Source organism: Stagnimonas sp. FW305-C-60, from assembly GCF_058782965.1.
Genome location: NZ_JBYSYF010000002.1, coordinates 452825 through 508782, shown reverse-complemented (window position 1 = coordinate 508782; position 55958 = coordinate 452825). Strand labels below are relative to the sequence as shown.

Here is a 55958-nt window from a genome sequence, read left to right as displayed (position 1 = left end):
AGCAGGGCCAGGGTCAGGGCCTGGGCGTCGTGCTCGTGGCCGTGGTGGTGGTCGTCGTGACCGTGTTCATGCCCGTGGTGGTGATGATCGTGGCCGCAGGCGCCGGCGACCAGCTCGGCGCCGGACTCGATCTTGTACAGGCCAGCCCATTCGAAGGGGTATTCGGGGGCCAGGAATTCGGGGTTGAGTTCCAGCGCGCGGGAAAGGTCAAAGCCGCCGACGTCCAGCACCGAGGCGATGGGCGCGTCGGCATTGGTGGTGCGGATCAGCTTGGCCATGGCATTGATGCCGCGCACCCGGCGCTCGACCGTATCCAGTTCGTCCTCAGTGACCAGATCGCACTTGTTGAGCAGGATCACGTCGGCGAAAGCGACCTGCTTCTGGGCCTCCTCGCTGTCGTCCAGGTGCAGCAGCAGGTGCTTGGCGTCGACCACGGTGACCAGGCCGTCGAGCGCGAACTGCGCCTTCATGTCCTCGTCCATGAAGAAGGTCTGCGCCACCGGGCCGGGGTCGGCCATGCCGGTGGTTTCCACCAATATCCGGTCGAACTTGTCACGCCGCTTGAGCAGCTGGCCGAGGATGCGGATCAGATCGCCGCGCACCGTGCAGCAGATACAGCCGTTGTTCATCTCGAAGATTTCTTCGTCGGCATTGATGACCAGGGCCTGGTCGATGCCGATTTCGCCGAATTCGTTCTCGATCACCGCGATACGCTGGCCGTGCTCCTCGCTGAGGATGCGGTTGAGCAGGGTGGTCTTGCCGGCGCCGAGAAAGCCGGTAAGGACGGTGACTGGAATCTTGGACGCCATGCGTGAATGCCTGCGGGTAGCCCGAAAAGGGTACGTAGTTTAAGGGGCACTAAGGGTTATCATCGCCGCCCTGGTTGCCAATAGACCCCGCCCGCGCCCGATGACCGCTGCCCTCGTCCTGCCTGACCTGACCGCCCTGCCCAAGACCGGCCCGCTGTTCGGCCGCGCCGCCCTGACCGCCCGCCGCAAGGGCAAGCCCAGCTCCGGCATCCCGGCCAACGCCGTCACCCTGCGCGGCCTGCGCTTCGATCCCAAGCACATCGCCGCCTACAACGCCGTCTGCGGCCTGCCGGAAGGTACGTTCGCGCTCACCTACCCGCAGGTGCTGGCCGCACCGCTGCACATGCATGTGCTGATCCAGCCCAATTACCCCTTCCCGCTGCTGGGCATGGTGCACATCGCCAATGTCATCGAGCAGAAGGCCGCCATCGACCTCGACGCCCGCTACGACCTGCGCGTGCAGGTGGGCGAGAGCCGCCGGGTGCCGCAGGGCATCGAGGTGGACCTGCGCACCGAGCTGCTGGCCGGCACCGAACCGGTGTGGAGCGCGGTGACCACGGTGCTGCACCGTCTGCCGGGCAAGCCGGGGGCGCGCAAGTCGCCGCCGCCGGCGCCGCCGGCCACTGCCGCCCAGTACCGGCCGTTCAGCGTGCCGGAGGACATCGGCCGCCGCTACGCCCCGGTAGCCAAGGACTACAACCCCATCCACCTCTACGCGCTCACCGCCAAGGCCTTCGGCTTCCCCCGCGCCATCGCCCACGGCATGTGGAGCGTCGCCCGCTGCCTGGGCGAGTTGCTGCCGCAGTTGGAACAGGCGCCGGCGCGGCTGGAGGTGCGCTTCAAGCAGCCGCTGCTGCTGCCCAGCCGGGTCACCCTCAAGTTTCAGGCTCGCGACCAGGGATTCGACTTTGATCTACTGGCCAGAGAGGGCGGAAAGCTGCATTTGAGTGGGCGCCTGGACGGCAGCCTGAAGTAAAGTACGCGCCGCGAACACTTGGGAGGCCGGCGCGGCCCGGCCACAACGAACAATATTTCTTCACGGAGTTTTTCATGCGGATTCGCAAAGCGGTTTTCCCGGTCGCCGGTCTTGGCACCCGTTTCCTTCCGGCCACCAAGGCCTCGGCCAAGGAAATGCTGCCGGTGGTCGACAAGCCGCTGATCCAGTACGCCGTGCAGGAGGCGATCTCCGCCGGTGCCGAGGAGCTGATCTTTGTCACCGGCCGCTCGAAGAATTCGATCATGGATCACTTCGACAAGGCCTATGAGCTGGAAGCCGAGCTGGCTGCCCGCAACAAGGCCAAGCTGCTGGAGACCGTGCAGGAAATCCTGCCGCCTGGCATCACCTGCATCTACATCCGTCAGGCCGAGGCCCTGGGCCTGGGCCATGCCGTGCTCTGTGCCTGGCCGGCGGTGGGTGACGAGGATTTCTCGGTGATCCTGGCCGACGACCTGATCGACGGCAAGCTGCGGCCCTGCCTGGCGCAGATGCAGCGCGTCTACCAGGAATACGGCACCAGCGTGATCGCCACCCAGCGGGTGCCGATGGACGAGATCAGCAGCTACGGCGTGGTCGAAACCCAGCCGGTGGCCCCGGGCCTGGGCGAGATTCGCCGCATCGTCGAAAAGCCGAAGCGGGAAGACGCCCCCAGCAATCTGGCGGTGGTCGGCCGTTACATCCTCACCCCCCGCATCTTCAAGCTCCTGGAGCGCACCCAGCGCGGCGCCGGCGGCGAGATCCAGCTCACCGACGCGATCAGCCAGATGATCCAGGAGCAGACGGTGCTGGCCTATGAATTCGAGGGCACCCGCTACGACTGCGGCAGCAAGCTCGGCTACCTGAAGGCGAACGTCGAGTTCGGCCTCAAGCATCCGGAACTGGCTGGCGAGTTCCGCGACTACCTCGGCGAGCTGACGGGCGACTGGAAGAAGCCCGAGAAGGCCGAAAAGGCCAAGAAGTAAGCAACCACCAACAGCGCCGCCGCCGGGCGGCGCAAATCGTTTCGAGGCCGGCTAGCAGCGGCTTGGCCCCGACCGATGGAATCCCGGCGGGAGAATGCATGAGCGGTAGCAAGTACAACACCCTGGTCGCCACCTCCTCGATTTCCGGCGGCAACGCCGTGTATGTGGAAGAGGCCTACGAACGCTTTCTCGAAGACCCGAATTCGGTCGATGAGTCCTGGCGCAACTACTTTCGCAGCCTGAACGGCGCCGGCGATGTGCCGCACGGCCCGGTGCGGGCGCGCTTCGAGGCGCTGGCGCAGCAGCCGAAGACGGTGGTGGCTCCGGCCACCTCGATGGATGCGGTGGCGGCCGAAAAGCAGGCCGGCGTGCTACGCCTGATCAACTACTACCGTGTGCGTGGTCACCAGGCGGCCAAGCTCGACCCGCTCGGCCTGGCGCCGACCCCGGCCTTGCAGGACCTCGATCCCGGCTTCCATGGCCTCGGCCCGCAGGACATGGACACGGTGTTCAACACCGGCTCCCTGGCCTACGCCGACCGCCTGCCGCTGCGTGAAATCATCAAGCTGATGAAGTCGGTGTACACCGACACCATCGGCGCCGAGTACATGTACATCACCGAGACGGCGCAGAAGCGCTGGATCCAGAAGCGCCTCGAAGCCCAGGCCTACCAGCCCAAGCTGCCGCCGGAACGCCGCAAGGAAGTGCTGCTGCAGATGACCGCCGCCGAGGGGCTGGAGCGCTACCTGCACAATAAGTACGTCGGCCAGAAGCGCTTCTCGCTGGAAGGCGGCGAGGCGATGATCCCGGCGCTCGACGAGGCCATGCGCGCCAGCGCCGAGGCCGGCGCCGAGGAGATGGTGATCGGCATGGCCCACCGTGGCCGCCTCAATGTACTGATCAACATCCTTGGCAAGTCGCCGAAGGACCTGTTCGCGGAGTTCGAGGGCAAGTACTCGGCCGAGAGCCTGACCCGCGCCGGCGACGTGAAGTACCACCAGGGCTTCTCCACCGACGTGGAGGTGGCCGGCAAGCGCCTGCACCTGGTGCTGGCCTTCAATCCCTCGCACCTGGAGATCGTCAACCCGGTGGTGGAAGGCAGCGTCAAGGCGCGCCAGACCCGCCGTCACGACGAGGTCGGCCAGAAGATCGTGCCGATCCTGATCCACGGCGACGCCGCCTTCGCCGGCCAGGGCGTGGTGATGGAAACCCTGCAGCTCAGCCACAGCAAGGGCTACTCCACCGGCGGCACCCTGCATGTGATCGTCAACAACCAGATCGGCTTCACTACCCCGAATCCGATCGAGGCCAACCCCGGTCACGAGGCGCGCACCAGCCGCTACTGCACCGATCTCGCGAAGATGCTGGAAGCGCCGGTATTCCATGTGAACGGCGACGATCCGGACGCGGTGGTGTTCGTCACCCGCCTGGCGATGGACTTCCGCAACGCCTTCCACAAGGACGTCATCGTCGACATCTGCTGCTACCGCCGCCTCGGCCACAACGAGGCCGACGAGCCGAGCGTCACCAGCCCGGTGATGTACGAGACCATCCGGAAGCTGCCGACCACCCTGACGCTCTACGGCCAGAAGCTGGTGGGCGAGAAGGTGGTGGCCTCCGACGAGCCGGAAAAACTCATCCGCGCCTACCGCGATGGCCTCGACAAGGGCGAGAACATCGCCCGCGCCACTCTGGGCTTCGTCGGCAACCAGTACACGGTCAACTGGTCGCTGTACGGCAAGGGTGAATGGAGCGACCCGGTCGATACCTCGGTGTCGCTGGACAGCATCCGCATGCTCGCCGGCAAGCTGCTGACGCTGCCGGAGGGCTTCAGCCTGCATCCGCGCGTCGCCAAGATCATGGACGACCGCGCCAAGATGGCCGCCGGCGAGCTGGCCATGGACTGGGGCTTTGGCGAGACCATGGCCTACGCCACCCTGGTCAACGAGGGCTTCGCGGTGCGCATCACCGGCCAGGACGTGCGCCGTGGCACCTTCTTCCATCGTCACGCCACCATCCACGACGCCAAGACCGGCGAGCGGATGACCCCGCTGCGCCATCTGCATAGCGACAAGAACAAATTCATCATCAACGACACCCTGCTGTCGGAAGAGGGCGTGCTCGGCTTCGAGTACGGCTACTCGACCACCGACCCGGACTCGCTGGTGATCTGGGAAGCGCAGTTCGGCGACTTTGCCAACGGCGCGCAGGTGGTGGTGGACCAGTTCATCGCCGCCGGCTACGCCAAGTGGGCGCGGCTCTGCGGTCTGGTGATGTTCCTGCCGCACGGCTACGAAGGGCAGGGCCCGGAGCACTCCTCCGGTCGCCTGGAGCGTTATCTCCAGCTCTGCGCCGGCAACAACATGCAGGTCTGCGTGCCCTCCACCCCGGCGCAGATGTTCCACATGCTGCGCCGGCAGATGAAGCGCAGCCTGCGCCTGCCGCTGATCGTGATGACGCCGAAGTCGCTGCTGCGCCATCCGCAGTCGGTGTCGACGCTGGACGATCTCACCAAGGGCCGCTTCCTGCCGATCATCCCGGAGACCGAGGCGCTCGATGCCAAGAAGGTCAAGCGCATCGTGTTCTGCTCCGGCAAGCTCTACTTCGAACTGGTCACCGCCCGCGCGAAGGAAGGCTTGAAGGACGTCGCCATCGTCCGCATCGAGCAGCTCTATCCCTTCCCGCGCGCCGAGTACGAGGCCGCTCTCGCCGCCTACCCCAAGGCCAAGCAGGTAGTCTGGGCGCAGGAAGAACCCGAGAATCAGGGCGCCTGGTACCAGATCAAGCATCGCCTGGCCGCCTATCTGGGCGAACAGCACGAACTGCTCTACGCCACTCGCGCCGGCACCTCGACCACCGCGGTCGGCTATCTGAAGGTGCACAACAAGGAACAGGCGGAAGTCATCGCCGCGGCACTGACCGGCGGCAAGACGGTCTGAGCCTCAATCGCATAACCAGCCAAACAAACACGTCGGAGAACAGCGCCACATGGCCATCGAAATCAAAGTCCCCAACCTGCCGGAGTCGGTGTCCTCGGCGACGGTTGCCACCTGGCACGTCAAGGCCGGCGACGCGGTCAAGCGCGAGCAGAATCTGGTGGATCTGGAAACCGACAAGGTGATGCTGGAAGTGCCGGCCACCGCCGACGGCGTGCTCACCGAAATCCGCATCCAGCCGGGCGCGACGGTGCAGGCCGGCGATGTGATCGGCATCCTCGTCGAAGGCGCCGCGGCCGCCGCCCAGCCCGCGGCGCCGGTGGCTCCCGCTGCCGCTGCCGCCCCGGTCAAGGCCGAGGCGGCGACCAGCGCCGCCAGCGCTGAGGACGTGCAGGGCCCGGCGGTGCGCAAGCTGCTCGCCGAGTTGGGCCTGTCGGCCGAGGGCATCCCCGCCAGCGGCCGTGGTGGCCGCCTGACCGTCGAGGACGTCAAGGCCTATGCCGCCAGCAAGCCGGCCGCCGCGCCGGCTCCGGTGGCGGCTCCCAAGGCTGCCGCGCCGGTGGTGGTGGCTCCGGCCGCCCCACGCAGCGAGGAGCGGGTGCCGATGACCCGCATTCGCGCGCGCATCGCCGAGCGCCTGAAGGAGGCGCAGAACACCGCCGCCATGCTCACCACCTTCAACGAGGTGGACCTCTCCGGCGTCGACGCCATCCGTGGCCGCTACAAGGACACGTTCGAGAAGACCCATGGCGTGAAGCTGGGCTACATGAGCTTCTTCGTGCGCGCCGCGGTCGAGGCGCTGAAGAAGTTCCCGGCGGTGAATGCCTCCATCGATGGAGGCGACATCGTCTATCACAACTACTACGACATCGGCATCGCGGTCAGCTCGCCGCGCGGTCTGGTGGTGCCCATCCTCAAGGATGCCGACCTGCTCAGCCTGGCCGGGGTCGAGAAGGCCATCGGTGCCTTTGGCGCCAAGGCCAAGGACAACAAGCTCTCGCTCGAAGACCTGACCGGCGGCACCTTCTCGATCACCAATGGCGGCGTGTTCGGCTCGCTGATCTCCACGCCCATCCTCAACCCACCGCAGAGCGCGATCCTGGGCATGCACGGCATCAACGAGCGCCTGCTCGATGTCGAGCTGAACGCCGATGGCACCGTCAAGCGGCTGAAGAAGGGCAAGATGATGTATCTCGCCCTGTCCTACGATCACCGCATCATCGACGGCCGCGAGGCGGTGCTGTTCCTGCGCACCATCAAGGAGTGCCTGGAAGACCCGGCGCGCCTGCTGCTCAATCTGTAAGCGGAGCCGCCGCGCCCGGCACAGCGCGCCCCGCGTGTTTCGCGGGGCGCGCTTTTTCGTGGCGCGCCGGTCACAATCAATAAACGTCCAAAGGAGAGGAAGAATGAGCCGTTTGCCCGCTGCTGCCGCGCTGCTCGCCGCTGTCGCCCTGCCGGTCCATGCCCTGGAAACCGAGCTGAACCTCAATACCTACCTGGCCGGCTCGCTGCGCTATCTGGAGTCCGACTTCGAGCCCGATGAAGACCAGTTCGAGGGCACCAACAACGCCTCGCGGCTGAGCCTCAAGGGCAGCGTCAAGAACGACTACGCGCGCCTGTTCGGTGTCTACGATCGCGGCCTGCGCAACGACAAGGCCGGCATCGAGCCGGAGCGGCAGATCTATTTCGGCCTGGATACCGCCTACGGCCAGCTGCTGGCCGGCAAGAAGGCCAGCGAATACCGCCTGAGCGGCGAGCGCATCGACCCTTTCTACGACACCAGCATCGCCGGCTTCAACGGCCGCGCGCTGAGCGAGGGCGCCAGCTACGGTCTGTCCAATCTGAGCAATGGCTATTCGCGCAACATGATCGCCTACAGCACGCCGAATCTGTATGACCAGATTCGGCTCAACGCGGCGGTGTTCCTGAACGACAAGGACGCGCCCAACGACGAGATGGACTACAGCGCCGGTGGCTCGCTGACCGTGCCCGGGCTCGTCGAAGGCACCCAGGCGACCGTGGGCGCGCAATACCTGAAGATCGAGAACGTCGCCGCCTTTGTCGCTGGCGACGCCGGCCGCAACGAACTGCTGGCGGTGGCCGGCTCGCCGGGGGTTTCCACCAGCTACCGCGCCTATGCGGCCTATGCGGCACCCAAGTACAGCGTCGGCTTCTCCTTCGAAAACGTCGACGTCGCCTCCGAGCCGGATGCCCGCCACTATTACTACCTGGCCGGCACCTATGCGCTGAGCGAGACCCTGCGTCTGGCCGGCAGCTTCGGCTACCTGGACTTCAAGCCGGGCAGCCCGGAGCTGTCCGGCGAGGGCTACAGCCTGGGCCTGTTCCGCAAGTTCGGCGAGAGCGTGAACGCCTATGTCGCCGCTCGCCAGGTGTCGCTGGATACCGGCGGTGACAGCAGCACCATCGCGGCCGGAGTGAGCGTGAACTTCGACTTCAAGCTCTATCCCTTCTCCTTTGGTGGCGGGGACGGCGAGGCGGCTGCGGAATAGGCAGTGGCCGCCGTTACAATGCGCGGCATCGAAGCGAGGAGTGAAACAACGTGAGCGCGACTGACAGCAGTGGTGAGTGGGATGTAGTGGTGATCGGCGGCGGCACCGGTGGCTATCCGGCCGCAATCCGTGCCGGCCAGCTGGGCATGAAGGTGGTCTGCATCAATGCCTGGCTCAACCGTGACGGCAAGCCGGCCTATGGCGGCACCTGCCTCAACGCCGGCTGCATTCCCAGCAAGGCGCTGCTGGAAAGCTCGGAGATGTTCCACAAGGCCAACCACGAGCTGGCGCTGCACGGCGTCAAGGTCTCGGGCGTGGCGATGGACATCGCCACCATGCAGTCGCGCAAGACCAAGATCTGCTCCAGCCTCACCAGCGGCATCACCGGCCTGTTCAAGGCCAATGGCGTGGTCGGCATGGAGGGCTACGCCAAGCTGCTCGGCAACGGCCAAGTGGAATACACCCCGCATGCCGGCGAAAAGCAGGTGCTCAAGGCCAAGCACATCATCGTCGCCACCGGCTCCGAGCCGGTGGAGCTGAAGATCGCGCCCTTCGACCACCAGTACATCTGCGACAGCTGGGACGCGCTCGACTTCACCGAGCCGCCGACGCGTCTGGGCATCATCGGCGCCGGCGTGATCGGCGTCGAGCTGGGCAGCGTCTGGGCGCGCCTGGGCAGCAAGGTCACCATCCTCGAAGCCCTGCCGACCTTCCTGCCGATGGTCGATGCCACCATCGCCAAGGACGCCCAGCGGCAGTTCAGCAAGCAGGGCCTGGACATCCGCCTCGGCGCCAAGGTGCAGAGCGCCAAGGTGGTTGGCAAGGAAGTGGTGGTGGAGTTCGAGTCGGAAGGCGCGATCAAGACCGAGACTTTCGACAAGCTGATCGTCGCCGTCGGCCGCCGGCCCTACACCAAGGGCCTGAACGCCGAGGGCATCGGCCTGGAGCTGGATGCGCGCGGTTTCCTCAAGGTCGACAAGCACTACAAGACCAACATCCCCGGCATCTACGGCAGCGGCGACGTCATCGGTGGCCTGATGCTGGCGCACAAGGCGATCGAGGAGGGCATCGCCCTGGTCGAGCAGCTGCATGGCGAGAAGACCGAGATCAACTACGACGCCATCCCCAGCGTGATCTACACCGCGCCGGAAGTGGCCTGGGCAGGTCTTACCGAGGAGCAGGCCAAGGCTAAAGGCCACGAGGTGAAGACCGGCACCAGCCCGTTCGCCGCCAACGGCCGCGCCAAGGCGCTGGAAGCCGCGGTGGGCACCGTCAAGGTGATCAGCGACGCCAAGACCGACCGCATCCTCGGCGTGCACATGGTCGGCCCCTATGTCTCGGAGGTTCTGCAGTCGGTGATCGTCGCGCTGGAATTCGGCGCCACCACCGCCGACCTGCAGCTGACCATGCACGGCCATCCGACCCTGGCGGAGGCCCTGCACGAGGCCTATCTGGCGGTCGATGGGCGTGCGATCCACGCGCTGAACAAGAAGAAGTAGGGCGCCGCCCATGCGCAAGCTTTGCTTTGCCCTCGGCCTCGTGGCCGCCGCCAGCGCCGCGCAGGCGGAGACGGTGGACTTCAACTTGGGGCCGGACAGCTTCCGTGGCTTTCTGTCCGGCCCCCTGTCGCGGCTGGCCGGCAATCTCTCCGGCCAGTACGACACCGGCTTCATCTACAAGGAAGGCCAGGACGGTTCCGCCGATCCCAAGGACGCCGAGCTCAAGCTGGCGCATTTCGGCGTGCTGGCGACCGGCGATGTCGGTGCCCGTGGCACCGAGGCGGCAGCCGGTCTGGGCGCGCGGCTGATCTATGCCGACCGCAAGCTGGCCGGCGACTCCGCCAGTGGTGGCGCCCTGGCCTTCGGTGGTCAATTCGATGTCCGCTGGCCCGGCTATGAGCGCGTCGGCGTCACCGGCTACGGCTGGTACGCGCCCGAACTCACCAGCTTCTCCGACCTGAAGAGCTACCACGAAGTGGCGCTGGATCTCGAATTCGAGGTGGTGCGTGCGGCGGCGGTCTACGCCGGCTATCGTCTGGTCAATCTCAAGCCCGAGGCCGGTGGTGACGGCGAGGTCGATTCCTCCGGTCACATCGGCCTTCGTCTCAACTTCTAAATCAAGCGGAACCCCTATGGGACGTGGACCCAGTATTGCCGGCCGCAAGGCCGTAGAGGACGCCAAGCGCGGCCAGGTTTTCACCAAGCTGATCCGCGAGATCGGTATGGCCGCCCGCACCGGCGGAGCCGATCCGGCCGCCAACCCGCGGTTGCGCATCGCCATCGACAAGGCGCTCGACGCCAACATGACCAAGGACACCATCGAGCGGGCGCTCAAGCGCGCCAGCGGCGAGGGTGCCGACGCCACCCAGGAGATCCGCTACGAGGGCTATGGCGTCGGCGGCGTGGCGGTGATGGTCGATACCATGACCGACAACCCCACCCGCACCATCGCCGATGTCCGTCACGCCTTCAGCAAGCACGGCGGCAATGTCGGCACCAGTGGCTCGGTGGCCTTCCAGTTCTCCGAGGTCGGCGAGCTGATCTTCGAGCTGGACGGCGCGGCCAACGAGGAGAAGATCCTCGAAATCGCCCTGGAAGCCGGCGCCGACGACGTGGTCAGCGAGGATGGCTATTGCGACGTCATCACCACACCGGCGGCTTTCGAGGGAGTAAAGAAAGCCCTTGAGGCTGCGGGCCTGAAGCCCTTGCAGGCGGAAGTGACCATGCGCCCGGCCAACCGCGTGTCGGTGGTCGGCGAGGCCGCCGAGCAGCTGCAGAAGATGCTCGACGCGCTGGAGGCCCTGGACGACGTGCAGGACGTCTATCACAACGCGGCTCTCTAGCGGGAGGCGCCCGGCAGGCAAGCAGACATGGCCCGCCGACTGAAGTCCCTCGACGAACTGCGCCGGCCGCCCGCGAAAGCGCTTGCGGAGCCCCACAAACCCGCGGCGCGCGCGCAGCCGGTTCGCATCCTCGGTATTGATCCCGGCTCGCGCTACACCGGCTGGGGCTTGCTCGAGAGCCAGGGCCAGCGCAGCCAGTTTCTGGCCGCCGGCCGCATCGTCTCCACCCAGGGCAGCATGCTGGAACGCCTGCTCACCGTATTCGATGGCCTCTGCGCGGTGATCGCCGAGCATTGCCCCGACGAGATCGCGCTGGAGGAAACCTTCGTCAACCGCAGCAATGCCCAGAGCGCGCTGGTGCTGGGCCAGGCGCGCGGCGTGGCCATGCTGGCTGCCGCCCGCACCGGTCTGCCGTTCGCGGAATACGCCGCGGCCCAGGTGAAGCTGGCGATCGCCGGTCACGGCCGCGCAGACAAACAGCAGATCGCGCAGATGGTGAAGCTGCTGCTGAAGCTGCAGGCCGCGCATTCCGAGGACGCCACCGACGCGCTGGCGGTGGCGCTCTGCCACGCCCATGTTCGTGGCACCATCACGCAAGGACATCCGGCACTCAAGGGAAGTTGGTGATGATCGGTCGAATCAGCGGCAAGCTGGTGCTGAAAGCGCCGCCGCATCTGCTGGTGGATGTCGGCGGCGTCGGCTACGAGCTGGAAGTGCCGATGTCCACCCTCTACAAGCTGCCGGCGCTGGGCGAGGCGGTGAGCCTGCACACCCATCTGACCGTGCGCGAGGACGCGCACCTGCTCTACGGCTTTGCCAGCCTGGCCGAGAAGGCCTTGTTCCGCGAGCTGATCAAGCTCTCCGGCGTCGGCCCCAAGCTGGCGCTGGCGGTGCTCTCCGGGGTCAGCGTCGAGGAGTTCTGGGCTCTGGTGCGGGCGGGCGACGCGGTGCGGCTGACCAAGCTGCCCGGCATCGGCAAGAAGACCGCCGAACGCATGGTGCTGGAGCTGCGCGAGAAGGCCAGCGCCATCGACGGCCCGGCCAGTCTCGGCGCCGGCGCCAGTGCGCAGCCGGCGACACCGCTTGCGGAGGCGCGCTCGGCGCTGGAAGCGCTGGGCTACAAGCCGGCCGAGGCCGACAAGCTGCTCAATGCCGTCAAGGCCGAAGGCATGAGCACCGATCAGCTGATCCGCGAAGCCCTGAAGCGCGCGGTGCGATGATCCACAAGCGCCGCGAGCGGATTGCGGCACTGGCGGCCTTGGGCCGCCTCGCGCTGGCGCGGTTCGCGGTGCTGCGCGAGGTGGCCAGCCTGCTGGGCGAAGTGATTCTGGCGCTTGGTCAACTGCTGCGCGGCAAGGCGCGGTTTGATCGTGCCGATGCCTGGGCGGTGGTGCAGGCCAGCGGCGCCGGCGCCCTGGGCGTGGTGAGCCTGGTGAATCTGCTGGTCGGCGCCATCCTCGCCTTTGTCGGCGCCGTGCAGCTGCTCAAATTCGGGGCCGGCATGTTTGTCGCCGATCTGGTCAGCATTGCCACCGTGCGCGAGATGGCGGCGGTGATCACCGCCGTGGTTCTGTCCGGCCGCACCGGTGCGGCCTTCGCGGCGCGCATCGCCACCATGCAGGGCAATGAGGAAATCGACGCGCTCAAGACCTTAGGCGTGTCGCCGGTGGAATTCCTGGTGCTGCCACGGGTGCTGGCATTGACCCTGATGACGCCGCTGCTCTACGCCTATGCCTGCGCGGTGGGCCTCTTGGGTGGTTGGGCGGTGGCGGCCGGCATGCTCGATCTGTCCACCCATCTCTACTGGGACCGCAGCGCCGACGCCCTGGCCGGCACGCACTTCGTGCTGGGGGCGAGCAAGAGCCTGGCGTTTGGCTTCCTGGTGGCTTTCGCCGGGTGCTTTCACGGCCTGCGCGCCGGCCGCAATGCCGCCGCAGTGGGCGAGGCCACCACCCGGGCGGTGGTCAGCGGCATCGTCGGCGTGATCGTCATCGACGCCGTGTTCGCCCTCTGTGCCTACTCGCTCGACATATGAGCACCTCCGCCGCGGCTCCCGCCATCGTCGTGCGCGGCCTGCGCATGGCCTACGGCAGCAAGCTGATCCAGGAACAGGTCAGCTTCGAGGTCGCCAAGGGCAGCGTGTTCATCATCATGGGCGGCTCCGGCTGCGGCAAAAGCACCCTGCTCAAGCACCTCATCGGATTGAATCCGCCAGCGGCGGGGCAGGTGCTGTACGGCGAGAGCGACTACTGGGCCGCCGAGGGCGTGACCCAGGATGCGATCCGCCGCCGCTTCGGAGTGCTGTTCCAGGGCTCGGCGCTGTTCTCGACCATGACCCTGGCCGAAAACGTGATGCTGCCGATGAAGCTCAACGGCGACCGCCGGCAGACCGCTGCCGAGCAGCGCGAGCGTGCCGAGGAGCTGCTGGGGCTGGTCGGTCTGGCGGCGGCGGCCGATCTCCTGCCCAACGAGATCAGCGGCGGCATGAAGAAGCGCGCCGGCCTGGCACGGGCGCTGGCGCTGGAGCCGGAATACCTGTTCCTCGACGAGCCCTCGGCCGGCCTCGACCCGATCAGCTCGCGCAAGCTCGACGAGCTGATCCTCGACCTGCGCGCGCGCACCGGCGCGGCGGTGGTGGTGGTGACCCACGAACTGCCCAGCCTGTTCGCGATCGGCGACGACGGCATCTTCCTGGATGCGGAGAGCAAGCGGCCGATCGCCCGAGGTGCCCCGAAACAACTGCTGGAATCCTGCGATCATCCCTTTGTGCACGCCTTTCTGAGGCGCGAGGTACCACCGGAGGCTCTTGGCGATGGGCGTGAGTAAAGCGAATCCGACCGCGATAGGTGCCTTCGTGCTGGGTGCCCTGGTGCTGGTGGCGGTGGCGATCATCACCTTGGGTGGCGCCGCGCTGTTTACGCCCAAGCAGCGGGCGGTGGTGTTCTTCGAGGGCAATGTCAACGGCCTGGTGGTGGGGGCGCCGGTGAACTTCCGGGGCGTGAAAGTGGGTTCGGTGGACCGCATCGCGCTGCAGTTCGATTCCGCCACCCTCAATGCCCGCATCCCGGTGTATCTCACCCTGCTGCCCAACCAGATCCAGGTGATGGGCGTCAGCCGCGAGGATCTCGACATCCCCTTCGAGGCCTTTATCGAGAAGGGCCTGCGCGCCAAGCTGAACATGGAGAGCATCGTCACCGGTCAGCTGGGGGTGGATCTCGACTTTCGCCCGAACACGCCCCTGGTGCTGGTGGGCAGCCCGAATCCCTCGATCCCCGAGATCCCGACCGTGAAGTCGGATTTCGACGTGCTGCGCGACCAGCTCAGCCAGATTCCGTTCCGGCAGATCGCCGACGACATGAAGACCCTGGTGGCCTCGATCGGCGAGCTGACGCGGCGGGCCGACGGCACCCTGGGCCTGTTCGGCGAAGAGCTGCAGCGCACGGCGGCCAGCGCCCGCAAGACTCTGGACCAAGCCAACCGCACCCTGGCGACCATGGACAGCGCCATGGCCTCGGTGCGCAGCACTGCCGACAAGGCCGGCGCCACGCTCGAGGTTGCCGGCCCGCAGCTGAGCAAGACCCTGGCCTCCGCCGAGGCCGCGCTGAGCCGGGCCGAACAGACGCTGGGGGCAGCCGAACAGACGCTGGCCAACACCGCCGAACTGACCGCCCCGGGCGCGCCGCTGCGCGCCGATCTCGAGCAGGCCTTGCGTGACTTGGCCGCCAGTGCCGAGTCCTTGCGCAGCTTCGCTGATACCGTCGAGCGCAATCCCAATGCCCTGGTGTTCGGCAACTGAGGAGCCGCCCATGCCCAGCTCAAATCCCACGCTGCTTGCCGCCCTTGCCCTGGCACTGCTGGCTAGCGCCTGCGCCGGCCCGCAGATCGCGCCGCCGCGGCGCCTGCTGCTGAGCTATGAGGGGCCGGCCCCCGCGCAGAGCGAGCTGGCGCGGCCGCGCCTGGTGGTGCGGGCGGTGACCGTGCCCGACTATCTCGACCGGCGGCAACTGGTCTATCGCGCCGAGGGGGCCGAGTTGCGCCATTACGAGCAGGTGGAATGGGCCGAGCGGCCGGCGAAGGCGGTCACCCGTTGGCTGACCCAGGCGCTGGCGGCGCGGCGCGCCGACTACGCGGTGCTGGCGCTGACCACGCCGGATGGCCGCGCGCCCGACGCCACCCTGTCGCTGAGCCTGGATGCCTTCGAGCCCGGCCGCGACGGCGTGCTGCGCCTGCGCGGCAGCTGGGCCTATGCCCGGCATGCCCAGGCGGCCAGCCGCACCGGCCGCTTCGACGCCGATGTCCCCACCGCCGCCGCCACGCCCGAGGCCAGCGTCGCCGCCATGCAGCAGGCCTTGCAGCAGGCCTTTGAGCGCCTGGTCGTGGCCCTGCCCGCCGCGGCGCAGGGCGAGGGCGCCTGATCGTCGCGACGCGGTGTGAGACACTGCGCATCCTTGAAGCCGAGCGGTCGTTCGCCACCGCTGCCGCCACCCGATGATTTGCCGCCTTTACGCATGAGCGAACGCCTGGTTTCCGCCACTGGCGCCAACGAAGAAGACCGTGTTGACCGGGCGATCCGGCCGCAGCGGCTGGCCGACTACATCGGCCAGCCGGCGGTGCGCGAACAGCTGGGCCTGGCCATCGAGGCGGCGCGGCGCCGGCAGGAAGCGCTGGACCACGTACTGATCTTCGGCCCGCCCGGCCTGGGCAAGACCACGCTGGCGCACATCCTGGCCGCCGAGATGGGCGTCAACCTGCGGGTGACTTCCGGGCCGGTGCTGGAAAAGGCCGGCGATCTGGCCGCGCTGCTGACCAATCTGGAGCCGCGCGACCTGCTGTTCGTCGACGAGATCCACCGGCTGTCGCCGGTGGTCGAGGAGGTGCTCTATCCGGCGATGGAGGACTACCAGCTCGACATCATGATCGGCGAGGGTCCGGCGGCGCGGTCGATCCGCCTCGACCTGCCGCCGTTCACCCTGGTCGGTGCCACCACCCGCGCCGGCGCCTTGACCAGCCCGCTGCGCGACCGCTTCGGCATCGTCCAGCGGCTGCTGTTCTACGGGGTCGATGACCTCACCCAGATCGTCAACCGCTCCGCCGGAATCCTCGGCGCGCCGGTGCAGGGCGAGGGCGCCCGCGAGATCGCCCGCCGCTCGCGCGGCACGCCGCGCATCGCCAACCGCCTGCTGCGGCGGGTGCGCGACTACGCCGAGGTGCGTGGCGAGGGGATCATCACCGAGGCGATGGCGGCGGCGGCGCTGCGCCTCTTGGATGTCGATGGCGAGGGCTTCGATCCGCTCGACCGGCGGTTGCTGGATGTGCTCATCAACCGCTTCGACGGCGGCCCAGCCGGCGTCGAGAGTCTGGCCGCGGCCATCGGCGAGGCGCGCGACACCATCGAGGACGTGATCGAACCCTATCTGATCCAGCAGGGGTTTCTCGAGCGCACGCCGCGCGGCCGGGTGGCTGCTGCCAAGGCCTACCGGCATCTGGGGCTGACCGCACCCAGCGCGCCGGGACTGTTCAGCGGCGGAGCCTGATTGGCGATGAGCGAGATCTTCAGCTGGCCGGTGCGGGTCTATTACGAGGACACCGATGCCAGCGGCGTCGTCTACCACGCCAACTACCTGCGCTGGTTCGAGCGCGCGCGCAGCGAATGGCTGCGCTCCCTGGGCCGCAGCCACCGGGTGCTGGCCGATCAGTACGGTGCGGCGTTCACCCTGGCGCGGGTGGAGGTGGACTACCGCCGCCCGGCGCGGCTCGACGACCTGCTGACGGTGACGGTCGTGGTGGCCGAACGCGGCCGCGCCAGCCTGATATTCGCGCAGACCCTGCACCGGGACGGCGATCCCGGCGCGGTGCTTGCTACCGCCCGGATGCGGGTGGCCTGTGTCGATGTCGGCACATTTAAGCCGCGTCCCTGGCCCACCGGCTGGCTGGATGAATGACAATAGGCGCCTGCGGCTTTTACCCCGGCTTTACCAACCTCACAAGACCACGCGTACAGACCCATGAACGGCGGACTTTCCTTTTCCCATCTGATCCTGCAGGCGAGCTTTCTGGCGCAGGTGATTCTGGCGCTGCTGCTGCTGGCCTCGATCCTGTCCTGGGCGGTGATCCTGACCAAGCGCAGCCTGCTCTCACGCGCCAAGCGCAACGCCGCCGACTTCGAGAGCCGCTTCTGGTCCGGCGGCACCCTGGGTGATCTCTACACCACCATGACCCGCAACCGCGAGCCGGAAGAGGGCGTGGCCGCCATCTTCAAGGCCGGTTACGAGGAATTCGCCCGCCAGCAGAGCCTGGGTGGCCGTACCGAGCCGGAAGATGCGCTGGCCGCCGTGCAGCGGCAGATGCGGGTCGCGCAGGTGCGCGAGGTGGAGCGCCTGGAAGGCGGCCTGTCGATGCTGGCGACGGTGGCTTCCGCCAGCCCCTATGTCGGCCTGTTCGGCACCGTCTGGGGCATCATGAGCGCCTTCATCGCCATCGGTAACGTCAAGCAGGCCAGCCTGGCGATGGTCGCGCCCGGCATCGCCGAGGCGCTGATCGCCACCGCCATGGGCTTGTTCGCCGCCATTCCGGCGATGATCGCCTTCAACTTCCTGAGCCGGGCCGTGGATCAGCTGGAAACCCGCTACCACACCTTCTCCGAAGAAATGATCGGCATCGTCGACCGCGGTCTGCGCGGCCACGGCGTCAAGGCCTAAGGCGGAGCCTGGCGATGGCAGGTTCCATCCAGACCGGCCGCGGCAGCCGGCGGCGGCTCAACGCCGAGATCAACGTCGTGCCCTATATCGACGTCATGCTGGTGCTGCTGATCATCTTCATGGTCACCGCGCCGCTGCTGGTGCAGGGCGTGGAAGTCGAGTTGCCGCAGGCCTCCAGCGAACCGGTGGTGGTCGAGGAGGAGCCGGTGACGCTCACCGTCGATGCCCGTGGCCGCTATTTCCTGGACATCGGCACCGAGACCGGCAAGCCGCTCAGCGACGAGGAAGTGGTGCAGCGGGTGGGTGTGGTGCTGCGCAACAAGCCGCAGACCAACATCCTGATCCGCGGCGACACCAAGGTCGATTACGGCCGGGTGCTGAACGGCATGGCGCTGCTGCAGAAGGGCGGGGCGACCAAGCTCGGCTTCATCACCGAGCCGCCGGACGCCGGCAAGGCCAAGCAGCGCTAGTGCATACCGGACGCTCCGACTACTAACCATGCTCTTCAAGCCCTCGCAACTGCTGGCCGCCGTGCTGATGCACGTGCTGCTGCTGGGCCTGCTGCTGGGCGGCGTGCAGTGCACGCCCAAGCCCACACCACCGGAGGTCATCGAGGCGGTGCTGCTGGAGGCTCCGCGCGAAGGTCAGCCGCCGCCGCCGGCGCCCCAGCCGGTGAAGCCGGAACCCCCGAAGCCCGAGCCGCCGAAGCCGGAGCCCCCGAAGCCCGAGCCCAAGCCGGAACCGCCGCCGCCGAAGCCGGAGCCGCCCAAGGAAGATCCGCAGAAGGTCGAGCGCCAGCGCCAACAAGCCGAAGCCGCCGCCAAGCTGGAGGCCGAGCGCCTGCTGGCCAAGCAAGCCGAGGCCGAGGCCGCGCGGGTGAAGGCTGAGGCTGAAGCCCAGGCCAAGCGCGAAGTCGAGGAGCTCAAGAAGCGCGCCGTTGAGGAAGAGCGCCAGCGCAAGCTGGCCGAGGAGGAGCGCCTGCGCAAGGAGGCCGAGGACAAGCGCCGCGCCGAGGAAAAAGCACGCCAGGAGGCGCTGCAGCGGCAGTTGCAGGCCGAGGAGAATGCCCGCATGGCCGAGGTGATCCGCGCTGCACAGATCACCTGGGCGCAGATGATCAACCGGGCGCTGGAACGCGCCTGGCTGCGTCCTCCCGGCAACACCGATCCGTTCATCTGCAAGCTGAACGTGCGCCTGTTGCCCAACGGTCAGGTGATCAGCGCCACCATCGTCAAGAGCTGCGGTTCGCCGATACTCGATGACTCGGTACTCAAAGCGGTGTACAAGGCCTCGCCCTTGCCGCTGCCGCCCGAGCCCTCGGCTTTCGTGCCGGAGTTGAACATCTCCTTCCAGCCGCGGTTCTAAGCCCCTGCCAGTTTTCCGAGCGTAAAAAAAGCGAATGCCCATGCGCCTTATCCAGAATCTGCGTCGCTCCCTGTCTCCGTCGTTGCTGCTGCCCTTGTTGGCGGGGCTCCTGGTCTGCTCCGGCCCGGCCCGTGCGGCGCTGGATATTTCGGTGGTCGGCGGCGACACCGGCGCCCAGCCGATCGCGGTGGCGCCATTCGCCACGCCGCCGGACATCAACTTCGACGTCGCCGGCATCGTCGAGGCCGATCTGGTGCGCTCCGGCCTGTTCACCGCGCTGCCGCGCGCCGACATGCTGGAAACCCCTTCGGCGGTGAGCCAGGTCGACTACCGCAACTGGCGGGCGGTGGGCATGGAGAACCTGGTCATCGGCTCCTTGTCGCGCAGCCCCAAGGGCGGGGTGGCGGTGCGCTTCTTCCTGCTCGACGTCTATCGCGGCCAGCAGGTGCTGGGCTTCGACATGCCGGCGGTGACGCCGGACCAGCTGCGGGTGGTCTCCCACCAGATCGCCGACCTGATCTACGAAAAGCTCACCGGCACCAAGGGCTATTTCAACACCCAGATCGCCTACGTCACCGCCGCCGGTTATGGCCTGGCCCGGCGCTTCGAGCTGATCGTCGCCGACGCCGACGGCTTCAACCCGCGCACCATCGCCGCCTCGCGCGAGACGTTGATGTCGCCGACCTGGTCGCCGGACGGCAAGAAGCTGGCCTATGTCGGCTACGAGAAGGGCCGCTCGGCGATCTTCATCCACACCCTGGCGACCGGCGAGCTGCGTAAGTTCGTGTCCGAAAAGGGCATCAACGGTGCCCCGGTGTGGTCGCCGGACGGCAGCAAGATGATCGTCACCCTGTCCTTCGAGACCAACCCCGACCTCTACCTGATCGACATCGCCAGCGGCCAGCGCCGGCGGCTGACCGACCATTTCGCCATCGACGTGGAGGCGAACTTCTCGCCGGACGGCAATACCGTGGCGTTTACCTCGGACCGTGGTGGCTCGGCGCAGGTCTATCTCATGCCCGTCGCCGGCGGCGAGCCGCGGCGCCTGACTTTTCAGGGCAAACAGAATCAGCGGCCGCGTTTTTCACCCGATGGCAAGAGTATTGCGGTGGTGAATAACGATGGCGGGCGGTATTCTATTGCGCTAGTCGATGTCCAGACCGGAGCGATGCGCAAGCTGAGCGAAGGCCCCCTGGATGAAAGCCCCAGTTTTGCCCCCAACGGCGCGGTGATCATCTACTCCACCATCGGCCGCGGCGGTGCCGAACTGGCGACGGTGACGGTGGATGGCAGGGTGCGTCAGCGCATGCGCCAGCCCGGCGAGGTACGCGAGCCGGCCTGGGGTCCTTACAGCCGCTAAGCCTCGTGGCTTTCACAGCGACGTCTTTTCTTCACGAGCATCATCGGGTGCTCATCACTTACAGCAGTCACTAATTTTCGCCAGGAGCTTCACATGAAAAAGAACCTCGTCCTGATCGCCGCGCTCGCCGGCCTCACTCTCGCCGGTTGCGCCAGCAAGGGCAACAAGGACGCCGGTACCAACCCGGGCGCTTCCGACAGCAGCGGCATCTCCACCTCCGGCACCGGCGCTGACGGCCTGGGCGCGGGCTCGGCCATCGGTTCCGGCACCGGTGCCGCCGGCGCCTACAGCCTCGACAACAAGACCATCTACTTCGCCTTCGACCAGACCGACATCGACAGCGCCGGCCAGACCGTGGTCGACAACTACGGCCGCTACCTGAGCTCCACCCCGGCCGCCAAGCTGCGCCTGGAAGGCCATGCCGACGAGCGCGGTTCCGCCGAATACAACATCGCCCTCGGTGAGCGTCGCGCCATCTCCGTGGCCCGCGCCCTGAAGGCCGCCGGCGCCACCGACAGCCAGCTCTCCGTGGTCAGCTACGGCGAAGAGCGTCCGGCCGCCCCCGGTCACGACGAAGCCGCCTGGGCCAAGAACCGTCGCGTCGAGATCGCCCAGTAAGCTCGGGCTAGAACGATGTCGGCGCGCTTTGCTCCGTCTGTCTTGATGCTGGCCGTCGCCCTCGCGGCGTCGGCCTGCACGCCGCTGAGCCGCACCGGCGAGGAGCCGCTGTCGCCGGAGGAGATTCGCCTGCGTGCCATCGAAGGCAAGATTGGCGATCTCTCCCGGCGCGTGAGCGGTGTCGAGAACAAGGACGAGTCCCGTACCCAGGACGAGCTGCGCACGCTGCGCGGCGAGATCGAGCGGCTGCGCTTCGACATCGATAGTCAGGAGCGTCGCGGCAAGGATCTGTATCTGGATCTGGACCGTCGCATCCAGAAGCTGGAAGCTCTGCCGACCAGTACGGTGCCACCGTACGCGCCGGCGACTCCCAGCTTCGACAACGGGGTGTCGCAGCCGCCCTTGTCGGGGGCGGCTGTTCCCAGTTCCTCGACCACGCCGGCGCTGGTGGTCAGCCCGCGACTAAGCGGTACGCCACCCAGTGGTGGTGGCGCCGAAGAAGAGACGGCGTATCTCAAGGCCTTCGATTTTCTGAAGGCCGGCAAGTACGACAGCGCCATCGTCGGCTTCAAGGCCATGCTCGACAAGTGGCCGCAGGGCAACTTCGCCGACAATGGCTGGTATTGGATGGGTGAGTCGCTGTACATCAAGCGCCAGTACAAGCCGGCGCTGGACGCGTTCAATGCCTTAATCGAGCGTTTCCCGGCCAGCCCCAAGGTGCCGGATGCGCTGTTCAAGGGTGGTCTGACCCAGCTGGAACTGAAAGACAGCGAGGCGGCCAAGGCCGCCTGGCGTCGGGTAGTCAAGGACTATCCCGGTTCCAATGCCGCCGGCCTAGCCCGGCAGCGCCTGGATCAGGCGCGGTAGACGGCAACAAGCACGTGGCGGCCGACGATATTCCGCTCGCGCCGCCCTCCGAGGCGGCGGGCCAGCTCGCGCCGCGGCTGAAAATCACCGAAGTCTTTCTTTCGCTGCAGGGCGAGTCCTCCCTGGTCGGCTGGCCGACGGTGTTCGTGCGGCTGACCGGCTGTCCCCTGCGCTGCAGCTTTTGCGACACCGCCTACGCCTTCCATGGCGGGCAATGGCGCGGCATCCCCGAACTGGTTGCCGAGGTGCGGAGCCATGGCGTGCGCCATGTCTGCGTCACCGGCGGCGAGCCTCTGGCCCAGAAGAACTGCCTGCCCTTGCTCAGCGCGATTTGTGATGCCGGCTATGTGGTGTCGCTGGAGACCAGCGGCGCGCTCGACATCGGCGGGGTGGACCCGCGGGTGGCGCGCATCGTCGATATCAAGACCCCGGGTTCTGGCGAGGTCGCCCGCAATCGCTGGGAAAACCTGCCGCTGCTGACGGCGCGGGACGAGCTGAAGTTCGTGCTCTGCTCGCGCGCCGACTATGACTGGGCCGTGGAGCAGTTGCGCCAGCACCGTCTGCACGAGCGTTGCGCGGTGCTGTTCTCGCCCAGCCACAAAGAGGTCAGCCCGCGTGAGCTGGCCGACTGGATCGTCGCGGATCGTCTGCCGGTACGCTTCCAGACCCAGCTGCACAAGCAGCTCTGGGGCGAGGAGCCGGGGCGATGAGCCTGGCGCCGAAGGCGGTGGTGCTGCTCTCCGGCGGCCTCGATTCTGCCACCGTGCTGGCGATTGCCCGCGATGCCGGTTATCAGTGCCACGCGCTGTCGGTGGCCTATGGCCAGCGCCACATCGCCGAGCTGAAGGCGGCCGAGCGGGTGGCGGCGCGTCTGGGCGCGGTGGGGCACACCCACATCGAGGTCAATCTCGACGCCATCGGTGGCTCGGCGCTCACCGACCGCCGCATTGCCGTGCCGGAGGCGCCCAGCAGCGGCATCCCGGTCACCTATGTACCGGCGCGCAACACGCTGTTTCTGTCGCTGGCCCTGGGCCAAGCCGAGGTGGTCGGAGCCCGCGATCTGTTCATCGGCGTCAATGCCGTGGACTATTCCGGCTACCCCGACTGCCGCCCGGAATTCATCGCCGCCTTCGAGACTCTGGCCAATGTCGCCACCAAGGCGGGCGTGGAGGGCGCGCAATTCCGCATCCACACGCCGCTGATCGCCTGGCACAAGGCCGAGATCATCCGCCGTGGCGCCGCGCTGGGTGTGGATTTTGCCGAGACCGTGTCCTGCTATCAGGCCGACGACCAGGGCCGTGCCTGCGGCAAGTGCGATTCCTGCCGGATACGCGCCGACGGGTTCGCGGCCGCGGGCTTGGCGGATCCGACGCGCTATCGCTAATCGTTTAGAGGAAATGGTCGGGGCGGAGGGATTCGAACCCCCGACCTCCTGTACCCAAAACAGGCGCGCTACCAAACTGCGCTACGCCCCGACTGGCGTGGATGCTCAACGATACCGAGAAAATGGTGGGTCGTGATGGATTCGAACCATCGACCAATTGGTTAAAAGCCAACTGCTCTACCGGCTGAGCTAACGACCCCCGGTTTCGCATGCTTTGAAGGGCATACCGCCGCCCATGCGAGGGCGCGAAGGATAGGGGAGAAGCCGCGCGCGCGCAATCCGGCACATGGTGTATTTCCTGGGGGCGGTGCCTGTGCGACCATGTGTGGCTATCAATCCCAAACACGGTAATGCCATGTCCGCCATTCGCTCTCCTGGTCAGGCTTTTCGCGCTGCGGTGGCTGCTGAAAAGCCGCTACAGGTTCCGGGGGCGATCAATGCGAATCATGCCCTGTTGGCGAAGCGCGCGGGCTTCAAGGCGATCTATCTCTCCGGTGGCGGCGTCGCCGCTGGCTCTCTGGGCCTGCCCGACCTCGGCATCAGCGGTCTGGAGGACGTGCTGATCGACGTCCGCCGCATCACCGATGTCTGCGATCTGCCGCTGTTGGTGGATGTCGACACCGGCTTCGGCTCCAGCGCCTTCAACGTCGCGCGCACCGTGAAGAGTCTGATCAAGGCCGGCGGCGCGGCGATGCACATCGAGGATCAGGTCGGCGCCAAGCGCTGCGGCCATCGCCCGGGCAAGGAGATCGTCAGCCAGGGCGAGATGGTGGATCGCGTCAAGGCGGCGGTCGATGCCCGTACCGACGAGCAGTTCGTGATCATGGCGCGCACCGACGCGCTGGCGGTGGAAGGCCTGGACAAGGCCATCGAGCGCGCCGTTGCCTGCGTCGAGGCCGGTGCCGACATGATCTTCCCCGAGGCGATGACCAGCCTGGAGATGTACCGCAAGTTCGCCGACGCGGTGAAAGTGCCGGTGCTCGCCAACATCACCGAGTTCGGCGCCACGCCGTTGTTCACCACCGAGGAGCTGGGCGCCGCCGGCGCTGGCCTGGTGCTGTATCCGCTGTCGGCCTTCCGGGCCATGAACAAGGCGGCCGAAAACGTCTACGGCGCGATCCGCCGCGACGGCAGCCAGAAGAACGTCGTCGACACCATGCAGACCCGCATGGAGCTCTACGAAGCCATCAACTATTTCGACTACGAAAAGAAGCTCGACGCACTGTTCGCTGCCAAGAAGGCGTAAAGCGCGCGTCACCGGATAAACCACAGGAGACCCCATGAGCGAAGCTGTCGCCCCGGCCACCGGCCCCAAGCCCAAGAAGAGCGTCGCGCTCTCCGGCGTCACCGCCGGCAACACCGCGCTGTGCACCGTCGGCCGCACCGGCAATGATCTGCATTACCGCGGCTACGACATTCTCGACGTCGCCGATGCCTGCGAGTTCGAGGAAATCGCCCATCTGCTGGTGCACGGCAAGCTGCCGACCAAGGCCGAGCTGGCCGGCTACAAGACCAAGCTCAAGTCTCTGCGTGGCCTGCCGGCGGCGGTGAAGGTGGCGCTGGAACAGCTCCCGCCTTCATCGCACCCGATGGACGTGATGCGCACCGGCGTCTCCGTGCTCGGCTGCGTCAAGCCCGAGAAGGACGACCACAACCATCCCGGCGCGCGCGACATCGCCGACAAGCTGATGGCCTCGCTGGGCTCGATGCTGCTCTACTGGTACCACTACGCCTACAACGGCAAGCGGATCGAGGTGGAGACCGATGACGACTCCATCGGTGGCCACTTCCTGCACCTCCTGCACGGCAAGAAGCCGCCGGAGCTGTGGGTCAAGGCCATGCACACCAGCCTGATCCTCTACGCTGAGCACGAGTTCAACGCCTCGACCTTCACCAGCCGCGTCGTCGCCGGCACCGGCTCCGACATCTACAGCGCCATCTGCGGCGGCATCGGCGCCCTGCGCGGCCCCAAGCACGGCGGCGCCAACGAAGTCGCCTTCGAGATCCAGAAGCGCTACGACAACCCGGACGAGGCCGAGGCCGACATCCGAGCCCGCGTCGAGAAGAAGGAAGTGGTGATCGGCTTCGGTCACCCGGTCTACACGGTGAGCGATCCGCGCAACAAGGTGATCAAGGAAGTCGCGCGCACGCTGTCGAAGGACCAGCACAACATGAAGATGTTCGACATCGCCGAGCGGCTGGAAACGGTGATGTGGGAGATCAAGAAGATGTTCCCCAACCTCGACTGGTTCAGCGCGGTGAGCTACCACATGATGGGCGTGCCCACCGACATGTTCACGCCGCTGTTCGTCATCGCCCGCACCAGTGGCTGGAGCGCGCACATCATCGAACAGCGCATCGACGGCAAGATCATTCGCCCGTCGGCCAACTACACCGGCCCCGAAGATCTCAAGTTCGTGGCCATCAAGGACCGCAAGTAAGCGATCGCCAGCCCTCTAGCCAGCAGAGTCTCGATGAACACCGCCTTCCGCAAACCACTCCCTGGCACCCAGCTCGATTACTTCGACGCGCGCGCTGCCGTTGATGCGATCAAGCCCGGCGCCTGGGCCAAGCTGCCCTACACGGCGCGGGTGCATGCCGAGAACCTGGTGCGCAAGGGCGAGCCGGAAAAGCTCAACGCCTACCTGGGACAGCTGATCGAGCGCAAGCGCGATCTGGACTTCCCCTGGTTCCCGGTGCGCGTGGTCTGCCACGACATCCTCGGGCAGACCGCGCTGGTCGATCTCGCGGGCTTGCGTGATGCGATTGCCGACATGGGCGGCGATCCGGCCAAGGTGAATCCGGTGGTGCCGGTGCAGCTGATCGTCGACCACTCGCTGGCGGTGGAGCACGGCGGCTTTGAGAAGGATGCGTTCGCCAAGAACCGCGCGGTGGAAGATCGCCGCAACGAGGACCGCTTCCACTTCATCGAATGGACCCGCAAGGCGTTCAAGAACATGGAAGTGATCCCGCCCGGCAACGGCATCATGCACCAGATCAATCTGGAACGGATGTCGCCGGTGATCTACACGCAAGACGGCGTCGCCTTCCCGGATACCTGTGTCGGCACCGACAGCCATACGCCACACGTCGACGCCCTCGGCGTGATCGCGATCGGCGTCGGCGGCCTGGAAGCCGAGAACGTGATGCTCGGCCGCGCCTCGTGGATGCGCCTGCCCGACATCGTCGGCGTCGAACTGAGCGGCAAGCCGGGGCCAGGGATTACCGCCACCGACGTGGTGCTGGCGCTGACCGAATTCCTGCGCAAGGAAAAGGTCGTTGGCGCCTACCTGGAGTTCCACGGCGAGGGCGCCGCGGCGCTGACCCTGGGCGACCGCGCCACCATCTCCAATATGGCGCCCGAATACGGTGCCACCGCGGCGATGTTCTTCATCGACAAGAACACCATCGACTACCTCAAGCTCACCGGCCGCGAAGACGAGCAGGTGAAGCTGGTCGAGACCTACGCGAAGGAAACCGGCCTCTGGGCCGACTCACTGAAGACCGCCGAGTACGAGCGCGTACTCAAGTTCGACCTTGGCACCGTGGTCCGCAACATGGCCGGCCCCAGCAACCCGCACAAGCGTCTGCCCACCTCGGCACTGGCCGAACGCGGCATCGCCGGCAACCTGGACGCCGCCCTGGCGGAAGAAGCCCAGGGCCTGATGCCCGATGGCGCGGTGATCATCGCCGCCATCACCAGCTGCACCAACACCAGCAATCCGCGCAACGTCATCGCCGCCGGCCTCTTGGCGCGCAACGCCAATGCCCGCGGCCTCACGCGCAAGCCCTGGGTGAAGTCCTCGCTGGCGCCCGGCTCCAAGACCGTCGAGCTGTACCTGAAGGAAGCCAAGCTGATGTCGGAGCTGGAGCAGCTCGGCTTTGGCGTGGTCGCGTTTGCCTGCACCACCTGCAACGGCATGAGCGGCGCGCTGGACCCGAAGATCCAGAAGGAAGTCATCGCCCGCGATCTGTACGCCACCGCCGTGCTGTCCGGCAACCGCAACTTCGATGGCCGCATTCATCCCTACGCCAAGCAGGCCTTCCTCGCCTCGCCGCCGCTGGTGGTGGCCTACGCCATCGCTGGCACTGTGCGCTTCGATATCGAGAAGGACGTGCTGGGCATCGACAAGAACGGCGTCGAGGTGCGGCTGAAGGACATCTGGCCCAGCGATGCCGAGATCGACGCGGTGGTCACCGCCAGCGTCAACCCGACGCAGTTCCGCGCCGTCTACGAGCCGATGTTCCGCAAGCCGGCCGATACCGGCGAGAAGATCAGCCCGCTGTACGACTGGCGGCCGATGTCCACCTACATCCGCCGCCCCCCGTACTGGGAAGGTGCTCTGGCCGGCGAGCGCACTCTCAAGGGCCTGCGCCCGCTGGCGGTGCTGCCGGACAACATCACCACCGACCATCTCTCGCCTTCGAACGCGATCCTGATGGACAGCGCCGCCGGCGAGTACCTGCACAAGATGGGTCTGCCGGAAGAGGACTTCAATTCCTACGCCACCCATCGCGGTGATCACCTCACCGCGCAGCGCGCCACCTTCGCCAACCCGCAGCTGGTTAACGAGATGGCGGTGGTCGATGGCAAGGTTAAGAAGGGTTCGCTCACGCGCATCGAGCCGGATGGCAAGGTGGTGCGCATGTGGGAAGCCATCGAAACCTACATGGAGCGCAAGCAGCCGCTGATCATCGTCGCCGGCGCTGACTACGGTCAGGGTTCGAGCCGCGACTGGGCCGCCAAGGGCGTGCGTCTCGCCGGTGTGGAGGTGATTGCCGCCGAAGGTTTTGAGCGCATCCACCGCACCAACCTGATCGGCATGGGCGTGCTGCCGCTGGAGTTCAAGCCGGGTACCACCCGCCTGACCCTGGGCATTGACGGCACCGAGACCTACGACGTGGTCGGCAAGCTGGCGCCGCGCACCACGCTGACCCTGGTCATCACCCGCAAGAACGGCGAGAAGCTGGAAGTGCCGATGACCTGCCGTCTGGACTCCGACGAGGAAGTGCTCGTCTACCAGGCCGGCGGTGTGCTGCAGCGCTTTGCCGTTGACTTCCTGGCGGCGACCAAGGCCGCGTGATCGCGACCTTGGTCCAGGTTGTCGATTTTGGAGGGGCTCGTTCGACGTGTAGTCAGGACGACGACTTAGCCGTCGTCCGGCAACGAGCCACTTACGGAGGAATGACCCATGCCAGGTACTGTCAAGCTGCATCGCGTTTTCAAGGCCCCGCCAGAGCGGGTCTACCGGGCCTTTGTTGATCCCGCCGCCCTCTGCAAGTGGCTGCCGCCGCACGGCTTCACCGGCAGCATCCACGAGATGGACGTGCGTGTCGGTGGTGGCTACCGCATGTCCTTCACCAACCTGGGAACTGGATCCAGCCATTCCTTCAGCGTTCGCTACCTCGAGCTGAGACCTGCTGAGCTGATCCGTCACACGGACCGCTTCGACGACCCCAATCTGCCGGGCGAGATGCTGGTGACAGTGAGCCTGCGTGCCGTGGCCTGCGGCACCGAGCTGAACATTGCCCAGGAAGGCATCCCAGACGCGATCCCGACCGAGCTCTGCTATCTGGGCTGGCAGGAATCGCTCATGCTGCTGGCGCAACTCGTCGAGCCGGATATTCCGGACGGCGCCTAACCCCTTAAAAGAGGTATCGATGCCGCACCCCCCTCAGATCAAGGTTCCCGCCACCTACATGCGCGGTGGTACGTCGAAAGGCGTGTTCTTCAAGCTCGATGATCTGCCCGAGCGCTGCCGGGTGCCGGGCGAGGCGCGCGACAAGTTCCTGCTGCGGGTAATCGGCTCGCCGGACCCTTACGGCGCGCAGATCGACGGCATGGGTGGGGCGACCTCATCGACCTCCAAGACCGTGATCCTGGCCAAGAGCAGCAAGTCTGACCATGACGTCGACTACCGCTTCGGCCAGGTGTCGATCGACAAGGCCTTCGTGGACTGGTCCGGCAACTGCGGCAATCTCAGCGCCGCGGTCGGCTCGTTTGCGATCAACAACGGCCTCGTCGATGCCGCGCGCATCCCGCGGAACGGCATCTGCGTCGTGCGTATCTGGCAGACCCAGATCAACAAGACCATCATCGCCCACGTGCCGATCACCGATGGCCAGGTGCAGGAAACCGGCGATTTCGAACTCGACGGTGTGACTTTCCCGGCCGCCGAAGTGCAGATCGAGTTTCTCGACCCCGCCGATGAAGGCGATGGGGAAGGCGGTGGCTCGATGTTCCCCACCGGCAATCTGGTCGATGACCTCGAAGTGCCGGGCGTCGGCACGCTCAAGGCGACGATGATCAACGCCGGCATTCCGACCGTGTTCATCAATGCCGCCGAGATCGGCTACACCGGCACCGAGCTGCGCGAGGCGATCAACAGCGATCCCAAGGCGCTGGCGAAGTTCGAGACCATCCGTGCCTATGGCGCGCTGCGCATGGGCCTGATCAAGGACGTCGCCGAAGCCGCCAAGCGGCAGCACACGCCGAAAGTGGCCTTCGTGGCGCCGCCGGCCGACTATGTTTCGTCCAGCGGCAAGCAGGTCAAGGCCAGCGACATCGACCTCAACGTCCGTGCGCTGTCGATGGGCAAGCTGCACCACGCGATGATGGGTACCGCGGCGGTGGCGATCGGCACTGCGGCGGCGATCCCTGGCACGTTGGTGAATCTGGCGGCCGGAGGCGGGGCGCGGGAGGCGGTGCGCTTCGGTCATCCTTCCGGCAGCCTGCGTGTCGGCGCGGCAGCCGAGCAGGTCAGCGGCGAGTGGAAGGTGAAGAAGGCGATCATGAGCCGCAGCGCCCGCGTGCTGATGGAAGGCTGGGTGCGGGTGCCGGGCGATGCCTTCTGAGCCGGTGTCGGGTCGGTAGACCTCCAGCGTTCGGCATTTCGCAGCCGTCTGGCGCTCGGTGGTTGCTCCCGGCGTGACAGCGCGGGCGGATCGGCCGATAATGCGAATCAATGACAATTGCGCAACTAAATCCACCCGTCATCGCCGCGCGTAGCCTGCTGCAACTGGGTCTGCACAGCGACGCAAGGGTGATTGCGGTCGATGATCTGCGGCCGGGTGATCTGATCGCCCGCCGCCTGCGCGAACTGGGCTTCGTGCCGGGCGAGCTGGTGCGGGTGGTGGCACTGGGGCCGCTGGGTGGCGATCCGCTGCTGGTGCAGGTTGGCTATACGCGCTTCGCGCTGCGTCGCGCCGAGGCGGCGCGGGTGCTGGTGGAACAGTCATGAGCGCCAGCCTGCGGATCGCCCTGGTCGGCAACCCCAACTGTGGTAAGACCGCGCTATTCAATCGCCTCACCGGCAGCCGCCAGAAGGTCGCCAACTACGCCGGCGTCACCGTCGAGCGCAAGGAAGGCCGCTTTGCCGACGCCAATGGCCGCGTGGTGCAGGTGCTGGACCTGCCGGGCACCTACAGCCTGGCGGCGACCAGCCCGGATGAGGCGATCACCCGTGATGTCTGCCTGGGCCGCATGGCCGGTGAGCCGAAGCCCGATCTTCTGGTCTGCGTGGTCGATGCCACCAATCTGCGCCTGCACCTGCGCTTCGTGCTGGAAGTGCAGCGCCTGGGCCTGCCGATGCTGCTGGCGCTGAACTGCGTGGACCTGGCCGAGAAGCGCGGCATCCGCATCGACCGCGAGCGCCTGCAAGCGGCCCTGGGCGTGCCGGTGGTGGAAACCGTCGCGGTGCGCGTCGGTGGCGCGCAGGCGCTAGTGCGCCAACTCGGACAGGCTCTGCCGCAGCGGCCACGGCCGCTCCCGGAAAACGCCGACCTGCACGCCGAGGTCAACCATCTGCTTGCGGCGGCGGTGAGCATGCCGCGCCGCACTGCCGAGATCGACGACCGCCTCGACCGTGTGCTGCTGCACCCGGTGTGGGGGCTGGCGATCCTGGCGGCGGTGATGTTCCTGATGTTCCAGGCGGTGTTCAGCTGGGCCGAGCCGCTGATGAACGGCATCGAGGCCCTGGTCGGCTGGGTCGGGCAGGGGCTCAGCGCCCTGCTGCCGGATGGCGTGCTCAAGAGCCTGCTGGTGGACGGCATCCTCGCCGGCATCGGCGGCGTCGTGGTGTTCCTGCCGCAGATCCTGATCCTGTTCCTGTTCATCCTGGCGCTGGAGGAGAGCGGCTATCTGCCGCGCGCGGCCTTCCTGCTCGACCGCTTCATGGTCGGTGCCGGTCTCACCGGCCGTTCCTTCATTCCGCTGCTGTCGAGTTTTGCCTGTGCGGTGCCCGGGATCATGGCTACCCGCACCATCCAGGACCCACGCGACCGACTCGCCACCATCCTGGTCGCGCCGCTGATGACCTGCTCGGCGCGCCTGCCGATCTACGCGCTGCTGATCGCCGCCTTCATTCCGGCACGCACGGTCTGGGGCTTGTTCAACCTGCAAGGGCTGGTGCTGTTCGCGCTCTACGTGGCCGGCATCGTCTCGGCGCTGGCGGTGGCCACCGCGATGAAGTGGTGGCGGCGCAGCAAGCTGGAGCATGCGCTGCTGCTGGAGCTGCCGTCCTACCGCCTGCCCAACCTCAACGACCTCGCGCTTGGCCTGTGGGAGCGCGCGATGATCTTCCTCAAGCGCGTCGGCGGCATCATCCTGGCGCTGACCATCATCCTCTGGGCCTTGTCGAGCTTCCCAGCACCGCCCGAGGGTGCCACCGGTCCGGCCATCGACTACAGCCTGGCCGGCCGGCTCGGCCATGCCCTGCAGTGGCTGTTCGCGCCGATTGGCTTCAACTGGCAGATCTGCATTGCCTTGATCCCCGGCCTCGCCGCGCGCGAGGTGGCGGTGAGCGCGCTGGCGACGGTCTATGCGCTTTCCGCCACCGACGACGCCGCGGCCGAGTTGCTCGCGCCCATCATTTCGGCGCAGTGGAGCCTGCCGACGGCTCTGTCGCTGCTGGCTTGGTATGTGTTCGCGCCGCAGTGCATCTCGACGCTGGCGGCGATCCGTCGCGAGACGCTGTCCTGGCGCATCGTCGCCATCGCCGCCGGTTATTTGTTCGGGCTCGCCTATCTGGCGTCGTTTGTCACCTACCGGCTGGCGCTGGCCTTCGCGTGAACGCCTATCACGCCCTGGAAGCCCTGATCGTGCTGGCCGTGCTGGTCTGGAGCGGGCGGGTGGTCTGGCGCAGCTTAGGCCCGCAGATACGCACCGCCATCCGCGGGCGTGCGAGCGACAAAGCCGGCTGCGAGGGCTGCAACAACTGCGCGCCGGAAGCGGAAAAGAAGGGCCGCTGAACTCTGGCAAAGCGGCTCTGGCCGCAGGGCGGGGCGCTGCGACGACTGTGCGATGATCGCGCGATGAAGCGGCTCTTCGCCAGCGTGCTCGCACTCGGTCTGGTGCTCTGCCCGCGCGTACAGGGCTCCGACCTGACGCTCGGTATCGGCACCGTGGAGAGTCCTGCCTGGCGGGCAAGCGGTGTGCAACTGCGGGTGTTGCCGGGGTCCGAGCTTCGGCTCGACATCGACCGCATCGCCTTGGCCGGGCGCCCCGCGCTGCGCAATCTCCAGCTGCATTGCCAGGGCCTCGCGGCTGGCGCCGGCACCCGCTGCGACGACGCCAGCTTCGTGGTGCGGGTACCCGGCTGGGGTCAGCTCAAAGGGCAAGTGAGTGCGCGCTATGAGGACGCGCAGCATTGGAACGCCGACTTGCAGGTGCCGAGGCGCGGCCTCCGTCTGCGGCTGACGCAATCCGGCGCGGCGCTGCGGGCCCTGCTCGATCTGCGCGGGCAATCGGCGAGCGAGCTGCAAAAGCTGGCTAGCGCCTTCCAGCTGGTCATTCCCGGCGAGGTTTCGGGTGGCATCGACCTGCATCTGGACGCGCGGCTGGGCGAGCGGGTCCGGGCGGATGTCCGGCTCAGTGCCCATGCGCTGAGCTATAGCGAGGCGAGCGGCCGCTACGCCAGCGAGAAGCTGTCTACCGAGGCGGCCCTGCAGTTCGATAGCGCGAGCCGTCGCTGGCAGCTGGCCTTGGACACCCGCGGAGGCCAGGCCTATGTGGAACCACTTTACTTCGACTTTGCCGCGCTGCCGCTGCATGCCGAAGCCCGCATCGTCGCACTGGACCAGGCCTGGAGCATTGAGCAGCTGCGCTTGGTTCCGGGCAATGCCGGGACCATTGAAGCGAGCGGCAAGCTGGGGGCTGACTTCAAGCCACGCCAGCTGGAGGCGCGGCTGGTTGCCCAGGATCTCGCGCCGCTGGTGGCCACCTATCTGCAACCGCTGCTCATCGGTACGGTCGCCGATGGTCTAAGCGCCAGCGGCCGCGCCAGCGCAAGGCTTTCGCTGCGCGAGGGGCTGCCAACGGCGCTGGTGGCGCAACTCGCCGACGTGAGCGTCGCGGCCAACAAGCTAGGCGTCGCGCTCGAAGGGGTATCCGGTGATCTGGCCTGGGCCGCGGCCGAGGCCGAGCCTTCCAGACTGCGCTGGACTGGCGGCGCGGTGCAGAAGGTGCCCCTGGCGGCATCGCAGATTTCGTTCAGGGCGCAGGGCAAGAGCTTTGAACTGCTTGCGCCTTGGCGGCAGCCTCTGCTTGAAGGTGCGCTGTTGGTCGAGAAGCTGGCGCTGCGCGAGCTGGGCAGTGCGCAGCTCAGCGCCGACTTCAAGGGTGCCGTCGAGCCGATCAATCTGGCGGCGTTGTGCAAGGCGCTGGGCTGGCCGGAGTTTGCCGGCACGCTGGGTGGTCAGCTGCCCGGCCTCTCGGTGCGCGAGGATGTCTGGACGGTGGATGGCACGCTGGAGGCCCAGGCCTTTGATGGCAGGCTGCGTCTCGACAATCTGCGCGCCATACAACCCTTCGGCGTGTTGCCCAGGGTGATGGCGGACGTGGAACTGCGCCGCATCGATCTGGAGCGGCTCACCAGCGCCTTCTCCTTTGGCCGCATCACCGGCCGCCTGGACGGTGAGGTGAAAGGTCTGCGCCTGTTGAACTGGAGCCCTGTGGCCTTCGACGCGCGGCTGTACTCCACCCCTGGCGATCGCTCCAAACGTCGCATCTCGCAGCGCGCCATCGACAATATTTCCTCCATCGGCGGCGGGCCCACGGGCATGCTCTCGCGCGGCTTTCTCAGCATTTTCGAAGACTTCGCCTATGCGCGGCTGGGCATCAGCTGCCTGCTGCGCGACGGTGTCTGCCAGATGGCCGGTGTGGCGCCGGCGAAATCGAAAGACGGCCAGCAGGCCTACTACCTGGTAGAGGGGCGGCTGTTGCCGCGCATCAATGTGGTGGGCTACTCGCAGCGAGTGTCCTGGAATCAGGTCATCGAACAGCTCAAGGCGCTGCAGGCCTCGAGTGGGCCAGAGGTGAAATGAGCTGCCCTTCGGGCACTGCAACCGGTTCTATACTGCGCAGGTGCACCCTAGGAGAGCCGCCATGTCCCGTACTGCGCCCGTCTCGTTCCTCAGCATCGGCTTCTTGCTGAGCGCCTGCGTCACCATCAATGTGTACTTCCCCGCCGCCGCGGCCGAAAAGGCGGCGGATCGCATCATCGAAGATGTGTGGAAGCAGACGGCCCCCAAACCCGCCGAGGCGGCTCCCGCACCGCAGTCCAGCCTGGGCAGCCGCGCCGCCCTCGCGCTGCTGGATTTCCTAGTGCCGCGCGCTGAGGCGCAGCAGCCCAACATCGACATCAGCTCGCCCGAGGTGCAGCGGGTCAAGGCGGCGCTGGAGGCGCGTTACACCAGCTTGAAGCCGCATCTGGACTCCGGCGCGGTCGGCCTCACCGGCGATGGTTATGTCGCGCTGCGTGATCCCAACGCGGTGCCGCTGGCGCAGCGCAATGCCGTGAAAGGCCTGGTGGCCGACGAGAACAGCGATCGCAAGGCGCTGTACCACGAGATTGCGGTCGCCAACGGCCAGCCGCAGTGGGAGGGACAGATCCAGAGCGTGTTCGCCCAGCGCTGGGTCGCAAAGGCGGCCTCGGGCTGGTGGTATCAGGACGCCGGCGGTTGGAAGCAGAAATAATCCAAGCCGACGGCCATCGCCGTTACTCCGGCGACCCCTGGAAGCACAGCGACCCATTGACCCAGGTCTGGATCACCCGCGCTTCCTCCCTGAGGGGGTGGGCGGTCAGAACCACCAGATCCGCAGCGGCCCCGGGCGTCAGTGCGGCGGGTATCCTCTTGCCGAGCGCCTTCAGCCCGCCCGAGGTATAGGCGGCGACGGCGGTTTCGATCGACACCGCTTCTTCGCCGTTCACCAGGCGGCCATCGTCAAGACGGCGGGTGACCGCCAGGCGCAGATTGTGCAGCGGGTCCAGCGGGCCGCAGGGATTGTCCGAAGAGATGCAGACACTGACACCGCGATTGGCCAGCGAGGCAATCGGGATGCACTGCAGGGAAGGCGAGATTGCCCTATCGAGCATCGCGGGGCCGAAATGCGGGAGGAATCCGGGTTGCAGCGAAGCCACCGCGCCGGAGTCGGCCACCGCGTCCATGTCCCAGGAGCCCAGGACCGTCAGGTGTTCTATCGTGGCGTCGCTCGTATGCGAGCGCTTGATGGCCTCGCAGGCGCAACGGACCGCGTAATTCCCGAGCGCGTGGATCTTGGGGCGGACGCCTTCCCGGCCCAGGGTCTCCAAGCGGGTGGTGAGCGTCGTGGTTTCCATGCGCAGGTAGGGCATGTAGACCTTGCCCTGCCTGTAGGTCGTTCGATAGCTCAATAGGTCACGCAGCGGCGAGGTATTGCCCTTCAAGGCCTGCCCCAGGGCCGCTCCCGCCAGCTTGAGTACATGACTGGGGTTGAGGCACATGGCGCAGCGGTGCGCGCCGTCCATGAACAGCTTCGCGCTAGGCGGGGCATCGCCGCAGTTGGGGCAGAGCTCCGTGACCTCCGCAGGCTCCAGCAGGCTCTGCTCCGAGACTCTGGACCAAGACAGCTTCAGCGGGGTCAGCGTGCGCAGTTGCTCCATCAGCCCTTGCAGGGAGGTGGGAATGCAGGGGTCGTGGCAGGTGGTGACGCCCAGGGCCAGGTGGCGTTGCGCCTCGGCCCGCAGGAGTTCCAACTGCCCCTGCTCGCCAAGCTGCATTGCCAGGTCGGAGAGTGCGGTCTTGAGTGCGGCGGCATTGGCGCTTTCCCAAAGCAATCCGGTGGCAACACCATGGCGCCGCTCCACATCCTCTGGGTTGTGCCGGGTGTAGTCGCGAATGGCGGCCAGTCCTGCGCTGGAGACCAGGCAACGATGCAAGGAAACATCCGAGATCAGTGTCGGGCGGCCATTGCAGGCTTCGTCCAGTTCAGCCATCGACGGCAGGCCGTCTTGCCAGAGATCGAAGTCGGTGGCCGTCACCAGCAGCCAGGCATCGCTCAGGCGTTCGGAGGCACGGCGCCGGAGCGCGGTCAGTAGCTCCGCGTGGCTCCTGAGCAGGCTGCCGTCGAACGTCAGCGGCAGCCAGGCGCTGACGGTCAGGTGCGAGTGTGCATCGACGAATCCGGGCAGCAGATGCCGGCCGGCGAGATCAATCACCGTTTGCGCCTGCGGCGGGGTATCGGTGCCGATGGCAGAGATGGTTTCTCCCGTCACCAACAGCCACCCCGATTCCGGCTTGGGCGGCGAGCCGGACCAGATCACGGCATTGCGGAACAGCGTCGATGGCATAGGGCTTCCTGGAGTGCTGGCCGGTCAGCGGCGTCGGCCGAGCATTTCCTGAGCCCGGTATTTAGTCAAATGACTAATTGTGGGCGGAGAACGCTGGCGGGAACATCGACTCCGTGATCCACGGGGGGCAAAGCCAGTGCGCGAGGCATGCCCGGCTCTAGCTGTTGGCCGCAGGCGAAAGATGCCGGCCGAATCGCGCAAGGGCAGGCCCGGAAAATGAAAAAGCCCCTCGAGAGGGGCTGATCAAATGCGGCAATGAGTTGGTCGGGGCGACAGGATTCGAACCTGCGACCTCTTGCTCCCGAAGCAAGCGCTCTACCAAGCTGAGCTACGCCCCGTGCCTCAATGCTTGCGGCCGACGGCGAAATCCGCCAGCTGCAACAGCGCTGCTTTGTAGGGGGACTCGGGAAGACCGCCGACAGACGCTTTGGCTGAATCGGCATGCCGTTCAGCGAGGGCGCGAGTGTACGGGATCGCCCCTGTCGATTCAATGGCTTTTCGCACCTCGGCGAGGGTGGCTTCGAGGTCGCTGATCTCGCCGCTGCGCAGAACGTGGCGCAGGCGGGCGACAGTTTCCGCATCGCCGTGCTTGAGAACCTGGATCAGCGGCAGCGTCGGCTTGCCCTCGATCAGGTCATTGCCGACCGCCTTGCCACTCTCCTGGGGATCGCCTTCGAAATCGAGCACATCGTCGGCGAGTTGATAGGCGATGCCCAGTTGCAGGCCGTATTCGGCCAGGGCGCTCTGGGTGGTCGTATCGGCACCGGCGGCGATCGCGCCGAGCTGGCAGGCGGCGCGGAACAGGACCGCGGTCTTCAGTTCAATGACCCGGAAATAGCGGGCTTCATCGACATCGGGGTTGCGGGCGTTCAAGAGCTGCAGCACCTCGCCCTCGGCGATGGCGTTGGTGGTGTCGGCCATTACCCGCATCACTTCCAGTTCGCCGACTTCGACCATCATCTGGAAGGCGCGTGAGTACAGGAAGTCGCCGGACAGGACCGCTGCCGAATTGCTCCACTGGGCGTTGGCAGTGATGCGGCCGCGGCGCAGGTCGGTATGGTCGACCACGTCATCATGCAGCAGGGTGGCGGTATGAATGAACTCGATGACTGCGGCGAGGATGCGTGCCCGGTCGTTGACCTGCCCAGCGGCGCCGGCGGCCAGCAGGGTGGTGGTCGGCCGCAGGCGTTTGCCGCCGGCGTGGATAATATGGCCGCCGATGTCGTTGATGAGCGCCACTTTCGAGGCCAGACGCTGGCGTATCACCTCGTTGACGCGCAGCAGGTCATCCGTGACCGGGAGCAACAGGGTTTTTAGATCCATTCTTTGGGCGGCTCAACGGGCTGGCAAACGGCGCGGATGCTAGGTGCGCGGGACAAGGGGCGTCAATCTTAAAATTGCTTGACCGGGCGGGGACTTGTCACTAGAATCCGCCCTCTTTCAAAACGGCCGTCCCCGCGGGGCTGGCCAGTGCTCGGAGTATCCACGATGTATGCCGTGATCAAGACCGGTGGCAAACAGTACAAGGTTGCCCCTGGTGAACAGCTGAAGGTTGAGAGCCTGGTTGCCGATGTCGGCAGCGTCTTTTCCTTTGACCAGGTTCTGCTCGTGGCCAATGGCGAAGCCATCAAGGTCGGCGCCCCGACCGTGGCCGGCGCCACCGTGAAGGCGGAAGTCGTGGCCCACGGCCGCGGCGACAAGATCCGCATCATCAAGCACCGCCGCCGCAAGCACTACCACAAGGAACAGGGTCATCGCCAGAACTACACGGCGGTGAAGATCACCGAGATCGTCGGCGCCTAAGGCCGGCCTCTCCCCGAACAAGCATCAGGAGCATTCGTCATGGCACATAAGAAGGCAGGCGGTTCTACCCGCAACGGTCGTGATTCCGAGTCCAAGCGTCTCGGCGTGAAGAAGTTTGGCGGCGAAGCGGTCATCGCCGGCAACATCATCATCCGCCAGCGCGGCACCCAGTTTAAGCCGGGCATCAACGTCGGCATCGGCAAGGATCACACGATCTTTGCCCTCACCGACGGCAAGGTGCTGTTCAAGGCGCGCGGCGCCAAGGGCAAGACCCACGTCGACATCGTGGCGGCCTAAGGTTTCCTACCTTGTGCTGAAAAGGCCCCGTTCAACGGGGCTTTTTCATGCCCGCAGTCGTGCAGTTGTTTAGAGTGCTCCCATGAAGTTCGTTGACGAAGCCACCATTCACGTTCAAGCCGGCGACGGCGGGAACGGCTGCGTCAGCTTCCGCCGTGAAAAGGCCATCCCCTTCGGTGGCCCGGACGGCGGTGACGGTGGCGACGGCGGCAGCATCCACGCGGTCGCCGACATCAATCTCAATACCCTGGCGGACTTCCGTTTCACCCGCAGCTTCAAGGCCAAGCGCGGCGAGAACGGCTCCAGCGCCAACTGCCGCGGGGCAGGGGCGGAAGATCTCGAGATTCCGATGCCGCTCGGCACCCGCATCGTCGATGTCGAAACCCAGGAGCTGATCGGCGAGCTGACCCGCAACGGTCAGCGGGTCAAGCTGGCCCAGGGCGGTTTCCATGGACTGGGCAATACTCGCTTCAAGTCCTCGATCAACCGCTCGCCGCGGCAGTCGACGCCGGGTTCGCCGGGCGAGCAGCGGGAACTGGCGCTGGAGCTGTCGCTGATGGGCGACGTGGGTCTGCTGGGCCTGCCCAATGCCGGCAAGTCCACGCTGCTGTCCTCGGCCTCGGCGGCGCGTCCGAAGATCGCAGACTACCCCTTCACCACGCTCTACCCGCAGCCGGGCGTGGTCAGCTGTGGCCTGGGCCGCAGCTTCGTGATGATGGACATCCCCGGCCTGATCGAGGGTGCTGCCAGCGGCGCCGGTCTGGGTATCCGCTTTCTCAAGCATCTGCAGCGCACCCGTCTGCTGCTGCATCTGGTCGATGTTAATCCGCCGGATGGCGGCGACATCGTCAGCCATATCAAGACCATCCGCGCGGAACTGAAGGAATTCGGTGAGGCGCTGGAAGAGCGCGAGCAATGGCTGGTGTTCAACAAGTCCGACACCCTGGCGCCCGAGGAACTGGACGCGCTGGTGAAAAAGAGCCTGCGCCGCCTGCGGTTCAAGGGGCGTCATTTCGTCATTTCCGCCGTCACCGGGGCTGGCGTCGCCGAGCTGTGCGAGGCGGCCATGCAATGGGTGGAGGCCTACCGTGCCGCCCATGCTCCGGCGGCGAATGAATCCGATGAATCGTCAGACACTCCCGAATAGTCGTCGCTGGGTCATCAAGGTTGGCAGCTCCCTGGTTACCGCCAAGGGGCAGGGGCTGGATCGCGTCGCCATCGCCGACTGGTGTGCGCAGATTGCCGCATTGCGTGCCCAGGGCAGGCAGATCGTGCTGGTCTCCTCCGGCGCGGTGGCCGAGGGCATGGCGCGGCTGGGCATCAAGAAGCGGCCGGTACTGCTGCACGAGTTGCAGGCCACCGCCGCGGTCGGGCAGATGGGCCTGGTGCGTGCCTACGAGAGCGAATTCGAGAAGCACGGCCTGCGCGCGGCGCAGATCCTGCTGACCCACGAGGATGTCGCCGACCGCGGGCGCTATCTGAATGCCCGCGGCACCTTCAATACCCTGCTCGATTTCGGCGTGGTGCCGGTGGTCAACGAGAACGACACCGTCTCCACCGACGAGATTCGTTTGGGCGACAACGACACTTTGGGCGCGCTGACCGTCAATCTGATCCAGGCCGACCTGCTGGTGATCCTCACCGACCAGGAAGGCCTGTTCGACAGTGATCCGCGCGGTAACCCGGACGCCAAGCTGGTATCGGAGGCCGATCTCGCCGATCCCCGCCTAGTGGGCATGGCCGGCGAGAGCAAGGGTGTGCTCGGTCGCGGCGGCATGCGCACCAAGCTCAATGCCGCCTACACCGCCGCGCGCAGCGGTGGTGCCACGGTGATCGCCCATGGCCGCGAACCGGATGCGCTGCTGCGCATCGCCCGCGGCGAAGCCCTGGGTACGCTGCTGAAGCCGGCAGAAGCGCCGATGGCGGCGCGCAAGCGCTGGATTGCCGGACAGATGCAGGTGCGCGGCCGTCTGCACCTCGACGAGGGCGCGGCGCGGGTGGTGCGGGAGCAGGGCAAGAGTCTGCTGCCGGTCGGCGTGCGTCGTATCGAAGGCGAGTTCGAGCGCGGCGACCTGGTTTCCTGCCTGGACCCGCAGGGGCGTGAGATCGCCCGTGGCCTGGTCAACTATGGCGCGGGCGAGGCGGACAAGATTCTTGGTGCCAAGAGTGAGGAAGTGTTGGCGCGCCTGGGCGCGCTCGCGGAACCGGAACTGGTGCACCGGGACAATCTGATCCTGGTCTGAGCCTGGGTGCCGGCCGACTGCGTGGCCGGCACTAGTCCGTCGCGGACAAACAAAAACGCCGGCACTGGGCCGGCGTTTTGCGCTGCGGGCGGTTTAGGCCAGCGCCAGGATGTGCGCCTGCAGGCGGCTTTTGTGGCGAGCGGCCTTGTTCTTGTGGATCAGGCCACGGTTGGCGTAGCGGTCCAGCACCGGGACCATCTCGGCGTAGGCGGCAACGGCGCCGGCCTTGTCCTTGGCGGCGACGGCCTTCACGACCTTCTTGATCGTGGTGCGCACCATGGAACGCTGCGCGGTGTTGCGAGCGCGGTTGTTCTCGGACTGGCGGGCGCGCTTTTTGGCAGAGGCGATATTGGCCAAGGGTCAAGCTCCTGAAGATCGTTCGCGTCCTGCTGACGGTGCGAAGCGATTAGAATCGTGGAAAAAAGGGCGCAAAGTATGTTGTGCGATCCTTAGTCTGTCAACGGTCGCCATGTCAATCTCGCCCACCGCCTGTCGTCTCCCCGGTTTGCCGCGCCATGTCTGAATTTGAAACCCCGGGGCCCAAGCCTGCCGCCAAGGGCGCCAGCGGTGCTGCCTCGCTGGGGCGTTCCACCAGTATCGTCGGGGCGATGACCCTGCTGTCGCGGGTGCTGGGCTTCGTGCGCGAGATCATGCTCGCCACCGCCTTCGGCGCCGGCGCGGCGATGGACGCCTTCCTGGTCGCCCTGCAGATTCCCAACTTCGGCCGCCGGATGTTCGCCGAGGGCGCCTTCTCGCAGGCCTTCGTACCGGTGTTCACCGAGACCAAGACCACCCAGGACCACGCCGCCGCCCGCGACCTGGTGGCGGTGGTTAGCGGCACCCTGGGCGGGGTGCTGAGCCTGATCACCCTGATCGGCTGCCTGGCGGCGCCGGTGCTGGTCTGGCTGTTCGCCTCCGGCTTTGCCTCCGAGCCGGGCAAGCAGGCGCTCGCCGGCGAGTTGCTGCGCTGGACCTTCCCCTACCTGATGTTCATCTCGCTGACCTCGATGGCCGGCGGCGTGCTCAATGCCTATGGCCGCTTCGCGGTGCCGGCGTTCACGCCGGTGATCCTCAACCTCTGTCTGATCGGCAGCGCCTTCGTCGATGGCGGCTCGGTGCAGGTGCTGGCCTACGCGGTATTCCTGGCCGGCGTGCTGCAATTCGCCTTCCAGCTGCCCTCGCTGTGGAAGCTGCGCCTGCTGCCCTGGCCGCGCTGGGGCTGGCGCGATGGCCGGGTGCGCCACATCATTGAGCTGATGGTGCCGGTGCTGATCGGCTCCTCCATCGCCCAGGTCAGCCTGCTGATCAACTCCAATCTCTCCACCCATTTTGGCGACGGCTCGGTGAGCTGGCTGTACTACGCCAACCGGTTGATGGAGTTCCCGCTCGGCATCTTCAGCATCGCCGTCGGCACCGCGATTCTGCCGACGCTCTCGGCCCAGCACGCCATTGCCCAGGGCCAGCAGTTTTCCTCGACGCTGGACTGGGGCCTGCGCACCATCCTGATCATCGGCCTGCCGGCGGCGGCCGGCATGCTGCTGCTGGCCGGTCCGCTGGTGGCCAGCATCTACGGCCACGGCCGCTTCGGCGCCGAGGACGTGCGCATGACCACCTATGCGCTCTGGGCCTATGGCGCCGGCTTCATGGGCTTCTCGCTGATCAAAGTGCTGGTGCCGGGTTTCTACGCCCGGCAGGAGACCAAGCTGCCGGTGCGCTTCGCGATCACCGCGCTGATCGTCGGCATGAGCTTCAGCCTCGGCGTGTTCCTGGTCGACAACCATAGCCCGCTGCCGGCCGCGCACGTTGGCCTGGCGATCTCCACCACGCTGACCGCCTGGGTCAATGCCGGTCTGCTGTATCGACGCCTGCGTCGCGACGGCATCTACGTGCCGGGCGCCGGCTGGGGTGGCTTCGCGCTGCGCATCACCGCGGCCACGCTGGCGATGGCGGCGGTGGTCTGGTTTTTCGCCGGCCCGATCGAGCTGTGGCTGAGTCTGGACGCCGCCCATCGTGGCCTGCGCCTGCTGCTGGTGATCGTCGCCGCCATGCTGGCCTACTTCGGAGTGTTGATCGCGCTCGGCCTGCGGCCGCGTGATCTGCGGCCCCGGCGCGGCTGAGCGGCTAAAATTGCCGCCCTTTTCGAGTGGCCTGTCATGGAGCTGATCCGCGGACTGCACAACCTGAGCCGGTCGCACCGGGGCTCGGTGCTGTCCATCGGCAACTATGACGGCGTGCACCGGGGTCATCAGGCGCTGCTGAAGCGTCTTCGCGAGCGTTCCACCGAGCTGGGCCTACCCAGCACCGTGCTGGTGTTCGAGCCGACCCCGCGCGAGTACTTCGCCCCCGCTGACGCCCCACCGCGGGTGCTGACCCTGCGCGACAAGCTCACGGCCCTGGCCGGGCAGGGTGTGCAGCGGGTGCTGATCGTGCGCTTCGACCGCCGTCTGGCCGCGCTCTCGGCCGAGGCTTTCGTGCGTCAGGTGATCGTCGAGGCCCTGGGCACCAAGGCGCTGGTGGTGGGCGACGACTTCCGCTTCGGCGCCCGTCGCAGCGGCGACTTCGCCCTGCTGCAGAACCTGGGGCAGACGCTGGGCTACAGCGCCGAACAGCTCGACACCCTGCACGTCAGCGGTTGCCGTTGCAGCTCCACCGCGCTACGCGGCCTGCTGGCGGAGGCCAGGCTGGACGAAGCCGCCGAGCTGCTGGGCCGCCCTTACACGATCAGCGGCCCGGTGCGGCACGGCCTCAAGCTCGGCCGCCAACTGGACATGCCCACCGCCAATCTCGCCCTGCGCCGGCCGCCACCGCTGCCCCTGGGCGTGTACGCGGTGCGCGCGCGCCTGGCCGGCTCCGAGCAGCACTGGACCGGCGTTGCCAGCCTGGGCGTGCGGCCGACCCTGGGCCTGAACCGCTGCCTGCTGGAAACCCATCTGTTCGGTCAGCCCGGCGACATCTACGGCCGGCTGCTGAGCGTCGAGTTCCAGCGCTACCTGCGGCCCGAGCTGCGCTTCGCTAGTCTCGACGCCCTGAAGACCCAGATGCACCTCGATGCCGAGGACGCCAAAGCCGGTTTCGCCACCGCGAACCGCTCCCCCGAAGAACCCGCCTACTAGCTGAGCCTGCCGTGGCCGACGATTCAAACAAGTACAAAGACAGCATCCATCTGCCGCAGACGGATTTCCCCATGCAGGCCAATCTCGCCAAGCGCGAGCCGGAGATGCTGGCGCGCTGGGAGGCCGAGCAGACCTACGCCGCGGTGATGAAGGCGGGCGAGGGCGCGCCGGAGTTCCGCTTTGTCGATGGTCCGCCCTACGCCAATGGCGACATCCACATCGGCCACGCGGTCAACAAGGTGCTGAAGGACATGGTGGTCAAGGCCGCGCGCCTCGACGGCTACCAGGCGCCCTTCGTACCGGGCTGGGACTGCCACGGCCTGCCGATCGAACTCCAGGTCGAGAAGAAGTTCGGCAAGGTCGGCGAGAAGCTCAGCGCCGCCGAGTTTCGCGCCCGCTGCCGCGAGTACGCGGCCGAGCAGGTCGAGCGCCAGAGGGTGGACTTCAAGCGCCTGGGCATCCTTGGTGACTGGGAGCGGCCTTATCTCACTATGCAGCCGGGCTTCGAGGCCGAGCAGTTGCGGGTGCTGTCGCGCATCTGCGCACGCGGCCATGTGGTGCGCGGCTTCAAGCCGGTGCACTGGTGCCTGGACTGCGGCTCCTCGCTGGCTGAGGCCGAGGTGGAGTATCAGGACAAGCAGTCGGCGGCCATCGACGTCGCTTTCGCGGCGGCGGATAGCGCCGATCTCGGCGCCCGCTTTGGCGGTGCCGATGCGAGCAACGCCGGCTTCGTGATCTGGACCACCACGCCTTGGACGCTACCGGCCAACCAGGCGATCAGCGTCAATGCCGAACTCGACTACGCCCTGGTGCAGCTCGGCGCCCGCAAGCTGGTGCTGGCCGCCGGTCTGGTCGAAGCCGTGTGCAAGCGCCTGGGTGGCGAGGGAATCGTGCTGGCGACGGTGAAGGGCAAGGCGCTGGAGGGTGCCAAGGCGCGGCATCCCTTCGCCGAACGCATCGTGCCGATCATCTGCGGCGAACACGTCACCCTGGATGCGGGTACCGGCCTGGTCCACACCGCCCCGGCGCACGGCGTCGAGGACTACGGCGTCGGCAAGCTCTACGGTCTGCCGGTGGACAACCCGGTGGGTAGCAACGGCGTGTTCATCGCCGGCACGCCGCTGGTGGCCGGCCTGCATGTGCGCAAGGCCGAGGAACCGATCCTGGCCGCGCTGCAGGAGTCGGGTGCGCTGCTGCACAAGGAAGCCATCACGCACAGCTACCCGCACTGCTGGCGCCACAAGACGCCGCTGATCTTCCGCGCCACGCCGCAGTGGTTCATCAGCATGGACAAGGAGGGCCTGCGCGCGCAGGCCTTGTCCGAGATCGCCGCCACCAAGTGGATCCCCGGCTGGGGCGAGGATCGCATCGCCGGCATGATCCGCGACCGGCCCGACTGGTGCATCTCGCGCCAGCGCTACTGGGGCGTGCCGCTGGCGGTGTTCGTGCACCGCGAGACCCAGACCCTGCACCCGGACACGCCGGCCCTGCTGCTGCGCGTCGCCGACGCCGTGCAGGAGCGTGGCCTCGAAGCCTGGTTCGGCAGCAGCCCGGCCGACTGGGGCGTTGACGAAACCGTCTACGAGAAGGGCACCGACACGCTGGATGTCTGGTTCGACTCCGGCGTGGTGTTCCCGGCCAGCTTCGTCGCCAACGGCCAGACCACACCGGACAAGGCCGACATCTACCTGGAAGGCTCCGACCAGCATCGCGGCTGGTTCCATTCCTCGCTGCTGACCCGCGTCGCCACCGATGGCATCGCACCCTACAAGAGTGTGCTCACCCACGGCTTCACCGTGGACGAGCAGGGTCGCAAGATGAGCAAGTCGCTGGGCAATGTGGTGGCCCCGCAGAAGGTCATCAGCACCCTCGGCGCCGACGTGCTGCGGCTGTGGGTGGCGAGTGCGGACTACTCCGGCGAGATCGCGATCTCCGACAACCTCCTGAAGCGCACCGCCGACGCCTACCGGCGCATCCGCAACACCGCTCGCTATCTGCTCGGCAGCCTGCACGGCTTCGATCCGGCAACCGATGCCGTGGCCACTAGCGAGATGGTGGCCGTGGACCGCTGGGCAATCGGCGAAGCCACGAAGCTGCAGGCCGAGTTGAAGGCGGCCTATGGCGACCGCGAGTTCCATCGCGTCTACCACGCCCTGCACAACTACTGCGTCAACGATCTGGGCGGTCTCTACCTCGACCTGCTCAAGGACCGGCTCTACACGCTGCCGGAGAAATCGCTGGCGCGGCGCTCGGCGCAGACCGCGCTCTGGCATCTGGCCGAAGGCCTGGTGCGCTGGATCGCGCCGATCCTGTCGTTCACTGCCGACGAGATCTGGCGCTTGCTGCCGGGGGACCGTTCGCAGAGTGTGTTCGCCCAGAGCTGGTGGAGCTTCCCGGAGATCGCTGCGGACGAAGTGGACTGGCCAGTTCTTAAACGCGTCCGTGAATCGGTTCGTAAAGAACTTGAGCGGCTCCGCGTTGAAGGTGCCATTGGTTCCTCGCTGCAGGCGAATGTGACGCTGCTTGCCACAGTTGACGAAGGCTATGTGCTTGACAAGTGTCGCGACGAACTGCGGTTCTGGCTCCAGACTTCAGATGTAGAGGTGGAAGACACAGACGGCGGCTTCGCTGTTTCTGCTGTCGCTGCAACTGCGCACAAATGCGACCGCTGCTGGCATTACCGCGAAGACGTCGGCCAGCACCCCGGCCACGAGACGATCTGCGGCCGTTGCGTATCCAATATCGAAGGTCCGGGCGAAACCCGGCGCTGGTTCTGAGCGGAGTTCCCCGAAGCATGCGCAACAACGCCGCCTGGCTGATCCTCTCCGCGCTGGTCATCGTCCTCGACCAGTTCAGCAAGTACTGGATCGAGGCCAACCTCGCCCACTACGGCGTGATCCCGGTGATGCCGCACTTCAACATCGTGCACCTGCGCAACACCGGCGCGGCGTTCTCGATGTTCAACCAGGCGCCTTCGCTGGCCTTCATCGGCCTCGCCGCAGCGGTCAGTGCCGGCATCCTCGTCTGGCTGCGCCGGCATCCGCGTGGCGAGACGCTCACCGCCGTTGGCCTCTGCCTGATCCTGGGCGGCGCCATCGGCAATGTCATCGACCGCGTGCGCCTGGGCCACGTCACCGATTTCCTCGATTTCTACTGGGGCAGCGCGCACTTCGCGGCCTTCAATGTCGCCGATTCGGCGATCTCGGTCGGCGCCGGCTTCCTGATTCTGGAAATGCTGCTGGAATGGAAACGCGGCGGGCCGCGCAAGGAGCTGTAGGCATGGACATCCTGCTCGCCAATCCGCGCGGTTTCTGCGCCGGCGTCGATCGCGCCATCGAGATCGTCGAGCGCGCGCTCGATGCCTTGGGCGCGCCCATCTACGTGCGCCACGAGGTGGTGCACAACCGCTTCGTGGTCGAGAACCTGCGCGCCAAGGGCGCGGTGTTTGTCGAGGAGGTGGACGAGATTCCGGAAGGGGCCACCTGCATCTTCTCCGCGCACGGTGTGGCCAGGACGGTGGTCGAAAGCGCCCGCCAGCGTGGGCTGACGGTGTTCGACGCCACCTGCCCGCTGGTGACCAAGGTGCACATCGAGGTAAAGCGCTACGCCCGCGAGAAGCGCGAGGTGGTGCTGATTGGCCACGAGGGACATCCGGAAGTCGAAGGCACCATGGGCCAGTTCGACGTCAGCCTGGGCGGAGCGATCTACCTGGTGGAGACACCCGAGGATGTGCAGCAGCTGTCGGTGAGGAATCCGGCGCACATGGCCTATGTCACCCAGACCACCTTGTCGATGGACGACACCGCCAAGGTCATCGACGCCCTGCGCCAACGCTTCCCGCAGATTCTGGGGCCGCGCAAGGACGACATCTGCTACGCCACCACCAATCGCCAGGACGCGGTCAAGCAGCTGGCCGCCCAGTGCGATGCGCTGCTGGTGGTGGGCTCGAAGAATTCCTCCAACTCCAACCGCCTGCGCGAGCTTTCCGAGCTGATGGGCACGCCGGCCTATCTGATCGACGGCGCCGGTGACATTGACCCCATGTGGGTGCAGGGTAAGAACCGGGTGGGCGTCACCGCCGGTGCCAGCGCGCCGGAGATCCTGGTCAGGCAGGTGGTGGAGCGCCTGCAGCAGCTGGGTGGCTTGGCGCCACGCGAGCTGGAAGGCCGCGAGGAGCACATCGTGTTCTCCCTGCCGCCGGCGCTGCGCCGCGCGGTGCGCAAAACCGCAGCCTGAGTCTTAAGCGCCTAGCGCTGCCAGCAGCTGTCGGCGCCGCCACTGGCGCCACGGTCGCCATTGGAGCCTACGCACAGGGTGCCGCAGGTCTGGTCGATGCGGCTGGCATAGGGCACTGCGCGGATCACGTAGGCGCGACTGCTGGGGCTGCCGCTGAGCGCGGAGCAGGTCCCCAGGCCGCCCGAGGGCAGGGCGGTGAGGCTCAGGGTGTAGAGCGCATCGCTGGTGCTGGAACTCACCGCGCCCTGCGAGTTGAGATAGGCGCTGCCGCTCAGGTTGTAGCCGAGCGCGGCCAGGCTGCTGGCGTAGCTCTTGTGGTCGGTGGCGTAGCTTTCCTGCCGGCTGGCGATCTCGCTTAATGCGGTCTTGGCCACCGTGCGATGGGTGCGCTCCACATAGCCGCGATAGCTGGGCAGCGCGATGGCGGTGAGGATGCCGAGTATGGCGATCGCGATCAGCAGCTCGGTCAGGCTGAAGCCTCGTGGGCGGTGCATGGGAGTCCTGGGCGTTGAGGTTGGGACGTTCAATTTTCACCCAGCCGCTCGCGCCAGGAGGCGCGCAGCCGCGGCGGCACCGCCTGCTGCTGTAGCTGGCCGCTGATCGCCTGGGTGGAGTTGGTGACGGCGGTCACCTCGCCCGGCAGGCCGCTGGCGGGCAGGGCGCTGGCGCGGTCGCTGCCGACCTGGTTGACGGCCGGCTTGGGCCGGGAGTTGCGCAGGGCGATGTTGTAGAGCCGGCCGCTGCCTTCCAGCGGCACGCAGGTCGCGTCGTCCGGCTGCGGTGGCACATAGGTGGAGAAGCTGGTGACGCCGCCGATACTGAGCGGTGCCGAGAACGCTTTTTCGCCGGAACTGGCGAGCTGGAAGCGATAGCCCGGCGTCAGCAGGTCCAGATCCTGGCAGCTGCTGCTGGAGGCGCTCATGCTGGCGCAGGCCGTGGTCTGGTCGGTAAAGGCGCTATGGCGGGCCGCGGTCAGCTGCGATTCCTGGGTCTTGATCTCGTCGCTGGTCTTGCCGCTGACCACGTCGGTGTCGCGGTAGGCGTAGAACCAGTTCTGGGTGGTGGTGTTGAACGGGTCTTCGCGGTCGCCGGTGGCGAACAGCACCACGTCGTAGTCGCTGCCGCCACTCTGGTGGTTGCGCACCGGCACGTAGTCGGGGGCATTGAAGATGCGGCGATCACTGGCCAGGGTCGGTGTCGCCTCGGCATGACGGCCGACGCTGGCGAGCGGGGTCAGCGTCCAGGCGCTGCGGTCGGCGCCCGGCAGGTCGGCACGCCACAGCCGGCCACCGGTGTCGCCGACGTAGAGGCGGTCGGTGAGGCCGTCGTTGTTGGTGTCGAGCGCGGTCACCTCGCTGGGGATGCTGTCGACCAGCAGCGGGTGGCCGTAGCGCAGGCTGCCCGCGGTATAGCCGGCGCTGTCGGCGCGGCCAGCACGCCAGAGCAGGGCGCCGGTTTCGGCATCGACGATGAACAGCGCATTGCCGCGCGAACCGCCGGCATTGCCATCGTCCTTGCCGATGCGTTCGCTGGCGGTGCTGTTGCGGGAGTTGTTGAGATCCTTGCCGATCTTGGTGCCGGCGCTGCTGCGGCCACCGTTGTAGCCGCCGCCGAAGATCAGCACCGACTTGCTCACCACGTCGTCGGTGGTGGCGGCATTGCCGTCGGCGTCGATACGCAGGCGGCCCAGCTGCGGGGTGGAGAAGCTCAGCCCCAGATCGGCGTACTGCGACTCGCTGCCGGCGACGATGCCGCTGCTGCAGGCGCGACGTAGGCCTTCCGGGCCAATCGACCACGCCAGACGCGCGCCAGCGCCGCCGTTGCAGGGGTCGCTGTCGGGGCCGGGCGCGTCGGGGTCGGTGATGTCCATGGCGTAGTAGTGGCTGCCGCCGCGACGCAGGCCGAAGAACAGCAGCACGCGGTCCTGACTGTTGTCGCCGATGGTGCCGAGCTTGCCGGCATTGGCGCCGCTGCTGGCGCCGCGGTCACGGATCAACACCACCGGCGAGCCATCGACGCCATAGGGCAGCGCCGCGCCAGCCTGATTTTCGCGCAGTACTTTCAGCTGGCTCATCAGCACCTGCGGCATGAAGCCCCAGCTCTCGACGCCGGTGTCGTCGCGCACCATGCGCAGATAGCCGTCACCGGAGCCGAACAGCACCCGGATATCGTCGCTGCTCGCACCATTGCGCTTGCCGTAATTGACCGCCAGCGGCCGCGAATGCAGCACTGGCCCGAGCAGCCAGGGGCGGCCACTGATGCCGGCATTGGTCGGTGAGCTGCCGGGGCCGCTGCCCTTGGGGCTGGTCTGGCCGCCGACGTCATAGCCGCGGGCATAGAGCAGGAGCTCGCGGGTGACGGTATCGACACTGCGGCTGCTGCTGGTGCCGCAGGCGGTGGTGCAGGAATTGAGTGTGCTGCTGCAACTCGTGGCGCAGGAACTGGCATCGCTGCTGCAGCTGTTGCCGCAACTGCTGCCAGTGCTGCTGCAGCCGCTGTTGCAGCTGGCGTAATTGCTGCTGCACGCCGCGGCGGCGGTGTTGTAGTTGTTGGTACAGGTGGCGACGCTGCTGTTGTAGGTGGTCGTGCAGTTGTTGTAGTTGCTGGTGCAGGCCGCGAGGCTGTTGTTGTAGGTGCTGGTGCAGCCGGCGATGCCGCTGTTGTAGTTGTTGTTGCAGCTGCTGATGCTGCCGTTGTAGGTGGCGTTGCAGCCGGCGGTGTTGTTGTTATAGGTGGTGCTGCAACTCGCCATGCTGTTGTTGTAGGTGGTGGCGCAGGCGGCGAGGCAGGAGCTGTTGCCGAGCAGGCAGCCGAGGTTGCACAGCGTCAGCGTCAGGCCGGCATTGGTCTGGCACAGGCTTAAGGCGGTGTCGTGCGGCAGCGTGCAGGTGGACTTGGCGGTGTTGGCGGCGGTGGTGCACAGGCTCAGCGTGGTGTCGTGCGGCAGCTTGCACAGCCCATAGGCGGTATTGGCATTGGTCTGGCAGAGACCGATGTTGTTGCCGAGCTGGCACAGGCCCAGAGCGGTGCTGGCGTTGCTGTTGCAGAGGCTGCGGGCGCTGGTGGCATTGCTGTTGCACAGGCTCTGGCTGCTGCCGCAATTGAGCTCGCAGAGACCTTGGTTGCTGTTGCAGAGGTTGTTGCAAATGCTCTGGTTGCTGGAACACAGGCCGTTGCAGAGGCTGGCGTTGCTGTTGCAAACCGACTGGCAGAGCGTGACCGGCGAGCTGTAGGCCTCGGCGGCGGTGGCGCTGGCGAGCTCGCTGCGTACGGCGGCGTCATCGGGATTCAGTGGCGCCAGCGCGATCTTGTTGCCGGCGTTGGGCGCGGCGTAGGAGTCGTAGAACAGCTTGCGCGCACTGGTGCTGCTGGCGGCCGGGTTGCCGCGCCCAGGACTGCCGCCGCCACCGAGCTGGTAGCCGGGAATCTTCTGGCCGGCGCCGCCCAGCGTGGTGACCCGGCCATCGCTGGCGCGGCTGCCGAGCTGGCTGGTGTCGGTCCAGTAGGTGAGGGCGCTGTTCTGCAAGCGGCCATCGCTGGCGAAGGCGGGTTGACCGTTGACGTCGTAGTACTGGTATTTGCCACTGCTGTCGGCGCGCAAGCGCAGGCGCTTGAGGTTGCCGGCCCAGGTCGGCTTCTTGTCGGGGTCGGGGTGGAATTCCGCGACATAGGCGCCCTCGGCCAGACCGGTCGCGCTGGTCGAACTGCTACCGACGCTGGTCGACTGTAGCGAGGCGTCAATGCTCAGCACCTGGCTGACCACCGAGCCGGCGATGTCCTGCCCGCGTCCGGCGAGACCGAGCAGGTTGGTGTAGGTAGTGACGTTGTAGCCCAGGTTCTGCAAGGCGCGCAGATCGGAGAGATTGCCGATGCTGTCCTGCACCAGAAAGTAGGAATTGATCTTGCGACGGTCGCCGGCATTGCCGTACACGAAGCCGTCGGTGGCCGCCGAGTCCACCACCTCGGCCAGGCTCAGCTGGCCATCGCCGTTACGGTCGGCGAGCGGGAACAGGCGCAGCAGATCGGCGTCGGAGTCGTCCTGCTGGTCCGGTGCGGTGAGCTGCACATGCAGCATGTTGATGGTGCAGGCCTGCGGATAATCCTTCAGTCCGCCCTTGTAGGCCTTGTAGCCGGCGCTGTCGGTGGTTTCCAGGCCGGTGTCGCGCACCAATAGTCCGGTGAGCAGGTTGTCGTGGGCGCTTAATGGTGCGTTGAAGATGCGGTCGCCGCGCAGGTAACGCGCCAGTTCCACGTAGGCTTCCTTGGTCTGGTAGGGCGCGCCGGAAATCAGATTGCCGGAGGTTGCCCCGCCGGTCAGCAGATTGCCCACCACGTTGAGTACCTGCGGCACCAGCTTGGTGAGCAGGTCGGTGATGCTGACCAGATTGATCAGGCCCAGGAAGAAATAGGCACCATTGCTGCAGCCGGGCGTGGTCTGCCGCTCGCCGGGCAGGCTGGCGAGATCGGCGAAGGCGCAGGCGCCATTGGCCGGCCCCTGGTCGCCGTGGAACAGCATCAGCGCCACCCGGGTGTTGATCAGTGGCTCCAAGGTGGCCTGGAGCGCGACGAACAAGGCCAGGGCCGGGTTGTTGGCGAGGTTCAGTGGGTTCAAAGGCCCCAGCACCGAGCCCAGGGTCGACTGGATGGTGCCGACCAGCACGCCGACCACGTTGCCGAGCAAGGCTTGCAGCAGCGCCGGCGCGGTATCGAGCACCGAGAGCGTGCTGTTGGCGAGATCGCCCAGCAGGCCCAAGGGGTCCAGCCCGATGAGCAGGGGCATGGGTACGCCGAGGATGTTGAACAGCTGCTGGAAGGTGAGCAGCTGGCGCAGCGCGATGCAGTCGGCTTCGTTGGACAGCAGGATGTTGTGGCAGACCAGCGAGTCGAGATTGAGCAGGTTGAGATCCAGCACCAGCACGGTCAGCGGCGCCTGGTTGGCGGCCAGCGTCTGGTTGGCGTAGATGTCGAGATCATCGGCATTGGCCAGGTTGCTGACGCCGACGGTGAACGCCAGCAGGGCGCAGCCCAGGCCGATGCGCAGGCGCCGCAGGAGTGAAGCTCCGGAGCGGGACGGCTTATTCATAGTTCACCCCGGTAGGCTTGCTGTGCAAGATCAACACCGATTCGATGATCTCCGCCGCGCTGCGACCTTCGGCCGAGCGATCGATGCCGCCGGTGATCGCGTAGCGGGCGAAGTCGTATTGGCGGGCGCTGGTCTGCGCCTCGCGCATGACGTTGACTGACACGAACAGCGGCAGCACCCGACGCACCTCGGCATAGCCGTAGTTAAGGGCGTCGCTGCTGCTATTGCTGCTGTCGAGCGGAATCGGCAGGTCGTCGGAGCCGCAGCTGAACAGCGCCGCCAGCGCGCCCGCCTCGGGCAGATAGCAGCTGCGGAAGTTGGGGTTGTAGTCCACCGGGGTGTTGTTGCTGTCGCTGACCACGGTCTCGATCAGCGACTCCGCCGCCTGGGTGGCATTGGTGCGGCTCTCGGCATTGCTGGCCAGCCGCAGCTGGGTCTGGGTGCTGCGCACCGCGGCGATGCCCAGCAGGGTCAGCACCACCAGCAGCACCAGCGCCACCGCCAGCGCCGCGCCTTGTTGCCGATTGAACGAAGAGTGCTTCATCTCGACACCAGGTTCTTGAGCTGCACGGTGGTGGTGAAGGCGCGGCGCAGCACGCCGCGCTGTGCGAAGCCGGCATCGTCGGCCGAGCGGTAGTCGGCGAGCACATATTCCTTGCTGGCGTCGCTGGCCTGCACATGTTCCTCGCTGGCGCGCACCAGCAGGTGGATGCGGACGCTGCGCGCCTGGCTCAGCTCGGCGGCGCTGGGGGCCGCGAGATAGCGGTCCACCAGTTCATCGCCATCGCCGTCGATGCCCCATTCGAGCTGGAGATTCTCGACGCCATAGGCCAGGCATTCCTGTTCCATCTGCGGAGTCTCGCCCTGGTCGTTGAGCACATAGCGGCACAGCGTCGGCACCTTGATGCTGCCGCTGACGTCGTGGACGAAGTAGATGCGCGGCACATAGGCGTAGACCTGCACCGGCTGCTCCTGCGGCGGGCAGCCGCTGGCGATGCCGCTGTCGCTGGCCGGGCAGTCGCTGGGGTCGGCGAGGTTGACGCTGGCGGCGGCGGCGCGAAACAGCGAGCCGCTGCTCTGGTTGGTCTTCACGTAATAGCGACCGGCGCTGAGCGCCAGGCTGGTCGCGGTCGGCTCATCGAGCGCAATGGCCGAGGCGCCGGACACCCGCCGCACCATCAGCACATCGGTATTGGCCTGCACCGCGCTCAGACAGCGGAAGCGGCTGCTCAGGCTGGCCGCGTCGAGATGGTTGCGGAATTCCAGCGGCAGCGTCGGGTCCAGCAGCCAGCGGCTGTCGCTGGCCGCCGAGGCGGGCCCGCAGTCATTGGCGCGGATGGCGTCGGCGGCGGCGCTGGATACCCAGAGATCGCGCGCCGCGTCGGGCGGCCGCACGCCGCCCCAGTAGCCGGCCATGGCGAGATCGCGGGCAAGGTTGTCCATCGCGAAGCGGGCATTGTCTTGCAGCGCGGTGATGGCGTCGTTCTGGCGGTAGTTCTGGCTGTTGGCGACGAACACTCCGATCATGACCGCCAGCGCCATCAGGCCCAGCGTGACGGCGATCAGGAGTTCCACCAGTGTCAGGCCGCGCTGCTGCTGCGCGAGGCGCGGCCTGCGGTGCTTCAGGGGCATGGGCCGGCTCCTAAATTGACCGCCAGCACCAGCACTCGCCGGTAGCTCGTCTGGTCGCTGCTGTCCCACTCGTAGTCGGCGCGGTCCTGGCCGCAGTCGCTATTGGTGGGGTCTTCGGGGTTGTCGGCATCGCCCTGGCGGATGCGGGTCATGCCGCGCCAGGCGATGGTGACCGTGGCCAGGCAGGAGCCGGCGGTGCGGCTGATGCAGCCGGCCGGCGAGCGCAGGCCGCCGGCATTGCTGCGGCTGGCGCTGCTGCCGCTGCCCTCGACGATCTGCTCGCTGGCGCCGTCCAGGCTGTGCCACCACTGCTCGAGATCGTAGGCGGCCAGCTGGGCACCGGAGCAGGGCGCCTCCGCCGTGCAGGCCTGCTCGGCCGGGATGTCATCGGCGCTGACCATGACTGAACCGCCGGGGGCATAGCTGGCCAGGTTGGCGGCATTGCCGCGCAGGCGCTCGACCAGATCCTGGGCCAGGATGTTGGCGCTGCCGCGCTGGATGGCGTCGAAGGCCGCCTTCTTCGACATCGCCTGCAAGGCCGCCGCCGACAGCAGGCCGACGGCGATGATGAACACCGTGATCAACACCTCGATCAG

The 55958-nt window shown here is 66.8% G+C and carries 52 protein-coding genes and 3 tRNA genes (2 of these 55 running past the window's edge); 43 read left to right on the top strand and 12 right to left on the bottom strand.

The genetic code is table 11. The features are described from left to right. On the bottom strand, positions 1-809 hold the 5' portion of the coding sequence (locus tag AC3WT6_RS09225) for a CobW family GTP-binding protein (RefSeq protein WP_492653280.1). Its footprint begins 604 nt before the window's first position; 809 of the gene's 1413 nt are visible here — the first part of the coding sequence; its start codon is at positions 807-809; its stop codon lies off the left edge, out of view. Between the two features lie 100 nt (positions 810-909). Between AC3WT6_RS09225 and AC3WT6_RS09220 the strand changes: the two genes are divergently transcribed. The 24 genes from AC3WT6_RS09220 (at position 910) to queC (ending at position 23348) form a co-directional block, all read left to right on the top strand. Continuing rightward, positions 910-1785, top strand: coding sequence for a MaoC family dehydratase (locus tag AC3WT6_RS09220; RefSeq protein WP_492653279.1), 876 nt, complete (start codon positions 910-912; stop codon positions 1783-1785). A gap of 74 nt (positions 1786-1859) precedes the next feature. Then, a complete protein-coding gene (gene galU / locus AC3WT6_RS09215; RefSeq protein WP_492653278.1) occupies positions 1860-2768 on the top strand; it encodes a UTP--glucose-1-phosphate uridylyltransferase GalU in 909 nt (302 codons plus the stop codon). Positions 2769-2866: 98 nt separating this feature from the next. After that, positions 2867-5707, top strand: coding sequence for a 2-oxoglutarate dehydrogenase E1 component (locus AC3WT6_RS09210; RefSeq protein ID WP_492653277.1), 2841 nt, complete (start codon positions 2867-2869; stop codon positions 5705-5707). 49 nt (positions 5708-5756) lie between these two features. Next, complete coding sequence (gene odhB, locus AC3WT6_RS09205; protein ID WP_492653276.1) at positions 5757-7007, top strand: 2-oxoglutarate dehydrogenase complex dihydrolipoyllysine-residue succinyltransferase; 1251 nt, start codon at positions 5757-5759, stop codon at positions 7005-7007. Between the two features lie 103 nt (positions 7008-7110). Continuing rightward, the gene (locus AC3WT6_RS09200; RefSeq protein WP_492653275.1) at positions 7111-8214 is read left to right on the top strand and encodes a hypothetical protein; all 1104 of its coding nucleotides are present in this window, start codon (positions 7111-7113) and stop codon (positions 8212-8214) included. Between the two features lie 50 nt (positions 8215-8264). After that, entirely contained in the window at positions 8265-9713 is a 1449-nt protein-coding gene (gene lpdA, locus AC3WT6_RS09195) for a dihydrolipoyl dehydrogenase (RefSeq protein ID WP_492653274.1), read from the top strand. Positions 9714-9723: 10 nt separating this feature from the next. After that, positions 9724-10329 carry a YfaZ family outer membrane protein gene (locus AC3WT6_RS09190; protein ID WP_492653273.1) on the top strand — a complete coding sequence of 202 codons (606 nt, stop codon included), beginning with the start codon at positions 9724-9726 and terminating at the stop codon, positions 10327-10329. A 16-nt stretch (positions 10330-10345) separates the two neighbouring features. After that, complete coding sequence (locus tag AC3WT6_RS09185) at positions 10346-11056, top strand: YebC/PmpR family DNA-binding transcriptional regulator (protein ID WP_492653272.1); 711 nt, start codon at positions 10346-10348, stop codon at positions 11054-11056. A 27-nt stretch (positions 11057-11083) separates the two neighbouring features. Then, positions 11084-11683 carry a crossover junction endodeoxyribonuclease RuvC gene (gene ruvC, locus AC3WT6_RS09180; RefSeq protein WP_492653271.1) on the top strand — a complete coding sequence of 200 codons (600 nt, stop codon included), beginning with the start codon at positions 11084-11086 and terminating at the stop codon, positions 11681-11683. Beyond that, positions 11683-12276 (top strand): Holliday junction branch migration protein RuvA, encoded by a 594-nt coding sequence (gene ruvA / locus AC3WT6_RS09175; RefSeq protein ID WP_492653270.1) that lies wholly within the window; start codon positions 11683-11685, stop codon positions 12274-12276. The genes ruvC and ruvA overlap by 1 nt, the downstream gene beginning before the upstream one ends. Next, entirely contained in the window at positions 12273-13091 is an 819-nt protein-coding gene (locus AC3WT6_RS09170; RefSeq protein ID WP_492653269.1) for an MlaE family ABC transporter permease, read from the top strand. Before ruvA ends, AC3WT6_RS09170 begins: the two co-directional genes overlap by 4 nt. Next, positions 13088-13882 carry an ABC transporter ATP-binding protein gene (locus tag AC3WT6_RS09165; protein WP_492653268.1) on the top strand — a complete coding sequence of 265 codons (795 nt, stop codon included), beginning with the start codon at positions 13088-13090 and terminating at the stop codon, positions 13880-13882. The genes AC3WT6_RS09170 and AC3WT6_RS09165 overlap by 4 nt, the downstream gene beginning before the upstream one ends. After that, a complete protein-coding gene (locus AC3WT6_RS09160) occupies positions 13875-14852 on the top strand; it encodes an MlaD family protein (RefSeq protein WP_492653267.1) in 978 nt (325 codons plus the stop codon). Before AC3WT6_RS09165 ends, AC3WT6_RS09160 begins: the two co-directional genes overlap by 8 nt. A 10-nt stretch (positions 14853-14862) precedes the next feature. Continuing rightward, positions 14863-15471, top strand: coding sequence for a PqiC family protein (locus tag AC3WT6_RS09155; RefSeq protein ID WP_492653266.1), 609 nt, complete (start codon positions 14863-14865; stop codon positions 15469-15471). A gap of 93 nt (positions 15472-15564) precedes the next feature. Next, complete coding sequence (gene ruvB / locus AC3WT6_RS09150; protein ID WP_492653265.1) at positions 15565-16590, top strand: Holliday junction branch migration DNA helicase RuvB; 1026 nt, start codon at positions 15565-15567, stop codon at positions 16588-16590. 6 nt (positions 16591-16596) lie between these two features. Then, on the top strand, positions 16597-16998 hold the full coding sequence (gene ybgC / locus AC3WT6_RS09145) for a tol-pal system-associated acyl-CoA thioesterase (RefSeq protein WP_492653264.1): 402 nt from the start codon (positions 16597-16599) through the stop codon (positions 16996-16998). Between the two features lie 63 nt (positions 16999-17061). Continuing rightward, complete coding sequence (gene tolQ / locus AC3WT6_RS09140) at positions 17062-17754, top strand: protein TolQ (protein ID WP_492653263.1); 693 nt, start codon at positions 17062-17064, stop codon at positions 17752-17754. Between the two features lie 14 nt (positions 17755-17768). Beyond that, complete coding sequence (gene tolR / locus AC3WT6_RS09135) at positions 17769-18224, top strand: protein TolR (protein WP_492653262.1); 456 nt, start codon at positions 17769-17771, stop codon at positions 18222-18224. Between the two features lie 28 nt (positions 18225-18252). Next, complete coding sequence (tolA, locus tag AC3WT6_RS09130; RefSeq protein ID WP_492653261.1) at positions 18253-19119, top strand: cell envelope integrity protein TolA; 867 nt, start codon at positions 18253-18255, stop codon at positions 19117-19119. Positions 19120-19159: 40 nt separating this feature from the next. Beyond that, positions 19160-20479, top strand: a complete 1320-nt coding sequence (gene tolB / locus AC3WT6_RS09125) for a Tol-Pal system beta propeller repeat protein TolB (RefSeq protein ID WP_492653260.1) — start codon at positions 19160-19162, stop codon at positions 20477-20479. Positions 20480-20572: 93 nt separating this feature from the next. After that, positions 20573-21097: a peptidoglycan-associated lipoprotein Pal gene (gene pal / locus AC3WT6_RS09120; RefSeq protein WP_492653259.1), complete on the top strand. Its 525-nt coding sequence runs from the start codon at positions 20573-20575 to the stop codon at positions 21095-21097. 45 nt (positions 21098-21142) lie between these two features. Further along, positions 21143-21964, top strand: coding sequence for a tol-pal system protein YbgF (ybgF, locus tag AC3WT6_RS09115; protein ID WP_492653258.1), 822 nt, complete (start codon positions 21143-21145; stop codon positions 21962-21964). Positions 21965-21993: 29 nt separating this feature from the next. After that, positions 21994-22674: a 7-carboxy-7-deazaguanine synthase QueE gene (gene queE / locus AC3WT6_RS09110; protein ID WP_492653827.1), complete on the top strand. Its 681-nt coding sequence runs from the start codon at positions 21994-21996 to the stop codon at positions 22672-22674. Further along, entirely contained in the window at positions 22671-23348 is a 678-nt protein-coding gene (gene queC, locus AC3WT6_RS09105) for a 7-cyano-7-deazaguanine synthase QueC (protein WP_492653257.1), read from the top strand. Before queE ends, queC begins: the two co-directional genes overlap by 4 nt. Before the next feature lie 14 nt (positions 23349-23362). Here queC and AC3WT6_RS09100 read toward each other — a convergent pair. Both AC3WT6_RS09100 and AC3WT6_RS09095 read right to left on the bottom strand, forming a co-directional pair. Continuing rightward, positions 23363-23439 (bottom strand) — tRNA-Pro (locus AC3WT6_RS09100). 32 nt (positions 23440-23471) lie between these two features. After that, positions 23472-23547, bottom strand: a tRNA-Lys gene (locus AC3WT6_RS09095). 156 nt (positions 23548-23703) lie between these two features. On the opposite strand from AC3WT6_RS09095, the gene prpB reads away from it, so the two are divergent. The 10 genes from prpB to AC3WT6_RS09045 all read left to right on the top strand — a co-directional run bounded on the left by prpB (position 23704) and on the right by AC3WT6_RS09045 (position 35322). Beyond that, entirely contained in the window at positions 23704-24594 is an 891-nt protein-coding gene (prpB, locus tag AC3WT6_RS09090; RefSeq protein WP_492653256.1) for a methylisocitrate lyase, read from the top strand. A gap of 34 nt (positions 24595-24628) precedes the next feature. After that, complete coding sequence (prpC, locus tag AC3WT6_RS09085) at positions 24629-25789, top strand: bifunctional 2-methylcitrate synthase/citrate synthase (RefSeq protein WP_492653255.1); 1161 nt, start codon at positions 24629-24631, stop codon at positions 25787-25789. Positions 25790-25822: 33 nt separating this feature from the next. Continuing rightward, entirely contained in the window at positions 25823-28432 is a 2610-nt protein-coding gene (gene acnD, locus AC3WT6_RS09080; RefSeq protein ID WP_492653254.1) for a Fe/S-dependent 2-methylisocitrate dehydratase AcnD, read from the top strand. A 108-nt stretch (positions 28433-28540) separates the two neighbouring features. Beyond that, complete coding sequence (locus AC3WT6_RS09075; protein WP_492653253.1) at positions 28541-28990, top strand: SRPBCC family protein; 450 nt, start codon at positions 28541-28543, stop codon at positions 28988-28990. Between the two features lie 19 nt (positions 28991-29009). After that, complete coding sequence (prpF, locus tag AC3WT6_RS09070) at positions 29010-30203, top strand: 2-methylaconitate cis-trans isomerase PrpF (protein WP_492653252.1); 1194 nt, start codon at positions 29010-29012, stop codon at positions 30201-30203. A 110-nt stretch (positions 30204-30313) separates the two neighbouring features. Next, positions 30314-30589, top strand: a complete 276-nt coding sequence (locus AC3WT6_RS09065; RefSeq protein WP_492653251.1) for a FeoA family protein — start codon at positions 30314-30316, stop codon at positions 30587-30589. After that, positions 30586-32418, top strand: coding sequence for a ferrous iron transporter B (gene feoB, locus AC3WT6_RS09060; protein WP_492653250.1), 1833 nt, complete (start codon positions 30586-30588; stop codon positions 32416-32418). Before AC3WT6_RS09065 ends, feoB begins: the two co-directional genes overlap by 4 nt. After that, positions 32415-32597, top strand: a complete 183-nt coding sequence (locus AC3WT6_RS09055; RefSeq protein WP_492653249.1) for a hypothetical protein — start codon at positions 32415-32417, stop codon at positions 32595-32597. The genes feoB and AC3WT6_RS09055 overlap by 4 nt, the downstream gene beginning before the upstream one ends. Positions 32598-32660: 63 nt before the next feature. Next, positions 32661-34670 carry a translocation/assembly module TamB domain-containing protein gene (locus tag AC3WT6_RS09050; RefSeq protein WP_492653248.1) on the top strand — a complete coding sequence of 670 codons (2010 nt, stop codon included), beginning with the start codon at positions 32661-32663 and terminating at the stop codon, positions 34668-34670. Positions 34671-34731: 61 nt separating this feature from the next. After that, the gene (locus tag AC3WT6_RS09045) at positions 34732-35322 is read left to right on the top strand and encodes a YdbL family probable chaperone protein (protein WP_492653247.1); all 591 of its coding nucleotides are present in this window, start codon (positions 34732-34734) and stop codon (positions 35320-35322) included. Positions 35323-35344: 22 nt separating this feature from the next. Here the strand turns inward: AC3WT6_RS09045 and AC3WT6_RS09040 are convergent, their stop codons facing one another. The 3 genes from AC3WT6_RS09040 to AC3WT6_RS09030 form a co-directional block, all read right to left on the bottom strand. Next, positions 35345-36955 carry an amidohydrolase gene (locus AC3WT6_RS09040; protein ID WP_492653246.1) on the bottom strand — a complete coding sequence of 537 codons (1611 nt, stop codon included), beginning with the start codon at positions 36953-36955 and terminating at the stop codon, positions 35345-35347. 261 nt (positions 36956-37216) lie between these two features. Beyond that, positions 37217-37293: transfer RNA gene (locus AC3WT6_RS09035), tRNA-Pro, on the bottom strand. 4 nt (positions 37294-37297) lie between these two features. Continuing rightward, positions 37298-38278, bottom strand: coding sequence for a polyprenyl synthetase family protein (locus AC3WT6_RS09030; RefSeq protein ID WP_492653245.1), 981 nt, complete (start codon positions 38276-38278; stop codon positions 37298-37300). Between the two features lie 165 nt (positions 38279-38443). On the opposite strand from AC3WT6_RS09030, the gene rplU reads away from it, so the two are divergent. The 4 genes from rplU to proB all read left to right on the top strand — a co-directional run bounded on the left by rplU (position 38444) and on the right by proB (position 41298). Beyond that, entirely contained in the window at positions 38444-38758 is a 315-nt protein-coding gene (gene rplU / locus AC3WT6_RS09025; RefSeq protein WP_492653244.1) for a 50S ribosomal protein L21, read from the top strand. Positions 38759-38797: 39 nt separating this feature from the next. Next, positions 38798-39055 (top strand): 50S ribosomal protein L27, encoded by a 258-nt coding sequence (gene rpmA / locus AC3WT6_RS09020; protein WP_492653243.1) that lies wholly within the window; start codon positions 38798-38800, stop codon positions 39053-39055. 82 nt (positions 39056-39137) lie between these two features. Continuing rightward, positions 39138-40202, top strand: coding sequence for an Obg family GTPase CgtA (gene cgtA / locus AC3WT6_RS09015; protein ID WP_492653242.1), 1065 nt, complete (start codon positions 39138-39140; stop codon positions 40200-40202). Next, the gene (gene proB / locus AC3WT6_RS09010) at positions 40177-41298 is read left to right on the top strand and encodes a glutamate 5-kinase (protein WP_492653241.1); all 1122 of its coding nucleotides are present in this window, start codon (positions 40177-40179) and stop codon (positions 41296-41298) included. Before cgtA ends, proB begins: the two co-directional genes overlap by 26 nt. A gap of 93 nt (positions 41299-41391) precedes the next feature. Here proB and rpsT read toward each other — a convergent pair whose 3' ends face one another. Continuing rightward, entirely contained in the window at positions 41392-41655 is a 264-nt protein-coding gene (rpsT, locus tag AC3WT6_RS09005; protein WP_123211741.1) for a 30S ribosomal protein S20, read from the bottom strand. 158 nt (positions 41656-41813) lie between these two features. On the opposite strand from rpsT, the gene murJ reads away from it, so the two are divergent. The 5 genes from murJ to ispH all read left to right on the top strand — a co-directional run bounded on the left by murJ (position 41814) and on the right by ispH (position 48647). Then, entirely contained in the window at positions 41814-43415 is a 1602-nt protein-coding gene (murJ, locus tag AC3WT6_RS09000; RefSeq protein ID WP_492653240.1) for a murein biosynthesis integral membrane protein MurJ, read from the top strand. A gap of 36 nt (positions 43416-43451) precedes the next feature. Then, positions 43452-44411, top strand: coding sequence for a bifunctional riboflavin kinase/FAD synthetase (locus tag AC3WT6_RS08995; RefSeq protein ID WP_492653239.1), 960 nt, complete (start codon positions 43452-43454; stop codon positions 44409-44411). Between the two features lie 71 nt (positions 44412-44482). Further along, a complete protein-coding gene (ileS, locus tag AC3WT6_RS08990) occupies positions 44483-47188 on the top strand; it encodes an isoleucine--tRNA ligase (protein ID WP_492653826.1) in 2706 nt (901 codons plus the stop codon). Between the two features lie 17 nt (positions 47189-47205). Next, positions 47206-47688, top strand: coding sequence for a signal peptidase II (gene lspA / locus AC3WT6_RS08985; protein WP_492653238.1), 483 nt, complete (start codon positions 47206-47208; stop codon positions 47686-47688). A 2-nt stretch (positions 47689-47690) separates the two neighbouring features. Next, a complete protein-coding gene (ispH, locus tag AC3WT6_RS08980; protein ID WP_492653237.1) occupies positions 47691-48647 on the top strand; it encodes a 4-hydroxy-3-methylbut-2-enyl diphosphate reductase in 957 nt (318 codons plus the stop codon). A gap of 11 nt (positions 48648-48658) precedes the next feature. Here the strand turns inward: ispH and AC3WT6_RS08975 are convergent, their stop codons facing one another. The 5 genes in view from AC3WT6_RS08975 to pilV are tightly spaced (at most 29 nt apart) and all read right to left on the bottom strand, a layout consistent with a single transcriptional unit that may run on beyond the window. Continuing rightward, the gene (locus AC3WT6_RS08975; RefSeq protein WP_492653236.1) at positions 48659-49141 is read right to left on the bottom strand and encodes a type IV pilin protein; all 483 of its coding nucleotides are present in this window, start codon (positions 49139-49141) and stop codon (positions 48659-48661) included. 29 nt (positions 49142-49170) lie between these two features. Then, entirely contained in the window at positions 49171-53730 is a 4560-nt protein-coding gene (locus AC3WT6_RS08970; RefSeq protein ID WP_492653235.1) for a pilus assembly protein, read from the bottom strand. After that, entirely contained in the window at positions 53723-54274 is a 552-nt protein-coding gene (locus AC3WT6_RS08965; RefSeq protein ID WP_492653234.1) for a PilX N-terminal domain-containing pilus assembly protein, read from the bottom strand. The genes AC3WT6_RS08970 and AC3WT6_RS08965 overlap by 8 nt, the downstream gene beginning before the upstream one ends. Beyond that, positions 54271-55362, bottom strand: coding sequence for a PilW family protein (locus tag AC3WT6_RS08960; protein ID WP_492653233.1), 1092 nt, complete (start codon positions 55360-55362; stop codon positions 54271-54273). Before AC3WT6_RS08960 ends, AC3WT6_RS08965 begins: the two co-directional genes overlap by 4 nt. Beyond that, positions 55353-55958, bottom strand: partial view of a type IV pilus modification protein PilV gene (gene pilV, locus AC3WT6_RS08955; protein WP_492653232.1) — the 3' portion only. 39 nt of this gene lie beyond the right edge of the window; 606 of the gene's 645 nt are visible here — the last part of the coding sequence; its start codon lies beyond the right edge, outside the window; the stop codon is at positions 55353-55355. The genes AC3WT6_RS08960 and pilV overlap by 10 nt, the downstream gene beginning before the upstream one ends.

Coding starts and splice junctions, on each gene's coding strand:
- acnD (WP_492653254.1), top strand. CDS start 25,823: ATGAACACCGCCTTCCGCAAACCACTCCCTGGCACCCAGCTCGATTAC.
- ruvA (WP_492653270.1), top strand. CDS start 11,683: ATGATCGGTCGAATCAGCGGCAAGCTGGTGCTGAAAGCGCCGCCGCAT.
- AC3WT6_RS08975 (WP_492653236.1), bottom strand. CDS start 49,141: ATGCACCGCCCACGAGGCTTCAGCCTGACCGAGCTGCTGATCGCGATC.
- AC3WT6_RS08960 (WP_492653233.1), bottom strand. CDS start 55,362: ATGCCCCTGAAGCACCGCAGGCCGCGCCTCGCGCAGCAGCAGCGCGGC.
- ybgC (WP_492653264.1), top strand. CDS start 16,597: ATGAGCGAGATCTTCAGCTGGCCGGTGCGGGTCTATTACGAGGACACC.
- AC3WT6_RS09045 (WP_492653247.1), top strand. CDS start 34,732: ATGTCCCGTACTGCGCCCGTCTCGTTCCTCAGCATCGGCTTCTTGCTG.
- odhB (WP_492653276.1), top strand. CDS start 5,757: ATGGCCATCGAAATCAAAGTCCCCAACCTGCCGGAGTCGGTGTCCTCG.
- galU (WP_492653278.1), top strand. CDS start 1,860: ATGCGGATTCGCAAAGCGGTTTTCCCGGTCGCCGGTCTTGGCACCCGT.
- murJ (WP_492653240.1), top strand. CDS start 41,814: ATGTCTGAATTTGAAACCCCGGGGCCCAAGCCTGCCGCCAAGGGCGCC.
- queC (WP_492653257.1), top strand. CDS start 22,671: ATGAGCCTGGCGCCGAAGGCGGTGGTGCTGCTCTCCGGCGGCCTCGAT.
- AC3WT6_RS08995 (WP_492653239.1), top strand. CDS start 43,452: ATGGAGCTGATCCGCGGACTGCACAACCTGAGCCGGTCGCACCGGGGC.
- tolB (WP_492653260.1), top strand. CDS start 19,160: ATGCGCCTTATCCAGAATCTGCGTCGCTCCCTGTCTCCGTCGTTGCTG.
- AC3WT6_RS08965 (WP_492653234.1), bottom strand. CDS start 54,274: ATGAAGCACTCTTCGTTCAATCGGCAACAAGGCGCGGCGCTGGCGGTG.
- AC3WT6_RS09155 (WP_492653266.1), top strand. CDS start 14,863: ATGCCCAGCTCAAATCCCACGCTGCTTGCCGCCCTTGCCCTGGCACTG.
- rpmA (WP_492653243.1), top strand. CDS start 38,798: ATGGCACATAAGAAGGCAGGCGGTTCTACCCGCAACGGTCGTGATTCC.
- tolR (WP_492653262.1), top strand. CDS start 17,769: ATGGCAGGTTCCATCCAGACCGGCCGCGGCAGCCGGCGGCGGCTCAAC.
- proB (WP_492653241.1), top strand. CDS start 40,177: ATGAATCGTCAGACACTCCCGAATAGTCGTCGCTGGGTCATCAAGGTT.
- feoB (WP_492653250.1), top strand. CDS start 30,586: ATGAGCGCCAGCCTGCGGATCGCCCTGGTCGGCAACCCCAACTGTGGT.
- AC3WT6_RS09050 (WP_492653248.1), top strand. CDS start 32,661: ATGAAGCGGCTCTTCGCCAGCGTGCTCGCACTCGGTCTGGTGCTCTGC.
- ybgF (WP_492653258.1), top strand. CDS start 21,143: ATGCTGGCCGTCGCCCTCGCGGCGTCGGCCTGCACGCCGCTGAGCCGC.
- tolA (WP_492653261.1), top strand. CDS start 18,253: ATGCTCTTCAAGCCCTCGCAACTGCTGGCCGCCGTGCTGATGCACGTG.
- lspA (WP_492653238.1), top strand. CDS start 47,206: ATGCGCAACAACGCCGCCTGGCTGATCCTCTCCGCGCTGGTCATCGTC.
- AC3WT6_RS09040 (WP_492653246.1), bottom strand. CDS start 36,955: ATGCCATCGACGCTGTTCCGCAATGCCGTGATCTGGTCCGGCTCGCCG.
- ileS (WP_492653826.1), top strand. CDS start 44,483: ATGCAGGCCAATCTCGCCAAGCGCGAGCCGGAGATGCTGGCGCGCTGG.
- AC3WT6_RS08970 (WP_492653235.1), bottom strand. CDS start 53,730: ATGAATAAGCCGTCCCGCTCCGGAGCTTCACTCCTGCGGCGCCTGCGC.
- AC3WT6_RS09170 (WP_492653269.1), top strand. CDS start 12,273: ATGATCCACAAGCGCCGCGAGCGGATTGCGGCACTGGCGGCCTTGGGC.
- AC3WT6_RS09220 (WP_492653279.1), top strand. CDS start 910: ATGACCGCTGCCCTCGTCCTGCCTGACCTGACCGCCCTGCCCAAGACC.
- tolQ (WP_492653263.1), top strand. CDS start 17,062: ATGAACGGCGGACTTTCCTTTTCCCATCTGATCCTGCAGGCGAGCTTT.
- ruvC (WP_492653271.1), top strand. CDS start 11,084: ATGGCCCGCCGACTGAAGTCCCTCGACGAACTGCGCCGGCCGCCCGCG.
- AC3WT6_RS09210 (WP_492653277.1), top strand. CDS start 2,867: ATGAGCGGTAGCAAGTACAACACCCTGGTCGCCACCTCCTCGATTTCC.
- AC3WT6_RS09190 (WP_492653273.1), top strand. CDS start 9,724: ATGCGCAAGCTTTGCTTTGCCCTCGGCCTCGTGGCCGCCGCCAGCGCC.
- prpC (WP_492653255.1), top strand. CDS start 24,629: ATGAGCGAAGCTGTCGCCCCGGCCACCGGCCCCAAGCCCAAGAAGAGC.
- rplU (WP_492653244.1), top strand. CDS start 38,444: ATGTATGCCGTGATCAAGACCGGTGGCAAACAGTACAAGGTTGCCCCT.
- AC3WT6_RS09030 (WP_492653245.1), bottom strand. CDS start 38,278: ATGGATCTAAAAACCCTGTTGCTCCCGGTCACGGATGACCTGCTGCGC.
- ruvB (WP_492653265.1), top strand. CDS start 15,565: ATGAGCGAACGCCTGGTTTCCGCCACTGGCGCCAACGAAGAAGACCGT.
- AC3WT6_RS09165 (WP_492653268.1), top strand. CDS start 13,088: ATGAGCACCTCCGCCGCGGCTCCCGCCATCGTCGTGCGCGGCCTGCGC.
- pal (WP_492653259.1), top strand. CDS start 20,573: ATGAAAAAGAACCTCGTCCTGATCGCCGCGCTCGCCGGCCTCACTCTC.
- prpF (WP_492653252.1), top strand. CDS start 29,010: ATGCCGCACCCCCCTCAGATCAAGGTTCCCGCCACCTACATGCGCGGT.
- cgtA (WP_492653242.1), top strand. CDS start 39,138: ATGAAGTTCGTTGACGAAGCCACCATTCACGTTCAAGCCGGCGACGGC.
- AC3WT6_RS09200 (WP_492653275.1), top strand. CDS start 7,111: ATGAGCCGTTTGCCCGCTGCTGCCGCGCTGCTCGCCGCTGTCGCCCTG.
- AC3WT6_RS09185 (WP_492653272.1), top strand. CDS start 10,346: ATGGGACGTGGACCCAGTATTGCCGGCCGCAAGGCCGTAGAGGACGCC.
- prpB (WP_492653256.1), top strand. CDS start 23,704: ATGTCCGCCATTCGCTCTCCTGGTCAGGCTTTTCGCGCTGCGGTGGCT.
- ispH (WP_492653237.1), top strand. CDS start 47,691: ATGGACATCCTGCTCGCCAATCCGCGCGGTTTCTGCGCCGGCGTCGAT.
- AC3WT6_RS09065 (WP_492653251.1), top strand. CDS start 30,314: ATGACAATTGCGCAACTAAATCCACCCGTCATCGCCGCGCGTAGCCTG.
- AC3WT6_RS09075 (WP_492653253.1), top strand. CDS start 28,541: ATGCCAGGTACTGTCAAGCTGCATCGCGTTTTCAAGGCCCCGCCAGAG.